Below are 57,671 nucleotides of genomic sequence, written 5' to 3'. Positions count from 1 at the left end.
CTACATCGTGAAAAAACGGGAGAAGGAAAATATATTGATATATCCATGACAGATGCCGTCTTCACAATGAATGCATTATATGGAACAGCCTTTTTAGGAAGCGGTGAGTTGCCAAAGGCTGAAGAAGAAATATTAAACGGTGGAACGTTTTATGATTATTATGAAACAAAGGATGGCCGTTATTTTTCAGTAGGTAGTTTAGAGCCGCACTTCCGCAAGTTGTTGTGTGAAGCATTAGATATTCCTGAATTAATTCAAAGCACGTTTAATGACTCTACTTATACACAAAAGAGATTTAAAGAGGCAGTAAAAGATGCTTTCTTAACGAAAACTTTTGATGAGTGGTTGGAAGTGTTCAATGAAGATTTTCACGGTTGTGTTGAACCAGTTCTAACCTTTGAAGAGGCTTGCAATCACCCGCAAATTCAAGCTCGAAATATGATCGTCGATGTTCCAAAAGATGACGGTACAACACAAAAGCAGATTGGAACTGCAATAAAATTTGACGGTGTCGAACCAACCTATAAATTTGTTGGTGCAAAAATCGGTGAACATACAGTAGAAATTTTAAAATCGCTTGGTTATACGGATGAGGAAATTGAAACATTCCATCAAATGGGCGTGTTGCAGTAAAAATCGTCCCAAAGGTAATGGTTATTACTTTTGGGACATTTATTTTTGTACAAAGTTGGAAACGAAATTTCGCAAATCCTCAAAATCTTCTTGTAGTATTAAGTATTTTATATAGATGTTGATTAATTGTTCAAACAGTTCAAATTGTTCTGTGGCGAAAAGAGCTTTCAATAAATTGCAAACATGTTGGGATGTCATTTTAGCAATAGGGTAGAAAGGACTTTCACGCTCTTTATATTGTTTTAGCCATTTTTCGATGGATTGTAATACGTGCTGAGGCGAATGATCAACGATATAAGCAATATCCCGTTGCACGGTTGCTTCAATTTTAAGCAATAAATCTTTATCGAAGGCTTTTGCATTTAAAAAATCATACATGCTTGTACATGAAGCGATTTCATATTCTTTCATCAATTGCAGCACATCGAAATATTGTTCGTTTTTTACAAGAGCATCAATGACAATAAAAAATACTTGTTCTAGGTAATTTTTATCGTATCGTTTTACTAACGATTGTGGCTCAGGTTTTAAGTTAGGTAATATTTCTCCATATTCTATTAATAATTCGATGGAATGATTAATTAAACGATCATTCATGATTAAATATTTTCCATGAGCAATGGTTTTTTCCGTATCAAAATGCTTTGCTCCATCAATTGCTAAAATATACGATAGTAAAGTTTGTTCTTTCTCGGTCAGTGCCCATTCTCCAGATTTCCACGTTCTAATTACATCCGATATCAATTTATTGATTTTTTTATAGTGCCGTTTTCCTCCCATAAAATGAAGGGAGATATTTAATAAATGAAACTCTTTTAACAAATAGGAACGTGGATTTTTATAATCAATCTTTTGAATGAATTTATTCATTGTTGTGACCACTTGATTTTTCGTTTGAAAAGATTGAATTAATTGCTTAAATTGATTCATTAAATCAAGGGGATTTTGAATCGTATGTAATGGTGTTTGTAAGAAAATTGAATAAATTTTTTTGGCATACAAATAACGCCAAAAGTCAGGTTTCTGATTATATAGTATATGTATGAAATATTTTCTTCCTATTTTATATAAATGAATTTCATTCAATTTAGTAATTGATTTTGAATAATTCGACTTTTTCCCAAAAACTAATTCAATAAAATGTGAAAAGTTAAAAACATTTTTCATGAGTGCATGCTCGAATATTAATTTTTTGCTAGTTGGAGATGAGAAAAATGCATCGAGTTTCTTTTCAACGTTTTGCAAGTCTATATTTGATAACCGAAACATTTCTTGTGTAAATAAATCCATTTTTCCCCAGCTGTTTTTAATGGTGATATATATAATGTTTGCTGCTTCTGTTTTATTGAAAAGAATCTGTTTAAGAGGGATCACGTTGCCAAATATTTTTTCGTCAATTTCATAACTACTAAGCTGTTCAATCGCTTCTTCAAAAGGTATACCTATCTGACCTTTCGTCTTTTGAAAGAGCAGTTCGTCGAATTTGAGCATGCTGCCTCTCCTCCTAAATCACTTAAGATGAATATACCAAAGATTAGAAATAAAAAAAATGCAAAAAAGATTTACCTTTTAGCTAGTTTTGTTTGCTATTCATGTTGAAATAGCCATCATATTGCATGTATCACTGAAAACCAATTGGTGAAGAATCAATCTCTTAGTAAGACTAGCAACTCGAAGAATACGATACATTTAGTATAATGTAATATTGAATGAAGCCACCCATCTAAACTAAGCGAGGTCGCAAAATGTACTACTTATCAATGATTTTTTTCCAAATTGTTGCACCGATTCTTGTATTGCTTGTAGTAGGTGCATTGTTACAGAAGAAATTTCAATTTAACTTAAAAGCATTGTCTCAGCTCGTTACATACTGTTTTATGCCAGCAGCAGTCTTTGTCAATATATATGAAACGACAATTGACATGTTGGTACTTGCACAAGTAGCAATATTTATTGTTTTGTTTATTGGAAGTCAAATGCTGATTAGCCATTACATAGCCAAACTATTAGGTCTTAATCGTTTAGAATCGGCTGTCTTCAAAAATAGTGTTGTGCTCATCAACTCTGGGAACTATGGTATACCGGTTGCACAAATGGTTTTTGCTACTCAACCGATTGGGGTTGCCATTCAAGTAATTCTCGTTATTTTCCAAAATATGACCACGTATACTTACGGCTTGTACAATTTAATTTCTGCGACAAATTCAGGGTTGGAAATTTTAAAGGGCTTTTTGAAAATGCCGATTGTTCATGCATTAATCATTGGGATTATTTTAAATATCGCAGATTTTGAAATTCCCCAAACTTTTCGCATTCCATTGGATCATGTTGCGGAAGGATTTATTGCAGTTGCTTTAATTACGTTAGGGGCTCAATTATCCCAGATTGAAATACGCACAATTATTAACAAAACGATTATTACAAGCTGCTTTACGCGACTAATACTAGGCCCAGCAATTGCACTACTAATCATTTATCTACTTGGAATCGATGGGGTCGTTGCAAAATCTCTATTTATTGCAAGCGCATTTCCTACATCCCGCAACAGCTCAAGTCTAGCTTTAGAATATGATGTGGAATCCAATACTGCCGCACAAACGGTTTTATTCTCTACGATTGTAAGTTGCTTTACGGTAACAATCGTGATATATCTATCCAACATTTTTTTTGGATAAATGAATGTTAAATGAAAGGTCTAAACTACCCCAAAGTGTTAAATCAATTTCAGGATTTCAGGATAGTGATGACAAAAATAAATCCTACCTTGCCGATGATGGTAAGGTAGGATTTTTTATCAATGATTAGTAGATTGATAGATTCATTTGTAAGCGATTTGAAATAGGTTATTTGAACAGTATAATTAATTATTTTTTGACAGAATCTTTATATGGATTTGTTAAATCCATTCCATCTAATGATAAACCAAGTGCTTTTGCAACGCCTTCACCATAAGCAGGGTCTGCTAAGTAGCAGTGTAAAATATGGCGGCGTTTAATATGTTCTTCTACTCCTTCCATAGCGCGAGCCGTATTTTCAAAGAGTCGTTGTTGTTCTTCTGCAGTCATGATGCGGAACAGTTTTCCAGGTTGTTCGAAATAGTTATTGTCATCTTCGCGGAAATCATAAATATCTGCATCTCCCTCAAGAGCTAAAGGTGGCTCTTTCAATTCAGGATGATGTTGCCATTCGCCGTAGCTGTTTGGTTCGTAGCTCAGCGTGCTTCCTAAGTTGCCATCAAAGCGCATTGCACCATCGCGGTGGAATGTGCGGAATGGACATTTTGGAGCGTTAATAGGAAGTAAATAATGGTTTACTCCTAAACGGTAACGTTGTGCATCCGCGTATGCAAAAATACGAGCTTGTAACATGCGGTCTGGTGAATAACCGATACCAGGTACGATGTTTGATGGTGAGAATGCAGCTTGTTCTACATCTGCAAAGTAGTTATCTGGATTTCGATTTAATTCGATTTCACCAACTGGAATGAGAGGGAAATCTTTTTTGTACCATACTTTTGTTAAGTCGAATGGATTGTAAGGCATTTCTTTTGCTTGTTCTTCAGTCATTACTTGGATGTACATTTTCCATTTTGGATAGTCACCATTTTCAATTGCATTGTAAAGGTCGCGTTGATGAGATTCACGGTCTTTACCGATTAATTCAGCTGCTTCTTGATCTGTTAAGTTTTTAATCCCTTGTTGTGTTATGAAATGGAATTTAACCCAAACTCGTTCGTTATCTTCATTAATAAAGCTGTAAGTATGAGAACCGAATCCATGCATGTTGCGGTAGCTTGCAGGGATTCCGCGGTCGGACATTGTAATTGTCACTTGGTGTAATGATTCAGGAAGCAGTGTCCAGAAATCCCAATTGCTATTAGCATTGTGCATATTTGTACGAGGATCGCGTTTTACTACGTGGTTTAAATCGATGAAGTGCAATGGATCGCGGAAGAAGAATACAGGTGTGTTATTACCAACTAAGTCCCAGTTTCCTTCTTCAGTATAGAATTTGATTGCGAAACCGCGGATATCGCGCTCTGCATCAGCTGCACCACGTTCACCAGCAACTGTAGAGAAGCGAATGAATAATGGGGTTTTTTTCCCAACTTGAGAGAACATTTTTGCTTTCGTGTATTTTGTAATGTCATGCGTTACTGTAAATGTACCATGTGCCCCTGAACCTTTTGCGTGCATACGGCGTTCTGGAATTACTTCACGGTTGAAGTTCGCAAGTTTTTCAATTAACCAAACATCTTGTAATAAGACAGGTCCACGTTTGCCTGCTGTCATAGAATCGTGGTTGTTCACAACGGGTGCACCATTTGCTTTTGTAAAGAGTTGGCGTTTATCGTTAATATTAGTCATATCATTGTACCTCCTAAATTGTTCTTCGCTTATGTATTAACTATAACAAATCTAAATAAAAATTTCTACTAAATTAGAATAATTATTTTTAGAAATAATTTATAAAGAGGTAAATATTCTAATCTGAATTGAATTCCTTCAATTACTTGAATGTAACAAAACATAGTAAAAAAGTGAAAGAGAAAAAATGAATCTAAAAATGGTTGTATTGATTCTATACATGACAAAATAATTGATAATGAATAAATCTAAATGAAAAATTATTGTATTCCAGTGAAAAAAGATATTTATTGCAGTACAATGAACTATTGTGTGGTTGATTAAATATAAAAATGTACGGTATGTGATTAAGGAGTATTCTTATGCAATTGATAATTACCTTTACCCTTTTAGTAGTAACAATATTCCTGTTTATATTAAATCGTTTTCGGGGAGATTTAATTGCTATCATGGCGCTACTTGCGTTTGTCACTTTGGGAATCCTTACACCACAAGAGGCGTTGGAAGGGTTTTCTAATTCAGTTGTCATCATGATTGCGGGGTTATTTATAATCGGAACAGGATTAATGCGAACTGGATTAAGTGGTATGGCAGGAAGATTGTTATTGAAGTGGTCTGGAAATAGTGAATTAAAATTGTTTGTATTACTTCTTCTCATTGTTGCGGTTGTCGGTGCTTTTATGAGTAATACAGGTACGGTGGCATTAATGATGCCGATTGTAGTAAGTATTGCATTAAGTATTCAAGTAAGTCCATCTAAGTATTTATTGCCACTATCTTATATGGCCAGCATGTCCGGCCTAATGACGCTCATTGCATCACCTCCAAACTTGATTGTTAGCCAGACTCTTGTGGATTATGGATTTGACAAGTTGGGTTTTTTCGCCATTACACCAATTGGGATGATTGCAGCGGTAGTGGTGATCCTTTATTTAGTATTCGTGCGAAATAAGCTGCTACCAAATAAAAACAAAGGAATTAGTTCAAATAACGCTTATCAGTTGTCTCCGGAGAAGATTGTAGAAGAGTATCATCTAAACGATAAATTATTTAAAGTTTACGTTCCAATGAATTCAAAAATTGTAGGGAAGAGCCTTGCTGAATTGAAATTGCCTTCGACATTCAATGTATATGTGATGAAAATACTGAAACATACAGAAGGACCAAAAGTATTTTCCTATCCTCATCAAATGGTAGCAGGGCCTAGATCTATTATCCATGCTCGAGATGTATTATATGTTCAAGGGGAGCAAGAAGATGTATATCACTTTGTAAAAGATTGTGGTTTGGTAGTTCGTGAATTTGATCGAGAGGAATCGAATGAATTAGTTTCAAAAGATATTGGTGTAGCGGAAGTATTATTAACTCCTCATTCAAGACTGATTGGAAAAAAAGTTGGTGAAATTGGATTTAGGGAAAAATACGATGTAAATATAATTGGAATTAATCGAAAAGGAGAATATTTCACAGAGAACATTGCTTCTCAAAGGCTTCGTTTTGGTGATGCAATTTTAGTTCAAGGAACTTGGGATGCGATTGAATTTTTATCCAAGGAAACGCAAGATGTAGTAGTAGTTGGACAACCAAAAGAAATGGCTGGACACATTGCAGCAACAGGAAAAGCCAAAATAGCAGCTGCCATTTTACTCTTTATGGTTGCATTAATGGTTTTTGAAGTGTTCGATGCGGTAATTTGTGTATTAATTGGAGCAGTGTTAATGATTATTACTGGTTGTTTACGGAATGTAGATGATGCTTATGATCAAATGAATTTTGAGAGTATCGTATTAGTAGCGGCAATGTTACCGATGGCGACAGCGTTAGAAAAAACCGGTGGAATGACGCTGTTAGCAGATGGCATTATACATGTATTAGGTGGTTTTGGCTCTTTTGGTGTATTAGTAGGGGTTTATCTACTGACCATTGTATTCGGACAATTTATTAGTAATACTGCTACTGCTGTTTTGTTTGCTCCAATTGCAATGAATGCCGCTTTGACGATGGATGCAAACCCATATACATTTATGATTGCAGTTGCCGCTGCAAGTGGAATGGCTTTTGCGACACCAATTGCTTCACCAACGAATTCATTAGTGTTAACTGTGGGAGGCTATACATTTACGGATTTTTTAAAAATCGGAATACCGTTACAATTGATTATGCTTATTGTGATGATGTTTGTTATTCCTTTTATATTTCCATTATAAGAAAAGGAGTGCGTCATCAAGAAGATGATGCACTCTCTTTATTTTGAATCTAAAATGATTTCAATCAATTCATCGCGATCGATTAAATATACATCGTTTGATTCTGCTAATTTTTGTGCTTGTTTTGTATAATAACTGTTTGTAATAACCCAAGCTTCTGTTGCATCGTACATTTTTAAAGCACCGATTACTTCTTGGACTGCTTTTACACCTACACTTCCGGCATATCTTTTCGCCTGAACGGCAATCGTATTTTCTCGGTCCTGTAAAATGAGGTCAGCGCCATAATCACCAGAGGTCTTTGTATACGTTACCTTAAAGCCACGTTTTTTAAAAAGCATGCCTAAAAACTCTTCAAATTCTTCGCCTGTCATTTCATCTATTTGCTTAATACCGGCTTTTCGAAGGCGAAAAAAGCCTCTTGTTTTCCACCATAATTTTATAAGGAAAGCAGTGAATAAAAAAATTCCTAATGAAATCAGTGTACCTTTCCAAGTTCTTGTAAAGTACCACCCGATGCAACCTACGAATATAAGCAGAAGCCTAAACAATGCACGAGTAAATCGATTTTTCTTTTTAGTTCTCTTTGCCAACAGTCTTAACCCCTTACTGCAATTCTCAACCTATATAGTATCATAAAAAAGGGTACGTATGTTTGTGTTTGTTAAATATAACGTTTTTTTGAACTGATGAAGGAAAATATAAATAAAATTATAGAAGTTGCAATAAACAGAATATTCGGCACTGTCCAGCTACCTGTTATTTCTTGAATGAATCCGAACAAAACGGGGCCAACTGCAGCAATTAAATAACCAAAAGACTGAGCAAATCCAGAAATTTCAGATGCTTCATAAGCGTTTCTGGTACGCAATGTAAAAAGCATTAAAACAAGCCCAAAGGAAGCACCTGCCGCAAGTCCTAAAAGCATCATCCAGATGAGTATGGCATCTGTCCATTGGAATAATAGACCACTAAAACCGATGAGATAGCATAGAGTAAAGAAATAGACAATTGGCTGCTGAGATGATAATTTTTCAGCTAGTATTGGAACAAAAAATGTCATGGGCATTTGTGAGAGCTGAAAAACAGATGCCATTAAACCAGCTTTATCTAAACTGAAACCTTGTGATACTAAGATTTCTGGTATCCAAGCAGTGGAGCAGTAAAACAATAAAGACTGCATTCCCATCGCAATTGCAATTGCCCATGCGAGAGGGGATTTCCAAATTCTGTTCCCCAATTTGGCCTCTTTTTCTGTTTTGCCTTGTTCAACGTGCTCACTGCGCAGAATGGGAATCCAAGCAATCATTGTAAGCAAACCGAAAATAACAGTACATCCAAGAGCACCTTGCCACCCAGCATGTTCCGCAATAGGTTGGCTAAAAGCGAGAGATGCTGCGGCTGAGATGTTCATCGATACAGTATATATTCCCATTAACAATCCGACATGATATGGATATTTTGCTTTAAAAAAACTCGGGAACAATACATTTGCAAAAGAAATAGCAACACCTATTAATATCGTACCGATAATAAGTAAGGGGATATTTCCGGCTGATCTCAAAATAATTCCGATTGTTAAAAGAATCAATGAGTAGAACAAGGTATATTCCATGCTAAATTTACGTGAAATCTTTGGTGCGAAGGGAGAAACAATAGCAAAAGTAAGAAGCGGAATCGTCGTTAAAAATCCTGCTAAAGTATTGGAAATGCCTAAATCCTCTCGAATATAGGAGATGATAGACCCAACTCCCGTTATCGGAGTTCTTACGGTCGTAGCGAAAAACATGATGGCTATGAAAAAAATAAAGGTTGTAAAAGTAAAATGGAGTTTTTTAACAGAACTTTCTTGTTCTATCTTCATAAAAAAGACCTCCAATAATTCAAAATAACCAAAATAGTGTTATATTAATAAAGTGCCTTCTTGAACAGATACAAGAATAATAATACCTTTCAATTGTAAATTTTGGTAGAAGAATGCTTTTTCAATAATACCTAAAAAAATTTTTTCAATAAGGAAATAATGTAAGAATAGAGTAATTGGAGTTAAAAGGAGATTTACCATGGGAAAAGAGATTGAAAATGATAGACAACTGAGACGAGGATTGAAAAGTAGGCATATTACAATGATTAGTTTAGGAGGAACCATTGGAACAGGGTTGTTTCTAGCCAGTGGAGCATCCGTTGCCCAAGCAGGGCCAGGGGGAGCTTTAGTAGCGTATGCCTTAATCGGGTTCATGGTTTATTTTTTAATGACAAGTTTAGGGGAAATGGCTGCCTACATGCCTTCTTCAGGTTCATTTAGTACATATGCAACAAAATTTGTGGATCCTGCCTTTGGATTTGCAATGGGGTGGAACTACTGGTACAACTGGGCAATTACAATTGCTGCAGAAATTTCAGCTGTAAATTTAATTATGAAATTCTGGTTCCCTAATAGTTCATCAGCTTTGTGGACAATCCTTTTCATTGTAGTCGTATTAACTTTTAACATATTATCAGTCAATATGTATGGCGAAAGTGAATATTGGTTTGCCATGATTAAAGTAGCCACAGTGATCATCTTTATTATTACTTCCTTCTTAATGATTTTTGGCATTATTGGTGGAGAGCCAGTCGGTTTAACAAATTTCTTTATAGATGAGGCTCCGTTTAATGGTGGTTTTCTAGCGATATTCGGAATCTTTTTAGCTGCGGGATTTTCTTTCCAAGGAACAGAATTGTTAGGAATTACAGCTGGAGAGACTGAAGATCCTGGGAAAAATATACCGAAAGCTGTACGTTCGGTATTTTGGCGTATATTACTATTCTATATATTAGCCATTCTTGCAATTGGATTATTAATTCCTTATACAGACCCACGACTATTATCAGAAGATGTAGCGGTATCACCATTTACTTTAGTATTCGATAAATTAGGGATTGCCTTTGCTGCTTCTGTGATGAATGCCATCATTTTAACTGCTATGCTTTCAGCTGGGAATTCAGGTTTATATGCTTCTTCACGTATGTTATGGCAATTGGCTGTAGACGGAAAAGCTCCGAAGATTTTTGCCAAACTAAATCGTCGAGGTGTACCAATTTATGCCTTACTTGCAACTCTTGCAGTAGGTTGTTTAGCCTTTCTATCTTCCTTCTTTGGGGATGGAATAGTTTATATGTGGCTATTAAATGCATCTGGGTTATCAGGTTTTATTGCTTGGGTTGGTATTGCCATTAGCCATTATCGATTCCGAAAAGCATATATTAAACAAGGAAGAGACTTAAATGATTTACCTTACAAATCACCTTTATATCCATTTGGGTCACTGTTTGCATTAACTTTATGTTTAATCGTCATTATTGGGCAAAATTATACGGCTTTTATCGGAACAATCGATTGGTATGGAATTGCGGTTTCGTACATCGGAATTCCTTTGTTTATCATCTTTTGGTTAGGGTATAAGATGAAACACAAAACAAAATTGATTCCGCTTGAGGAATGTAATTTAGATGTAGAGAAAAAGTAAGCCAACAACAAAAGGATATATAAGAGGCTAAATCTGTTGTTATAATGGGAAAAATGGAAAGTTTTAAGGGTTTTTCTGTCTAATCAAGTGAAAAAGATCAAAAGACTGGTAAAGGATGAGTAAAATGACGGTCTCCGTGGGTTTTTTCAGAAAAATATACGAATGGGTTGTGGATGGGCATTCTGACGATATTCAATATCGGCCATTTCAAGTGGATGGGAACCCTTATAAATCGAGAGTATTTTTAGTCGGTTTATATCCGGAATCACTAGCTTATTTTGATTTAAATGATATAAAAATGTATGCTGATTCACTCGTTGATGGAGAATTGTTTGAACAATTAAACGGACTTGAAATCATTGCAGCTTCTCGGGAATATAAAGGTAGCTTGAATTTTGCACAATGGATGAAAAAAGAATTTAATGAAAACGTTGTTTTGACGAATGTAAATTGTCTTCTTGCAAAGGATTATAAACAGTTTAAGCAAATGAAAAAAGAAAATCATTTACTATATCTCTCGGGAAAACAGTTGTTTGAAAAAGTGCTGAATGAATTTTCACCAGAAATTATCATCATTCAAGGTTCTAAAGCGTTTGATGAATTTCGAGAAATTTATCAAGAACGTTTGATTCATAAAGTAGAAACGTTTGAGACAGGTACTGTACAAGAACTTGAAAAATTAGGAGTTATTGCAGAATATCCCCTCGAAAACGGTGAGAATGTCAAAGTTATTGCATGCCGTAATATGTCTTACTTTGGCAAAGAAGGAGCAGCGTTTGGAACTGTAAAAGAAGTAATTGGCCGCCTGTTGAAATAGTTTTTTGTGATAGTTTAGAAAAAACAGAAAATACGAACAATTTATCTGCTTGTTAGTTGAAATTTCACCGATTTCCGAATAATACATGTGTTTATTTTAAGAAATATCTTGCATTCGACATATGACGTGTTTATAATAATAAACATTCAAAAATAAATAAATACCACACTCATATAATCGCGGGAATATGGCTCGCAAGTTTCTACCGACTTACCGTAAATAAGTCGACTATGAGGGGATTGTCTAGATTTGTCGGATGTTAGTACATATGCACAAGTCTATGTGCTTTCGATATACTCGAAAGGCTTATTCCTCATAGGAAAGGTCTTTCGAGTTTTTTTATTAAAGAAATGATGAAAGGGCGAATTTTTAATGGATTTGTTAAAAGAAAAAATAGCTCAAGAAGGGAAAGTGCTTTCGGACACTGTGCTAAAAGTGGATTCTTTTTTAAATCATCAAATTGATCCGCTTTTAATGAGAGAAATTGGCGAAGAATTTGCGAATCGATTTAAGGATGTAGTGATTACAAAAATTTTAACAATTGAATCTTCCGGTATCGCACCTGCGACGATGTTAGGTTTGACTATTGGTGCAGAGGTAGTATTTGCACGCAAGAAAAAATCTTTAACTTTATCTGAAAATTTATATACTTCGCAAGTTTACTCATTTACAAAACAAGAAACAAACGAAATATCCGTTTCAAAAGACTTTTTATCCCCAGACGATAATGTGTTAATCATCGATGATTTTTTAGCAAATGGTGAGGCGGTAAAAGGATTATTGGATATAGCTAAACAAGCAGGGTGTAAAATCGTTGGAGTTGGCATTGTGATTGAAAAAGGATTCCAAAATGGTGGGAAAGCGTTGCGAGAACAAGGTATTCGTGTAGAGTCTTTAGCCATTATCAAATCTTTAAAAAATAACACAATCGAGTTTGCTGAATAATTGATTGTTTAATTATTTCGAGGAGGAACATGATTTCATGACGAATGGAAAAGCAATTACCCTAGGTATACAGCATTTATTAGCGATGTATGCTGGAGCTATTTTAGTACCGTTAATTATTGGGAGTTCATTAGGGTTTGATGAGCAGCAGCTAACGTATTTAGTGGCAATTGATATTATGATGTGTGGCGTCGCTACCTTGTTACAGGTAATGAGGGGGAAAGCTTTCGGAATTGGTTTGCCTGTCGTATTAGGATGTACATTTACTGCGGTATTTCCGATTATTTCAATTGGCCAGAGTAAAGGTATCGGTGCGATTTATGGAGCTATTATTGCTTCTGGATTTCTTATTATTCTCATATCAGGAGTATTCGGAAAGTTAGTAAAATTTTTCCCTCCTGTTGTGACAGGTTCTGTTGTTACAATTATCGCAATTTCATTAGTTCCAGTTGCCATGAATAACATGGGCGGAGGACAGGGAGCACCAGATTTTGCTTCGGCTTCCAACCTTACATTAGCGTTAGTTACTCTCATAATGATCTTATTGATTTATAGATTTACAACAGGCTTTATTCGTTCCATCTCCATATTATTAGGCTTAGTGTTCGGAACAATTATAGGTATTTTTATGGGGAAAGTTGATTTTTCGCCTGTATTAGAAGCAGGATGGTTCCATATGGTACAACCATTTTATTTTGGAACGCCAACCTTCGACTTGGCTTCAATCCTTACAATGACGCTTGTTGCGATGGTTTCGTTAGTAGAATCGAGTGGTGTTTATTTTGCATTAGGCGATATTGAGAAAAAGTCAATTTCAGCAAGTGATTTGGCACGCGGCTATCGATCAGAAGGATTGGCTTCAATCATTGGTGGAATCTTTAATGCATTTCCATATACAACGTTTTCACAAAATGTTGGATTAATTAAAATGACAGGGGTAAAAGATCGAAAAGTCATCATTATTACTGGGGTAATGCTCGTTGCTTTAGGCTTTTTACCAAAAATCGCAGCACTAACAACAATTATTCCAACAGCTGTACTAGGTGGTGCTATGCTTGCAATGTTTGGAATGGTATTGACGCAAGGTATTACAATGCTTGCACCTGAAATTTTGAAATCACCAGAAAACACGATGATTGTCGCAATTTCTGTAGCTTTAGGTGCAGGTGTTGCATTTGTACCAAATATTTTTGAAGTATTGCCAGGTAGTTTATCCATTTTAACGTCTAATGGAATTGTTTGCGGTTCGTTATCAGCGATTGTGTTAAACATCATATTTAATATGATTGGTCCAAAAAAAGTAGATTCCATGTATGCAACAACAGCAGAAGAGTAATATAGAAAAATCGAGTAGGAGGGAGTGATTAGCTCCCGTCCTCTCACACCACCGTACGTACGGTTCCGTATACGGCGGTTCAATTAAGATGATTGACGCAAGTTTTCATAACTTCCGTGAATAGCTGTTCTCTTTATGCCAGTGGTCACTCCACCCTCCAAGAGGACTCCCACGGGATTCACCGCTTCCTTCCTCAAGTGAGGTACTATGTTTTCTGTGTTCATCATGACTCACTGAATGCCAAGGGCTATTCTCTCTTAATTGTTCGGTCCTTCTTAGTAGTTCTAAACCAACTAATACTATGACCTCTGCTGACTTCTGACGGTTCAGCTACTTATCACTAAGTAGGTTATGAAGCGAACTTCACCTATCCGCCAGACCTCCCCGGGTAAGTACATGCACTTTCACACCATCTATCCGCCTCATTTACTCGATATGACCTTCGACAGAAAGAGCTTTGTTTTGTTTCGCAAACTCACTCAATCATACCTAGCCTTATATGAGGTTCGTGTTCCTCGGACCGGTGTTTTGCCTCCAGCTTCCTTCAGATTCCGCGTCACCACGGACACCCTTGCTCTTGGCTAACCTCTACTTCTGTCTTCGGGGTTCGGGACTTACACCCTATAGTTCATGTACATGCCGGGCGCACGAAATAACCGACGAGCCAATTGCTCGTCGGTTATTTCTTTTTAAGGGGTATGTTAAGGGATGAAAACACAAATTTAGAAATTTAAGCATTTGGATAAATCATCTTTTTCGGATTTACATATTCATCGAATTGTTCTTCTGTTAGTAAGCCAAGAGAAAGTGCAGCTTCTTTTAAAGTAGTGCCTTCCGCATGTGCTTTTTTCGCTATTTTTGCTGCATTTTCATAACCGATGTAAGGATTTAATGCAGTAACAAGCATTAAAGAATTTTCTAAGTTGCGCTCAAGTACTTCATGGTTCGGTTCAATGCCTATAGCACATTTGTCGTTGAAGGATTTCATTGCATCAGCTAAAAGTCGGGCTGATTGAAGGAAGTTATAAATAATGACAGGTTTAAATACGTTCAATTCAAAGTTTCCTTGACTAGCAGCAAAAGCAATCGTTGCATCGTTACCGATTACCTGAGTAACAACCATCGTCAAAGCTTCAGATTGAGTAGGATTTACTTTACCAGGCATAATCGAACTTCCTGGCTCATTTGCAGGAATAATAATTTCACCAATACCACTACGAGGGCCGCTAGCAAGCCATCTAACATCGTTCGCAATTTTCATTAAGTCTACAGCTAAGGCTTTTAAAGCACCATGTGCAGCAACAATTTCATCGTGGCTTGTTAATGCATGGAATTTATTTTCAGAGGAAACAAATTGTTTACCTGTTATTTTACTAATTTCGTCTGCCACCATGTCTCCGAATTTTGGATGAGCATTGATACCAGTACCAACTGCAGTACCACCGATGGCTAAGCTCTTTAAATACTCGGTATTATGTTTAATCATTTGTTCTGAGCGTTCTAGCATATAGTACCAGCCGCTAATTTCTTGTCCAAGTGTTAAAGGTGTTGCGTCTTGTAAGTGGGTACGACCAATTTTAATAATATCTTTGAAAGCTTCTGACTTTTCTTTTAATGTATTTTTCAAAAGTTGTAATCGAGGTAACAAATAGTCTTCTACCATTTCAACAGCAGCGATATGTAATGCTGTCGGGAATGTATCGTTCGAACTTTGACTCATGTTGACATCATCATTTGGATGAACTTTCTCCGATGATCCTTGTTCAATTAATAATTGATTTGCACGGTAAGCAATAACTTCATTCACGTTCATGTTAGATTGAGTACCGCTACCTGTTTGCCAAACAACTAGTGGAAATTGGTCATCCCATTTACCTTCTAGAATTTCATCTGCTGCAGAAATTATGGCATCTGCTTTTGCTGGTGGCAATTTATTTAATTTTTTATTGGCGATCGCTGCAGATTTTTTTAGTATTGCAAATGCTCGAATGACTTCTATTGGCATTTTTTCATCGCCAATTTGGAAGTTTTCTTTACTACGTTGTGTTTGAGCGCCCCAAATCTTATTTGCAGGTACACGGACTTCACCTAACGTATCTTTTTCTATACGATATTCCATTTTGTACAACTCCTTTGTATTAGTATATGTATTTCAAATAAAAAAATAGTATTGATTATAGAATTTTGGCTGCAACATAATAGTTGCAGCCTAGAAATGTCTATATATAGGGGGATATAGACATAATTTGGAGAAAATAAAATGGAAAATATTGTTCCCGAGATATATTTTGGGGGGGTTCAGCTCGGAAATTTTCTATTTACGATAATGATAATCATTATCAATTAAATTGTCAACAGGAAATTCAAAAAAATTTGAAAAAATCACCATTCAGCTCTTTCTAATTCTTCTGCAATGATTTGCAAATCGTAAGACGTAATCACAAATAGCTCATATGGATTGCGTTCCATGTATTTCTCAACCAGTCGCTTTAAATATTTTGGAGATCCTTCATGTTCTTCATCATAGACAAGTAATAGGGCATCGGTATTTTGAATAATAAATTTATCTTTTTCAACAAATTGCCAAGGTGCTTCATATGGTTTTTTTGTTATACTTGTCACAAAATCTGCTTGACTAATAATGTAAGCGTATTGTTGTTGTCTTTGTTCATTCCAATTTTTCTCGATATCTAAAAAAGGTGTAATAACGGAATATTTCAATTGAGGAAATTCATTTTTTAGTTCAATGACAACTTCTGCAGTCCATATTTCAATACCGAGTTGTCCACTGACGACGACCCATTCTAATCCATCCTCAATCATACTTCTCAATTCATTCTCAATGGCTTTTTTTATGATTTGAATGCCAGGATGTTTTTCTTTAAATATACATAATTCATGGGGTCTGTATCCTGACACATAAAGCGATTGAATCATTCTAATCCCTCTCTTAATATAAGGAATAGTTTTGCTATATATTAATTGAATCATAATGTAATGAGAATAAAAAAATCAATAAATAAGGCTGTTTAGAAATTTTAACTTTCTAAACAGCCCATAAATGAATTGCATTTAGTGCATATTATATATTCTCTTAATTTGCACTTTCTGCATTCTCAAGAACTTCTTTAATTCGTTCAAGTGCCCAATCAATTTGTTCTTTCGTAATGATTAATGGTGGGGCAAAGCGAATTACATATTCATGAGTTTCTTTACATAATAGACCTTTTTCCTTTAATTGTTCGCAATATTTGCGAGCAGGTTCATAAAGTTCAACCCCTATGAATAAACCTCTTCCTCGCACTTCCTTAATAATAGGTGATGAAATTTTTAAAAGTTCTTCTTTAAAGTATTGTCCTAGCTCAAGTGAACGTTCCACTAATTTTTCTTCTTCGATGACTTCAAGAGAAGCGATTGAAACAGCACAAGCTAGTGGGTTACCACCAAAAGTAGAACCATGAGAACCAGGATTTAATACCCCTAAAATATCATCGTTTGCCACCACAGCAGAAATTGGCATTACGCCCCCGCCGAGTGCTTTTCCAAGAATATAAACATCCGGCTCAATATTCTCCCACTCGCAAGCGAACATTTTTCCTGTACGGCCAAGTCCAGTTTGTATTTCGTCCGCAATAAACAATACATTATGTTCTTTACAAAGTTTTGCTGCTTCTTTTAAGAATCCTTCAGGAGGTACAATGATCCCTGCTTCTCCTTGAATCGGTTCAAAAATAAAAGCTGCCGTGTTTGGAGTGATAGCATTTTTTAGAGCTTCGATATCTCCATATGGAATTAATTTAATTCCTGGAATTAACGGTCCAAAACCGCGTTGATATTCTTTCTCAGATGAAAGAGAGACAGGAATCATAGTGCGGCCATGGAAGTTTCCATTGCAACCGATGATTTCAGCTTTATTTTCTTCAACGCCTTTCACATCATAAGCCCAACGGCGAGCAACTTTAATCGCTGATTCCACAGCTTCTGCACCAGTATTCATTGGTAAAACCATGTTTTTTCCGGTGATATTACATACTTTTTCATACCATGGACCAAGTTGGTCGTTATGGAATGCACGAGAAGTTAAAGTAACTCGATCTGCTTGATCCTTTAATGCTTGAATAATTTTTGGATGACGGTGACCTTGGTTTAGAGCCGAATAAGCAGATAGCATATCCATATATTCTTTACCTTCTGGATCTTTTACCCATACTCCTTCTGCTTCACTAATCACAATTGGTAGTGGGTGGTAGTTATGAGCACCAAGCTTTTCTGTAATTTCTATAATTTCTTTTGTTGTTTTAACCATTGAAAAATCCCCCTTAATGTACTGAAGCATAAAAAAATTGTGTTTTTTAGCAAAATTGCTTATAAATTCATTATATATGATAGATGTGATTTTTTAATCGAAAGAATTTAAATTATCAATACTATTATAATAATTTGCTCTTTTTATTAGGCATTAGCGTTCGATTGAAACTTTTTTCCAAAGACTTATGGAGGGTAAAAATAGAAGGTTATCCAGAAACTGTGTTAAACTGGATAACCATTTTGATTAATGATAAGAATTCAGTTGGTTTTTCCAAAACATTGCAATGATAATACTTAAAATTAATATGATTGTTGCAAAGTAGTATGGATAATTATAATTCATATCAAATAAGATACCACCAATGATAGGGCCAAAGATATTTCCGATGCTTGTAAACATGGAATTCATGCCGCCTACAAAACCTTGTTCATTTCCTGCAATTTTTGAAAGATAGGATGTAATTCCTGGACGAATTAAATCAAAGCCTACAAAGACAATCCAACAAGTTAACATGATTGTCCAGTAAGAATTTACAATTGTCATAACGAACACTAATAGGCCTGACATAATTAAACTAATTCGAACAACGTTAATTTCTCCGAACCGCTTTGTTAATGCATCAAATAATAAAATTTGCACAACTGCTCCAACAATACCACCGCCTGTAACGATTATGGCGATATCTTTTGGTGTAAATCCAAATTTATGATCAATAAATAGGCTAAATAATGACTCGAAGGAAGCTAAACTGAATGTCGATAGGAAAATAATAATAAATGAAATAAGATACATTGGAATAAAAATTCGTTTCCAACCAACTTTTTCATCTTTGAACACTTTCGGATGCTCTCTACGTTCAGGCTCCTTCAAAATAAAAATGGAGGCAATGGCTACTAATGCTCCCAAAACACTGGCAGCAAAGAATGGTACACGAATTCCAAATTCCGCTAAAAATCCGCCTATACCTGGCCCTACAATAAATCCGGTATTAATCGCGGCAGACATAAATCCAAGGGCTTTCGGACGTTCGCTTTCAGATGTGATATCCGCAATATATGCAGTAATCGCAGGCATGATGCATGCGCCACTAATTCCACCTAAAATTCTTGATAGGAAAAGAATCTCAAGGCTCTTAGCAATACCAAATAACAACTCTGAAAAACTAAATAAAAAAAGACCGATGATAATCATTATTTTCCGGCCGTATTGATCCGTCCATTTTCCTGTAATGGGAGAAGCGATTAGTTGAGCTAATGCAAAAGCAGCTACCATGTTTCCTACTACGGTGCCGCTTAAGGATAATTCATTCATTAATGAAGGCAAGACAGGGATAACTAGGCTAATACCAACAAAGGTAATAAAAATATTTCCAAGTAATAGAGCAAAGGCAACTTTTTGAGATTTTGATTGCATAAATATCCCCTTTGAATTTTTTATCTATAAAATTATTTTTAAATAGCAGTAGTGATATTGTAACGGTACATTTACAGAAATTGAAAGTGCAAAAAGGTCTATTCCTATTTAAACCTTTACGAAAGACTGAGTCAAGGAAACACAAATGTTTCAGAATACTTACATAAAATAGTAAAAGGGAAAAAGACATGACAAAAAAAGGATGGCTACTTGCCATCCATGAATGATAATGGGATTTGTGGAAGAAATGTGTGCTCACTCACCACTCGCCGTCGTATAAGGGGTGTACAATGGTTACTGGGAATGCAAATTCGGAGAGACGTTCCCAACTAAATAAATGGAGGTAACAATGATCAAGCTATAAACTCCACCCTCATGCCAACCTAAGAAGTTAGGATACAATATGCGTCCAAACCATTCCTGTTGTGAAGGGATCTATTCACCATCGACTTAACTTTACAGATCCTTTTCAATGAAACAAATTCAGGCTCTTATTTTTACATCGTTATATAGGGAGTTCAAATTGATTTACTGCAGAGGGCTGTATTTGTTCATTTTCACAATACAGGAAATGGGTATCCTTGATTTATCCAATTCAAAGTTTGTTACATCAAATTGAAAAGGATAATTGTTGCCGTACATTTATATTCATAGGGTAATTTACTTCCCATTACAATAATTAAATTTCTCACCTCCTTTTGTTTTCATCATATTCATTTAATAGTTTATATGAAGGGACAATTAGCCAATCTTTTGATAATAATAAACAATTATAGCGAGAAAAATTAGAGATAAAAGTCTATTATTGAACTAAACTTTTTTCTTTACTTCACTCTTAAGAAAAACTACAACTATTTTCGGTTTCTCAAGTAGTAAAGAATTTTTATGGATTTAATAGTCCCTATTTAAATTATTATTCAGAGATAATGTGATGAGAAAATACTTTTTAATGAATTTGTATAAACGAAATACATATGTATTAATAAGGGAGAATTAATGATGAGAATTCATAAAGTCATTGTTCGTTATGTAAAAATGCCAATGAAAAATCCATTTACAACAAGCTTTGGCACGTTACATGATAAATCTTTTTTATTGTTGGAAGTTTACACAGATGAAGGAATTGTTGGATTTGGTGAATGCGTTGCTTTCGAAGCGCCGTGGTATAGTGAAGAAACCGTAAAAACTTGTTGGCATATGCTAGAAGATTTTCTGATTCCAATGATTTTACAAAAGAACATCCATCATCCAAATGATGTAAGTAAAATGTTTGCAGGCATACGGAAAAACAAAATGGCCATTGCATCGATTGAAGGGGCAATTTGGGATATTTACGCACAACAGTCTAATCAATCTTTAGCAAAAATCCTTGGAGGAAATAAAGAAAAAATAGATGTAGGAGTGAGTCTCGGTATTCAATCGACAATCGAAAAGCAAATTGAAGTGGTCGGGAAGTACATTATAGAAGGATATAAAAGAATTAAAGTCAAAATAAAGCCTGGATGGGATGTGGAAGTCATCAAAAAGCTGCGGGAAGCATTCCCAAATGTTCCGATGATGGCAGATGCGAATTCAGCATATACTTTAAGCGATATCGACTTATTAAAACAGTTGGATGAGTATAATTTGATGATGATTGAACAGCCGTTAGCTTATGACGATATTGTGGATCATGCGACACTTCAAAAGCATTTGAAGACACCTATATGTTTAGATGAAAGTATTATATCCCTTGAAGATGCACGAAAGGCAATTGAATTGGGGAGTTGTGGTGTTATAAATATCAAAATTGGACGAGTTGGAGGTTTGTCTGAAGCAATCAAAATTCATGATTATTGCCAATCAAAGGGCATACCGGTTTGGTGTGGTGGAATGCTCGAGGCAGGAATTGGCCGAGCACATAATATCGCTTTAACATCATTATCAAATTTTGTTTTACCTGGAGATACTGCAGGGTCAAGCCATTATTTTGAGGAAGATATCATAAATCCCGAAGTTGTAGTGAAAGATGGAACTATCCAAGTGCCGCAAACTGTTGGAATTGGGTACGAGCCTAATCGAAAGATTATTGATAAATATACAGTTTCCTCGAATGTTTACAATTGAATACGAGCATTCCAAACGATTATTGAGTTAGAGAAATGGGGGAAATGGTGAGAAATAGTTTAAAAATCGGGGGAGCATTTGTCGGTTTAATGATTGGGGGAGGCTTCGCATCTGGACAAGAGATATTCCAATTTTTTATCTCCTACGGTTGGTATGGACTGTTTGGGGTTTTCGTTGCTAGTGTACTATTTTCTTTTTTAGGAATGAATATAGCAACATTAGGATATTCTTTGAAAACAACATCCCATAAAGAAGTCGTGCTTTTTATTGCAGGTTCAACATTCGGCTCGATCATCGATTGTCTCATAACGGTGTTTTCTTTTTGTATTACGGTTGCTATGTTTGCAGGGGCAGCGAGTGCTTTTGAAGTGCTATTTGGAATAAATGGTTTTATTGGTAGTTTCTTTATGATGATATTCACAATTTTCACACTGATGCTCAATGTAGAAAAAATTATAAGTATACTTGCCCTAGCAATCCCCTATTTAATCATCGTGATTTTCATACTAGTGATTGCTTCAATTTTAACGATGGATGGTAGTTTCAATGAACATGTGGAAATGGCAAATCAATTATCAACAGGACATTGGCTATTAGCAGCACTTTTATATGTTTCGTATAATTTAGCGGTAGGGTTGCCAATGCTTGCGGTAATGGGGAGTACTGTGAACAGTAGAAGAGAGGCAGGAATGGGTGGAATTATTGGTGGATTATTAATGGGCATGTTGATTCTATTAGTTTATGTGGCGCTAATGGCAAAAATGGATGTGATTTTTGGGAAGCCGATGCCAACATTAGTGATTGCCTTAAATATACATCCAATTATTGGTGTGCTGATGGCTATTACTTTAATTATAATGATTTATAGTACAGCAGTCGGTGTACTTTATTCTTTTGTCATTCGATTTGTATCACCAAAGTCCAAAACGTATAAATATTTTCTCATTGTTTCCGCCTTCATTGCATTTTTTGCAAGCTTTATCGGGTTTACTACCATTGTGAAAACTGTGTATTCCATTATGGGATATTTTGGGTTTATCGTAATAATCATCACTTGTTGGATGTGGCTAAAAAGAAAAGGGAGCTTAACCTGAGGCAATTCTCAGGTTTTTTTATTTATGAAAGAACCAATCACTCATTATTCACATATATAATGGGGTAACGGTATTTTACTCGTTAGGAGGAACAACATGTATCCATATTGGCAACCACATCAGTTTGACATCTTGCCTAGCTTAATGCCCCCCTTTGACCAATCAAAAGGCCCCTCTGTAGTAGCTTATCAATTGAGTGACGTTACCGGTGATGGAGTGCTTGATGGAATTTTTCTGATAGCCTCAAAACTCGACGATAGTCCTTATTTAAGCAATATGAGTCTAGTTGTTCAAAATGGTTTCACCCATGAAATATCCGTATATCATTTAAAAGATGTAGCAGGATATAATCCAACGATTTGGACGGGAGATTTAACTGGTGATCAGGTAAATGATATTCTGGTAACTGTTCAATCCGGTGGAAGCGGAGCGATAGTCTTTGCTTACGTATTTTCGTTTTTACATGGCAAGTTAGGGAAAATTTTTGATTCTATTAAGTTTAATGAAGAACGGCAGTATGAAGTAAACTATAAAGACAATGCAGAAGTAATGGTAACGAGCAGGAATCCTAACATACGTTATCTATTAAATATTCGTTATAAAGGAAAAGAGTATTTACATGAAATATATGATTCCAATGGAAAGCTAAAGGAACCTATTCAAGGTTGGGTAGATTCTGCTAGTGGGATATATCCAATTGATCTAACGGGGGATGGGAAGTATTCATTATTAACAATGGAAAAAATCGCCGGGAGATATCATGCAGATGGTTTAGGATACGTTGAGAACGTTTTAAATTGGAATGGACGGGAATTTGAAGCGGTGAGTCAACATGTTGCAATTAATGGAGCAAGTTTCTAATATATTTTCTGCAAATAAGTTAAAATGGTTTTGAATATAGTCAACGATTAATAAGTCGCTTCTTCAATGAAGCGACTTAATTTTTGTGCGCCCGGCATGTACATGAACTATAGGGTGTAAGTCCCGAACCCCGAAGACAGAAGTAGAGGTTAGCCAAGAGCAAGGGTGTCCGTGGTGACGCGGAATCTGAAGGAAGCTGGAGGCAAAACACCGGTCCGAGGAACACGAACCTCATATAAGGCTAGGTATGATTGAGTGAGTTTGCGAAACAAAACAAAGCTCTTTCTGTCGAAGGTCATATCGAGTAAATGAGGCGGATAGATGGTGTGAAAGTGCATGTACTTACCCGGGGAGGTCTGGCGGATAGGTGAAGTTCGCTTCATAACCTACTTAGTGATAAGTAGCTGAACCGTCAGAAGTCAGCAGAGGTCATAGTATTAGTTGGTTTAGAACTACTAAGAAGGACCGAACAATTAAGAGAGAATAGCCCTTGGCATTCAGTGAGTCATGATGAACACAGAAAACATAGTACCTCACTTGAGGAAGGAAGCGGTGAATCCCGTGGGAGACCTCTTGGAGGGTGGAGTGACCACTGGCATAAAGAGAACAGCTATTCACGGAAGTTATGAAAACTTGCGTCAATTATCTTAATTGAACCGCCGTATACGGAACCGTACGTACGGTGGTGTGAGAGGACGGGAGCTAATCACTCCCTCCTACTCGATTCGATTTCTCTTAAAAAAATAATAGCCTACTGTTGAAATAAATACTTGTAAAAATTGGCTATTATTAGACTTTAGGGATGCAATGTAATGCTTCCTCTGCGCTTGAGAAAGGTGGCCGGATTAATAGTAAACGTTCAATATAGTTTTTTACTTCTTCAGGTAATTGTAATTCTTCTTGCCAACTTCTCTCTTTACTTTCTGTAGGAGTATAGGATGAGTAAAGTAAAAAGAGTAGAAAATGACCGAGAAAATAAAGATCACTACAATGATTTGCAGCCTTTTTTGGATTTTTAACTTCCTCAATCTTTTGCTTCGGGTTTAAATAAGTAGCTAATCCAAAATCAATAATAGAGAGCTTTCCTTGATGGACTAATACGTTAGGGATTCTTAAGTCGCGGTGCACAATACCTTTATGATGAATTTGGACGACCATTTCTAGAAGTATTTTTAAAATATGAAGGGATTCAGGTAAAGAATAAACATTACCTTCTTCAAAGATTGTTTGCTCAAAAGTGCGGCCTTCCATATAATCCATCACGAAAAAAGGGATATTTTCAACTTCATTTTCAACAATGACGGAAGGGACAAAGGGAAAATTCAATTCTTTAAGAATTTGGATTTCCTTTTGAAATCTTTGACGTAATTTCTTAGAATGTCGATATTTCGTTATTAGACGTTTCAGGACATATTTTTTTCCGGTCCGCTTTTCTATGATTAAATATGCTATACCATAAGTACCAGTACCAAGTACCTCAGAAAAACAATAATTTGTCTTTTCATCTATATACCTTTTAAATATTCGATGGTACTTGTTTTCAAGAAAATATCGAATCATCGTTTAACTGCTGAAGAAACTTCTTGAACTGAAGAAGCTACCGGAACGAAAAATACCACTGCTTTTATGTCCACGTTTGTAATAATGATGTCCGTAAAAGTTATGCCTTTTTGTGAATTTTCTATAGTTGGAAGAAGAATGACGTTTTCCCCCCATGATGGACTTGAAAAATTTATCGATCATGCTAAACTTCCTCCTTTTCAAAAAGCCTTTTTTGAATATGTACGAATTATCAATAAAGAAGTTTCATAAAAAACGATTCGACGACAGGAGTCAACATATTATTTATCACCCATTAGGTAGAATTAAAGAAAAACTTAAAAAATTTTGAAACCATTTTGATAGAATCTTCGTATCTATAAACGGGTCACATAAATTGGTAACAAAGTATAAGGGTTTCCAGTGGAGGGATATGTTACAATTATTGTAAATGTGGCTAACTATTATGTGTCGGAGGAGGAGAAAAATGAAGAAAACAAGATTCTTTTCTATTTTACTAGCAATTGTTTTATTGTTAGCGGTCCCGTTTGGGAGTGCAGGTGCAGCTGGCTTTACAGATGTAAGTGGTAAACATTGGGCTTCATACGAAATCAACCGCTTAGTAAGCAAAGGGGTTATTAAAGGGTATGAAGACAATTCGTTCAAACCAAATCAAACTATAACACGTGCTCAAGCTGCAGTTATATTATCAAGAGTATTAAAACTTGATACAAGCAAAGATCCAAAGATTGTATATAAGGATGTTTCAAAAGATTATTATGCATATGACGCTATTGCTGCTGTAACAAACGCTGATATTATGAAAGGGTCTAATGGTGAATTCAGACCGAATGATGATGTTACTCGTGCACAGATGGCGATTATTTTAACAAATGCCTTCAAATTAAAAGGTAATGGAACAACATCTTTTAAAGATGTAGCGAAAGATTTCTATGCATATGAAGCAATTGATGCGCTGTATGCAAATGAAATTACAACGGGTAATGAACAAAATGCCTTCAATCCAAATCAACCTACGACACGTGCTCACTTTGCAGTATTCTTATCAAGAGTATTGGATAAACAATATGCAAATGATCCAATTGTACAAGAACTAAAAGAAATTTATCAAAAAGAATTTGAATTGAATTCTTATGAATTTGAAGGAACAATGAATTACGGTTTTGAATTCCCTACAATTGAGGGAGCAACTGAAGAAGCAACTGCAATCTTTGATATGTTTAAAGATATTCATGTCGATTTCAAAGGGGTTTATCAAAAAGACCCATTACAACTTGAAATGGATATGACATTTAAACTAAACGGACCGTTCCCAATTGGTGATATTAAACTGCCAGTTGTGATGACTGCTGATAAAATGTGGATTCAAATTCCTGAACTGCCATTTGCCCCAACTCCAGAAGAGTATAAAGGTAAATTTATTGAAATGGATTTTGCTGAGCTTTCAGAAGTAACTGGACAACCTGCTCCTGTAATGGATATAGAATTACAGCAAAAACTTAATGAAGAATTGTTCGATCTCTTCTTTGATCACTTCGGTGGGGAGTATTATGAAGAAGTATCTAAAGATGCAATTCAAGTACCAGAAGGTATTGAAGTAGACAAAGTAATTAAATTTGAAATGACGAATGATGAATTAACGCCTTTCATTCAAAAACTATTTAATAAAATTTTACCTGAATTCGTTGCATTATTGGAAAACCCAGAATACGCCAAAGCACTTGGTGTTACTTCCGAAGATATCGAGATGTTAAAACAATCACTGGAAGCTGCAGAATTAGATATTAAAGATATTGTTGGTGAAATTAATAATTACGTGATATTAAATGAATTGAAAGAATATATTGCTGTACATCCAGAAAAATATATTGGCTATGATGTGTTAAATTTTGATATAGACTTTACAATGGAAGGCGAAACATTCGGATTAAAAATAAACTATAAAATGGGTAAATCGAATGTAAATGAAAAACCAAACTTTGTGATTGGTATACCAGATGCGACAAAGATTATTAAGTTTGAAGATTTAATTAACTTCGAAGGGGTCATTGAAGATTAATTTCTAATAATTTAGTACGAGTCTTTTAGTGTCCATTTTGCCGCACAGTGCATGTTAAGTGTCCTGTGCGGTTTTTATTCAGAATGAGAAGTGATGAAATAGAAACATTTAAGTTAATTCGAAACAGAAAAATAAAATAAATGTGAAAAGTAGCTAAGTAATACTTTAATAAAAATGATTTTTTTGTTATTATACCAATAAAACATATAAAACAACTTGGTATACTTTGGTTGTTAATATTCAACAAAAGGTGTTTTTAGGATACAAACACATCTTTTTCTCCTCTTTCAATGAAGATGAATATATGCCTATGTAGCGTTGAAATAGCTACATACATTGAAATTAGCTTGAAGAAAAGGGGGAAAAAGCGTGTATCCTTTTTTTAACGACAATGATAATAATAATCAATTTGATTTTGATGATGATGTAACGCGTAGAGGGTTTCAAGGCCAGCCATCAAGGTTCCCAGGTATGCCAGGAGGATTCCCTGGTGCACCAGGGGGAGGCCAAGGCGCACCGGGAGGATTCCCAGGTACACCAGGAGGATTCCCAGGTACACCAGGAGGATTCCCAGGTACACCAGGTGGATTCCCAGGCGCACCGGGAGGATTTCCAGGTACACCAGGAGGATTCCCAGGTACACCAGGAGGATTCCCGGGTGCACCAGGGGGATTCCCAGGTACACCAGGAAGACCACCTGGAGGACAAATGACTCCACCTGCAGCTCCGCCTCCAAGTTTCACACCTCAACTTAGCTCATTCCAAGGAACAGCTGAATTTGGTCGTCGCAGTGGAGGACGAGGAATTGGGAGATGTTTGTTCCGCAATACTTTTATTTGGTTAACGAATGGTAATAGCTTCTGGTTCTATCCGATGTTTGCTTTCGGTAACTCAATTATTGGTTTCCGTTGGAGAGGAAATCGAGGTTGGGTTTACGATGTATTAAATCGTCAACGTATTGCATTCTTCCAATGTTATTAATTTAATGATATACAATATTGAATTTCAATGGATATGCCTATGTTTGAAGTGAGCGGTTTTTCGCGTCACTTTAACATAGGCCGTTAACTCTAAAAATAGTTCTACTCCGTTCATTATAAAAAGAATAAGTAGTTCTTTTTTTTATTTTGAAAGAATAATAATTAGAAAGAATGAAGGAGGGTAGCAAGAGTGGAAAAAATACAGAAAACCCGTGAAAAGCTTTTGCAAAGTGTTCGTTCCTTGTCTAATGAACAATTAAATGCAGTACCTGAAGAAGGGAAATGGTCAATAGCTCAAGTGTTAGAGCATTTATATTTAATGGAAATGAATACGGTAGATGGAATATTGGAAACGCTATCAAAAGATGAATACAATCCAACTGAAGAAAAACCCCTTTACCATATATTAGATCGTACGGTGAAACGAGTAGCGCCAGATGATTTAACACCTTCAGAGAAATTTCAAACATTAGAAGAGCTTATACAAAAATTAGAAAAATCTAGAGAAGCATTGTTGCAAAGTATTGAAGGTGTTAGTGAAGAAGATTTAGAGCAAAAATCTTTTATTCATAGAAGGTACGGGCTATTATCAATACGACAGTGGGTATCATTAATTGGCTATCATGAAGAGCGTCATTTGCAACAGATTGAAGAAATAAAAGGGACGTTATTAAAGAAGGTTAATTAATGAAACACCTTCGATTATCGTAGGTATAATCGAAGGTGTTTTTAGATTTTAGGAAGAAGTAATATGCTTGTTGTCGAAACTGAAATGTTAACTTGAAAAAACTGTTTCTCCTCTACTGCTTATGTTTCTTCCACTATTTCTCGTTTTATCCTCGTTTAAATTTGCATGATTACCACAACAATAAACTAGTAACATCTTATTAATGTGATTCTCAATTCTAGAGTAAATATCCCAAACATAGAATAATTTTTTTCTAAATGAATATATATACTATAAAGTTGTGTCCATTTTATTACGAAAAAGGAAATTTTTATAACAACATATAAAAGGGGGGAGGGCTTGAGTTGCCTATGGTGGAAATGGGATTTTCCATACTTATTTTGTTCATCCTTTCACAAGCTTTTATATATATGCAAACAAAACGTAGAGAAAAATCAAGAGAATATAAAGAAATTGCTCAACATTTCGTCCTGCCATATTTAAATGAAGTGTTATTATTTATCGAGTTAAAAACTGATCATCGCAAAGAAACAGGTGTACCGATGATTGAAATTAGTTCAGATGAAGTCGTAGGTAAAATACAGGAAAAGATTAGTTATGGAAATGCGAAGTTAATGAATGCGCTTTATCGTTACTTTAATTCGGCAGCGTATTTTGAAGGTCGAGGAGAGGCAAAAAATCTAGCGACTTATGAGGTGTTCTATCATTATTTAGATCACGCTTATAATTCGATTGAAAAAAGCGAATTCAAAGACGAGCAATTATTAAATAACATATTAAAATGCCAAAAAATTTATGGAATTGCTTTCGTTTTGACTTCCATTTTAGGCAATGATGAATCGTTAAAAATACTTTCGTATAAATGGCTTTGGAGTCATCACTTTTTAAATAAAATTCCACTGCATTTATTAGAAGATTTAATTCATAACTATAATAATTCAAAAACAGAAGAGCATAAGTTGTTAAAGTTTTTAAGCATTATAAAGCAAGATTTCCATGAGTCACCAGAGATCGATCGATTCCATGAATTAAAAAATTATTTGGAAGAAGCTTTCATAATTGTAGAAAAGCGATGGTTAAATTATAGTAGCTAGTATTAGCTACTTTTTTTATTCATATTTTACTTTTAGTTTCATATAAAAAATGATAACTTCTATTTTTGTGAAGTTATTTATATATAATTATAAAGGGTTTAAGCGAGTCATCACTAATTTATTTAGAAAGTAAGGTGAAACAATGAGAGCTTATATTTTAAAATTGACATTCGAAGGAATTAAACCAGAAGTTTGGCGAAAGGTGATTATACCGGTTGGAGCAACCTTTAATCGACTGCACGAAACGATACAGTACGTAACAAATTTTAAAAGCTATATGGAACCCTATCATCATTTTTGCTTCCCTTTGGAAGATGTTATGATCACAAATAATGAAGAATTAATTGAACAGAAAGAATTGAACGGAAAAAAGGTAAAGCAACCTAGCCGCATTAAAATTGATCAATATATCGAGAAGAACGGTAAAATTCTTTATCAATATGATTTCGGGGATAATTGGGAAATCACCATAACGTTAGAAGATACCGTAGATGATTATTATTTTGGCTATCCGACTTTGCTAGACGGCGGAGGTATGGCGCCACCAGAAGATGTTGGGGGACCAGTTGGATATATGAATTTTTTAGAAATTATTCATGACCCAACTCATCCACAATATACTTCAACTCGAGAATGGGCTGAATCGGTCGGATATAAACCATTAAATATAGACCATATTAATTCTCTTTTAAAACATGTGAAATTCAAAAAGACAGAATGGGAACATATTCATCATGAAAATTATTTAATTATATCTGACAAATATAGGGGTTCTGAAGTTATCGATTCAGAAAAAGTAGCGAATAAAGAATTAATTTATGACTATATTGTAAGTTGTACGAACTTATATGGAATTGTTCCAAATTATAAAGTAATACACATTTACAATTTACAAAACAAGCCAAAAATTACGAGTAAAGAACTACAAGCGATTACAACGGATTCAAAATATAAAAAACTACTTGAAGAAGCCAATGTCGTTGTAAAATTAGATCGGTTTATTCATAAAACCCTTGAAGAGAACAATATTACGGAAAAATTGGAACAACTTGTGGTTGGAAAGCCATTTTACATTCCTGAAAAAGAAGAATTACTACGCTATAAAAATGAAATCTATTATGAAGAAACGAAGTATCATCGAGAACTTGCGAAAATACTAGAAAGAGTTGAAGGGCTAGAAAGTAGATTGATTCAAGAGTTAGTGGATGATCTTGCATGGAAAATCAAGGCGATGAATTATAAATTTAATATCATCATGAGGGAATTTTTAAATCAATTTGTGTTTGAAAATGTCAGTCAGGTTAACGAAATAACAAGGGTGATTTTTTCCATTGCAAATACTACAAGACTTTGGGACAATCGTGGGTATACTCCAAAGGAATTAACAGATCTTTCAAAACCAAAACATACGAAAGTAGTAGTTGGTACTAAAATTGGCCGCAACGATCCATGCCATTGCGGAAGCGGGAAAAAATATAAAAAATGTTGTGGTAGGTAATTAAAAAAACCAAGGTGATCAGCCAAGATCTCTTAGAGATTTGTTTCACCTTGGTTTTTATTTTATTTAATTTCAACGCTACCGCTAGATACTTCTAAATCGATATTGTATTGTCCAGTTCCATGAGTGCCTCGTAAACGATTTTTTTCGTGCGCCCGGCATGTACATGAACTATAGGGTGTAAGTCCCGAACCCCGAAGACAGAAGTAGAGGTTAGCCAAGAGCAAGGGTGTCCGTGGTGACGCGGAATCTGAAGGAAGCTGGAGGCAAAACACCGGTCCGAGGAACACGAACCTCATATAAGGCTAGGTATGATTGAGTGAGTTTGCGAAACAAAACAAAGCTCTTTCTGTCGAAGGTCATATCGAGTAAATGAGGCGGATAGATGGTGTGAAAGTGCATGTACTTACCCGGGGAGGTCTGGCGGATAGGTGAAGTTCGCTTCATAACCTACTTAGTGATAAGTAGCTGAACCGTCAGAAGTCAGCAGAGGTCATAGTATTAGTTGGTTTAGAACTACTAAGAAGGACCGAACAATTAAGAGAGAATAGCCCTTGGCATTCAGTGAGTCATGATGAACACAGAAAACATAGTACCTCACTTGAGGAAGGAAGCGGTGAATCCCGTGGGAGTCCTCTTGGAGGGTGGAGTGACCACTGGCATAAAGAGAACAGCTATTCACGGAAGTTATGAAAACTTGCGTCAATTATCTTAATTGAACCGCCGTATACGGAACCGTACGTACGGTGGTGTGAGAGGACGGGAGCTAATCACTCCCTCCTACTCGATTCTCACTTCATTATTTAAAGGAAAACGATTATGAATGTTTCCGCTTGAAATTTCGCCAGATAATGTAAAGTCACTATCATCTGGTAAATCGAGTGCAATATGGCCAGAACTTACTTCTGCATCTATATCACCTATTAAATCATCTACTTGAATGGAAATATTTCCGGATGAAACATCAATCTCCAATTGGCCTGTCACATGTTTTATATTCACATTCCCAGAATTAACATCCAATTCAGCTTTATTTGCTTGTAACGAATCGATGCGAATGTTTCCTGATCTTACATCCATTTTGAATTCATGGAGTTCCATGTCTTTTGATAATTCAAAGTTAATGTTTCCAGAACGAACATCAAATTCTAAATCACGATTATAGCTTTCAGGGATTGTAATAATAAGCTCTGTTCGACCCCCGAAATTGAAAAATTCATACCACCTGCGATCATATTCTATTTCAATCGTATCGTCTTTTTTAGAAAGGGATATTTTGCCTTTACCTTTTAATTTCGCTTCAACATAATCTTGATTTTTAGTAAGTATTGTTGCATTTGCTCCTGCAAGATCTAACTCGATTGTATCAATTTCATTTGTAACTTCCGCTCTATAATCTTTTGAAAAGTAAGAAAAGTGACCAATACTAATTAAACTAATAAGCAATAACATAACGACGATGGCTAAAAGTATTTTCTTCACAGAAAACCTCCTAAATATTTTTGTTTATATCGACATATTAGATAAAAAGGGGATGGCCAACAACAAACCGGGGGTTTATTTCTTTATAGGTCTCGAGGTGTAGAAGAAATAGAAGCATTGAGTAAGTATGAAAGGGGAAAAATGTAAAAAGTCGAAAGGATAAAAAATGGATATATACATAATGCAAAAAAAACGCCTGTTAAAAGGCGGGATAATAGTGAAATTTATTGAACTATTTCATGTGATAGGAAATTGGCGATATTTGTAAAATTATTATCTTTAATCATGTTGTACGACAGGATGGGCGTCATCAATGACTCTGATAGGGCGCATCATATCGTGATCTTCATGTTCGAGCAAGTGACAATGCCAAATATAGTTTCCCGTATGTTCTTTCCAATGCATGATGACTCTTGTGACCATTCCGCTAGGAGCGCTCACCGTATCTTTCCATCCTCTTTCGTAGTCGAGAGGCGGTTCTGGATCACCTATAAACTCAAGAATTTCCCCGTTGGAATTTTGGTATAATTCAAGATCAAACGGTCTTCGATCAAGAATTTTGAATTGTACTAAATGAATATGCATAGGATGGGCAATTGGTGTGGCATTGATAAATTCCCAAATTTCAACACTATCTAAAGAAGGTTTTTCTGAGCATGGATCGTGATACATTTTATTATCTAGCATCATCATAATTCTACCGTATTGATCTTCTCCGACAGATAAAGGTAGCTTACGAATGACATGAGCGTGGTGTTCATGTAAATCCATTGATTCAGCAAGTTTAGTTGGAATCTCACTTGTATCTTTTCCTTTTAACGGGCGAGTTACACGAAACTCCATAATGTCCCTTTTGGGCTCATCTTCATCAAATAACGTATTAATTAATTTGATTTTTTGCCCTTTGAACGAGGAGAAGTCGACGATTACATCTACTCGTTCCGCTGGCATAAGCTGTATAGAAGTAACTTTAACAGGTGCAGTTAAAAAACCGCCATCCGTACCAATGAGATAAAATGGTTCCCCATTTTCAAGTTGGATATTGTAAGTAGAGCTGTTCGCACCATTTAAAATGCGGAATCGATATTTTCTTGGTTCTACCTCTAAATACGGCCAAGCTTTTCCGTTAACAACCATCACATCTCCGTTGAAAAATGGAACAATGGTAGGAATAAATGGTGCTGGAATTGGGAATGGTGCATCTTCCGGTGGACGATCTGGATAAAATAATGATCCATCTTCGTTAAATGACTTATCTTGGAGGAGAAGAGGATATTCATAATCTCCTTTTGGCAAATTTAATCGATCTTCTAATGCATCTCGGATGATATAAAAACCTGCCAGACCTGCATAAACATTTAATCTTGTCATCGCCATTGTGTGATCATGATACCAAAGGGTCGCTGCTGGCTGATGATTTGTGTATTCATGAACCTTTCGTTTAAATTTTGGTCCCGTATATTCATAGTTTTGTGTATACCAAGCTTCTGGATGACCATCGCTTTCCCAAAATACATTAGCACCGTGTACATGAACAACTGAACGAACTTCTGGTGAGTCACCTACACCGTGCAATGTGCGATCAATAGGTAAGAAATGCTTTTTTGGAAGTTTGTTTAAATATTTCACATAAATTTTTTTGTCTTTTCTTGCCTCAATTGTTGGCCCCGGATAAATTCCATCATATCCCCACACTTTTGTTAATGGAAAGTCTCGGTGAAATCGATGAAACGCTTCTTTCATCGTAATTTCAAAATATGAATTGGTTGGATAGTTAGGGTTGGGTTTCGGTTTCACTACAGGGGGTTTTTGTAAAGGCGTTACAAACTTTGGTATTGAAGCAGGATCTTTCGGGTTTACTTTCGTTTTAGGCAATTTTTCACTTCCTTTGTCATACTTTCATATCTATCCTATTCATCAGCATCATCTTATGTTTCTAATAGTGGGACAGATAGAACGTATGAGATGACAGACCATTAAAGTCAAATTTGAAGTTGATTGATGGTAATGATGTCTAACTATGCTGTAAAAACACATGGCGAAATGTAAATTAGTGGGTTTGCCTAATTGGAAGATTGTTGGTGGAAAAATTTATGAGAGTTTTGCATATTCGTTAGTGAATATTAGGCTATTGGAGTCGCATCTGATTCTTTCGGTACCTTATTCGCAACAGTAATTAACTCGAATAGAAGCATATGTTTAATTTATTCCTTAGTTCACAAGTTGGAAAATAGAATAAAAGACCCCTATCTAATGCGGGGTCCTTTATGTTAAAAAAGTTTTTATATTACCTTAAAGGGCACAATGAGAAGATTATCCAAGCTATTTAATATTATGTTAAATGTTTAAGCTATCAATAAAGTTTTCAATTTCTTCTTGTGTTTTGCGGTCGCGGCTAACGAAACGTCCAATCTCTTTTCCATTGTTGTAAGCGATAAAACTTGGAATTCCAAAAACATCAAGTTCGCCGCACAAATCTAGAAAGTCGTCACGATCTACTAATACAAACGTATATTGAGCATATTTTTCTTCGATTGCCGGAAGGAATGGTTTAATGAATATGCAGTCTTTGCACCAATCTGCTGAAAACACAAAGATTACACGTTCGTCGTTTTTTAGTTCATGAAACTGTTCAATGGATTGTAGTGATTGCATTGTTTCTCCTCCAAGTGAATGTATTGTAAGTTAAAAGGTATCATACCATATTATTTAAACCAAAACAAACTAAACCACTATGTTTTATTTAATACATCTTCTATCATCAGAGCGATGCTTAAATTGGTTTTTGTAAAATTATCGTTTAAATCAACATCTAACAAAGATTCGAGTTTTCGAATTTTATAATTGACAGTATTTCGATGAAGGAAAAGTTTTTTGCTAATCCGATTTACACTTCCGTTTTCTTCTAAAAAAATTTTCAAAAATTGCACATAGTCCGATCCATTCATTTGGTCGTATACATATAGGGGGCCTAGCATTTCTTGATGAAAGGATTTGATGACAGGATCGTCGTATAATGCCAAAAGAATACGATATGCACCGATATCTTTATATTTAAAAAAAGAAGATTTTTGTTGCAATTGGGTTAAATGGATCACAGTGAGCGATTCGTTATAACTTTTTTTCACTTGTTGGATTGAGTGATATTTATTTCCCATACCAATGGTTAATTGTCTTGTCCCCAGTTCTTCGTATTCCTTTTTATAAATGTTTTGAAAGATGGATTCTATTGGAATTTTCTTAGCGTGTTCATCATAGGAAAAGATGACATATATCAATTGATTATTATGTTCCAAACAAAAGAAGTGTTTGAAATATTGTTGAAACTCATAATCAATCAATTTTCTGTATTGAAAATATTTATTATTTGGTTGATCCAATAAACAAGTAATCACGCAAAAAGATTCTTCTTTTGAAATACCACGTTGCTTCAATAATTCTTTTAATTCTTCGAGAGGGGAATCGATATCAAACAGTAATTGCTGCAAAATTCTTTTTTCATTGTTTTGTTGATAGTGCATATTTTGTTTTTTCGAAATAAACTCAAAAGTCATTTTTAATAAATCCGCTATTCGATATTTCCATTCAAATTGGAAAAGAGGTAATTGCTTTTCATTCGCAAATTGAATGATTGCATTGGGGACACGAGGAATGTAGGGTCCGATATTGATAATAAAACCTGCTATTTTTTTAGCATGTGAGGACTTAATTAATCTTTCCAGTTGCCTTTCATCATTATTCATTTGAATACCAGTCGTTACAATTAATTCATTTGGTCGACAAAATGGAACTAAGTCAGCCGATTCGATTACATTAATTCCAGAAAAACTTTTATGGATTCCAGCCTGTCCACCAATTAACTGCAGATGTTGGAAATTTGGATCAGATAATAGCTCCGAAATTTTTACCATAGAATCCCCCCAAAATAAATTGATACGCGTAAATCCCCTATTGGCTTATATGAAAAAAAATTATCAAATAGAACTGTGCAACTGCACAATAATTTTCGTCAGAATGACCATTAATTGAGGATTAAGTTTCTAATAAAATTATCGTAATAAGTCACAGTTTAGTTGGTATAAAGGGGGGGAGTTAATGTATAAGTGCAATGAGGCGAGGCTGAAAGAATCCATCATTCAGTTTAGTCAATTCGGTGCTACAAGTAACGGCGGTGTTACAAGGCTCGCCTTATCAAAAGAAGATCTTCAAGCAAGGGACTATTTCGTTCAATGTTGTGAACAACTAGGGATGGAAATAAAAACAGATGATATGGCCAATATTTATGCGACTTTGCCGGGAAAAAGGAATTTACCACCAATCGTGATGGGGTCGCATCTTGATTCCGTCGTGCGAGGCGGTCGGTTTGATGGAGTGCTTGGCGTATTAACTGCGCTAGAGGCGGTAAGAACAATCAAAGAAAATGGACTAGAATTAGAGATTCCGTTAACGATTGTGAATTTTACCAATGAAGAAGGTGCTCGTTTTGAACCGTCAATGATGAGTTCCGGGGTACTTTCTGGAAAATTCGATAAAGAACGAGTGTTAAAATCAACAGACGTAAGTGGCATCACGTTTGAACAAGCATTGAAAGAAAGCAATTATCAAGGAAGCGAAGAAAATCGGCTAAAAGAAGCCAGTGCTTTTATTGAATTGCACATTGAACAAGGTCCTGTACTAGAAGCGGAAAATGTTGAAATAGGTATTGTTGAAGGTGTAGTGGGAATGGTTTGCTATGAAATTCGCATTACAGGTGAATCAAACCATGCCGGCACAACACCGATGAAAATGCGTAAAGATCCTTTATTTTTAGCTAACAAATATATATCACTCCTCATAGAAAAACTAGGTCAAATCGATGAAGAATTAGTTTATACAATCGGTCGAATGAATGTCTCTCCAAATATTCACACAGTCATTCCTAACAAAGTTGTCTTCACGTTAGAGTCACGTCATAAAGATCCAGCAAAAATTAAACAAGTAGAAGAAGTAATCCATTCCTTACCAGAAGAAGAAGCAGGATGCAAAGTGGAAATTGAAAGGCTTTGGAATCGTGATACAGTCGTTTTTGACGAAACAATTTGCAATCAAATCGAAGAGGCTTGTAAAAGCTTTGGTTATTCATCAAAAAGGCTATATAGCGGTGCAGGCCACGATGCACAATTTATTGCAAGCTACATTCCGACAGCGATGATATTTGTGCCAAGCATCAATGGAAAAAGTCATTGCGAAGAAGAAGAAACCCCTTACGAAGATTGTGCAAAAGGTGCAGATGTATTGCTGGAAACAGTGCTGAATCTTCAAACAAAATTTTCACTAAAAGTGCAAGAAAAGCAAACTAATTAAAGGAGGAAAGGTGCTTATATGTCAAAAAAAATCATTAAAGGCGGCTGGATTGCAACTGCCTCAGATTTTTTCCAAGGTGACATTTTAATTGAAGGAGAGAAAATTGTTCAAATCGGTGGAAACATTGTTGATCCGGATGCTGAAATCATCGACGCAAGTGGAAAGTACGTGTTTCCAGGGGGAATCGATCCGCATACGCATCTAGATATGCCTTTCAATAATACGGTGACTGATGATGATTGGGAAACAGGGACAATTGCTGCAGCCTTTGGTGGAACAACAACAATAATCGACTTTGCATTAACTGCGGGGGAATCGAAGCTAGCAAATGCTGTGGAGAAATGGCACAAAAAGGCGGAAGGAAAAGCAGTTGTTGATTATGGGTTCCACTTAATGATTCATGACTTAAATGATGAAACGGAAAAAGAATTGCCTATTTTATTAGAAAAAGAAGGAATTTCATCCATTAAGGTATTTATGGCTTATGCGAAGGAATTCCAAGCATCTGATCGAACATTGTTTAAAGCTTTCAAGATAGGAAAAGAAACTGGTGCCGTTGTGATGGTTCATTGTGAAAACGGTTCCGTAATCGATGAACTGGTGGAAGAAGCACGAAGAAAAGGCCATACAGCACCAATTTATCACGCTTTGACGAGACCGCCAGAAGTGGAAGGAGAAGCGACGAAGCGAGCAATTGAACTCGCTCATATTGCGGGAGCAAAGCTTTATGTTGTTCACGTGACATGTAAAGAAGCAGTTGAAGAAATTATTAGAGCCCGAGAAAAAGGATACGAAGTTTACGGAGAGACTTGTCCACCCTATTTGGTGCTAGACCAAACAGCCCTAGAGAAACCAGGATTCGAAGGAGCAAAATATGTCTGGTCGCCTCCTTTAAGACCGAAATCTCATCAAGAGCCATTGTGGAACGCATTAAAGGCAAAACAATTACAAACGATTGGTTCGGACATGTGCTCATTTAACTACAACGGTAAGAAGCGTTTAGGGTTAAATGATTTCTCTAAAATTCCAAATGGCGGACCATTTATTGAAGACCGCTTCAGTGTATTATTCTCAGAAGGTGTTGCAAAAGGGCGCATTTCCATTACAGACTTTGTTGACATGATTGCAACGAGCGCGGCAAAAATCTTTAATTTATATCCGCAAAAAGGAACAATTGCGGTTGGCAGTGATGCAGATATTGTCATCTTTGACCCGACTGTAAAACGGACTATTTCCGCTGAAACACATCACATGAATGTCGATTATAATCCGTTCGAAGGAATGGAAGTGACAGGTGAACCGGTAAGTGTGTTGTTGCGCGGAGAGTTCATTATTAAAGACAAAGAATTCGTAGGTAAAATCGGAGGCGGTAAATATATTCATCGCAGCTTAGCTAAGGAACCAAAAAAAGAAACTCAAATCATCAATTGATAGTTTAGGAGGGGGATGTATGACAAGCCTTTTGGGGGGGCGCATTTCATCTAATTTGACTGAAAATTTTGAAGAAATTTATAAAGGAATGACACCAAGCGAAGCTATCGAAGAAGCGAATCGTTGTTTGTATTGTTATGATGCACCTTGTATTAAAGCTTGTCCAACGGCGATTCCAATTCCTAATTTTATTAAGAAAATTGCATCCGGTAATTTAAAAGGGTCAGCAAAATTGATACTTGAGGCAAATCCTATTGGAGCCAGCTGTGCAAGAGTTTGTCCAACTGAGGAGTTATGTGAAGGCGCTTGTGTTTTAGGTTCTGTTTCAAAACCGATACAAATAGGCAACTTGCAACGATATGCAACAGATTGGGCAAGAGAACAAGAAAAACCTTTATTTGAAGCAAAACCATCTAACGGCAAAACGGTAGCCATTATCGGAAGCGGTCCGGCAGGATTATCTGCAGCAAGAGATTTAGCTCGTTTAGGTTACGAAGTAACGATTTTCGAAGCGGAAAAGGAAGCAGGGGGGTTAAATTATTTCGGAATTGTTCCTTTCCGCTTACCGAAAGATGTTGTGGAATGGGAAGTACAACAAGTTGAGCAATTAGGTGTTGAAATAAAAACGAATACTCGTGTTGGTGTAGATGTTTCCGTTGATGAAATAAAAAACAATTATGATCGAGTTGTGTTGGCAATCGGAATGGGTGATGTTCCGAATTTAGGAATTGAAGGGGAAGAATTAGAAGGCGTTTATGATGCAATTCAATTTGTAAAAAATACAAAATTAGGATCTATTACAGAATCTTTCAGAGGGAAAAAAGTTGTTGTCATTGGGGCAGGAAATACAGCGATTGATGCTGCAACATGCGCAATTCGTTTAGGTGCAGAAAACGTTCAAATTTTATATAGAAGAACTAAAAATGAAATGACAGCTTATGAGTTTGAATATGATTTTGCAAAAATGGACGGCGTTGAATTTAGATGGTTAACAACGCCTGTGAAGATTATTGGAAAAGACAATAAAGTCGTAGGCATTGAGTGCATCAAAATGGAACTTGGCGAACCGGGTGAAGACGGTAGACAAAAGCCGGTACCAGTAGAAGGTTCTAATTTTGTATTAAATGTAGATGCAGTAATTAAAGCCATTGGGCAAACGCGTCACATAGATTTATTAGAAGCCTTTGGTGTGAAACATTCAGGCGGAGTTGTTCAAGTCAATGAGTGTTTAGAAACGTCTGTGAAGAATGTCTATGCATGTGGAGATGTTATCTTTGGGAAAGGTCAAGGAGAGGCAATGGTTGTAACGGCTGCACAACAAGGGAAAGAAGTAGCAAAAGCTATACACGAATCGTTTGAATTACAAAAGGAAAAAGCCTAGGGGGGATTGAAACATGGCGGATTTAAGCATAAATTTAGCGGGAATTAAATCACCCAATCCATTTTGGCTTGCTTCAGCACCACCGACAAACTCTGGCTATCAAGTTCAAAGAGCTTTTGAAGCAGGTTGGGGTGGAGCGGTATGGAAAACCCTTGGTGAGCCTATTTTAAATGTCTCTTCACGATTCTCTGCATTATCATATAACGGTCAAAGAGTGGCAGGATTTAATAATATTGAGCTCATTACAGATCGGCCTATCGAAGTGAATTTGAAAGAAATCTATGAAACGAAAAAGAAGTTTCCTAATCATGCTGTTATTGCATCCTTAATGATGGAACCAAAACGAGAGAAATGGCATGAGATTGTGAAACGTGTTGAAGATGTGGGCGTAGACGGGCTAGAGTTGAATTTCGGATGTCCACACGGTATGGTAGAGCGAGGAATGGGAAGCGCCTCTGGTCAAGTTCCAGAGCTTGTTGAAAAACAAACTTATTGGGTTAAAGAAGTTGCAAAAACACCTGTTATTGTAAAGCTGACGCCAAACATTACAGATATTACAGCAACAGCAGAAGCTGCGACTAGAGGCGGTGCAGATGCAATTAGTATGATCAACACAATTAATAGTTTAATGGGTGTTGATTTAGATACATGGAACACGATACCTCATGTTGCAGGAAAAGGAACGCATGGAGGATATTGTGGTCCAGCTGTCAAACCAATAGCGCTCAATATGGTGGCAGAATGTGCAAGAAGCCCTTATATCAATGTTCCGATTTCTGGTATTGGAGGCATTTCCAATTGGCGTGATGCAGTGGAGTTTATGCTGATGGGGGCTACAGGTGTTCAAGTATGTACAGCGGCGATGCATCATGGATTTAGTATCGTAGAAGATATGATTGATGGTCTTAATAACTATCTCGATGAAAAAGGAATTTCTTCTGTGATGGATATTGTCGGAAAAGCAGTTCCGAAATATTCCAATTGGGGAGATTTGGATCTTAACTATAAAGTAGTTGCAAAAATTAACAACGATGTGTGCATTAACTGTAACAAGTGTTACATCGCTTGTGAAGACACTTCTCATCAATGTATTGAAAGATTGAATGATGAGAATGGTAATCCGATTTTAAAAGTACGAGAAGAAGATTGTGTAGGATGTAATTTATGTTCGATTGTTTGTCCGGTGGATGGCGCAATTGAAATGGTTGAAGTGAAAGACCGATTACCGAAGATGACTTGGAACGAGCGTCAAGCGGCAATTGCAAAATACTCTATGGCCAATGTATCTAGTGAATAATTCATTCTGAAAACAGGGAGAGGAAATTTTGCATAAAAAGAGTAATTACTTAAAGTCTCCTGATTTGCTTCCGATAACGCATGCAAAGAGGAACATTAGTCCGTTCGGATTCGCTGTTATTTGGGTAGGTATGGCCATTGTACTTGCGGCATTTGCCATTGGAGCGGCAGGGATTGTTAATTTGCCGCTTCCAATGGTCATTCTCGCAACGATTATTGGTTCTGTTGCGATCGGAATTTTAATGACGATTATTGGGGATATTGGCGTTGAACATGGGCTTTCTTTCCCCGTTTATATGCGGGCTCCTTTTGGAACAATTGGTACTCATATCCCTTCAGCAGTTCGTGGGATTACCGCTTCATGTTGGTTTGGAATTAACACATACTTTGGTGCTTCGGCAATAAACGGGATTTTAAACATATTATTTGGATTTGATCAATGGTTTATTTGCTTTATCCTATTTGCAACATTCCAATTAATCAATGTGTCGTTAGGAATTAAATCCATTGAACGCTTTGCGGATTTTGCAGCACCAATCATCATACTCATTTCCATTTGGATGTATATTTCCTTAGCCGATAAAGCAAGCGTGCAAGGAAAAGATATTTGGACGTGGGTTGAATCACCTGCAACAGGTGTTGCTGCTTTTACTGCCTTCATGGTTATTGTAATGGCCAATATGGGATTCTGGGCAACGCTCGCAGCAGATATGCCCTCATTATCCAGATTCTTTAAAGCGCCAAAAAATGAGCGAAATTGGTTTAAGCGTAATAAAACGCAATTAGTAGGTTCAATCATTGTGATGCCGATTTTTAATACGTTGATGATTATGATTGGTGCAGTTTGTTATGCATCGGTTGGAACGGGCGATCCAATTGTGGCGTTACAAGAAGCAGCAAGTGGATTCATCTTAGTCATCTTGCTACTAATGATTATTCTCGCCCAATGGTCAACGAATACGTCAGCAAATGTTATTCCAGCAGCAACGATATTTTCAAATATTGGTGGACCAAAAGTGCCTTTCTGGGTTGGGGTAATTATTGCCGGCATCATCGGTATATTAGCTCAACCATGGAATCTGTTTGATATTCTTACTCAGGCATTACTCATCATTGGTGGTATTTTAACATCGATTGTCGGTGTGTTGTTTGCAGATTACTATATCCTTCGTAAAAGAAGAGTGAATGTTAAGGATTTATATGAAGTAGATGGTCAATATCGTTATGCTAACGGAATTAACTGGGCAGGAATGCTTGCATGGATTATTGGGGGAATTATTGCCAATTTATTACCGACCTATTCTTCAATTGTAGGATTGGTAGCAGGTGCGGTTATTTATTATATTCTTGCAAAATATTGGTGGTTTAAAAAATATCCTCAAGCTGAAATAGTAGATCCAGATGATTCCAAATATTTAGGAATTACAGCTGGTAGGGACTGGATGATTGATGGTACAGAGACGGATGTAGAAGTGATCTTTGGAGAGCTAGAGGTGGAGGCAACCGAGCAAGTCATCCCATCGAAAAACATAGAATGAGGTGATTTGATGTCTGAAGAATATAAGGAGTTTCTTAAAGAAAAAGAAATTATTGAAAAGTATTTAGAAAAGGGATTAAAAATAGAAAAAATTTACGAAAACTTAGATGGTACAGTTGTAAAATTTTCAAATAGTGATGAAGAAATAATACTTACAACTCCAAATGCTAGAAAATTAATAGTTACAAAGTTGATACATGCTTGATTCTTTCGTGCTTAACATGTGTTGTTAAGCACTTTTTTATTTGCATAAAACTCTCCTACATAAAGGAAATTGGTATGTAAAATAATGGACTTTATTGTCATAGGAAAATCACTCATGGTTTAAAAAATTCGGGATATTCTAATGAAGAAAGGAGGATTCGTTTTGGTTCGAAAAATATTTCTCCCCTTATGTTTGGCGATTGTATGCTTTTATATATTTCCGACTTACGTAAATGCAAAAGAAACGAAGGAAAATGTTTATCAGGAAAGAATGAATTTGTACAAAAGCTACGAAACGCCATTTGTCCCATGGTATCGTTTGGCGGCGGTCGATCAATATGAAAGAAATATCCAAGAAGTACGGAAGGATATTCCGAAGCGTGAGAGTATCATCGCGATTCAGTTTTCTCCTGAATTTTGGGTTGGAGAATTGAATCCAAATGAGGAAGATACTTCACCTTTTTCAATTGGATATTTTGGGGGGAAAGGTCTTGATGGAAACGGAGATGGCAAGGCAGATCGAAATCATGACCAAGATATTCTTTATACAATGGCAACGTATTTAAGCGAATTTGGCCCGTCAGAAGAGGATTTTAAAACTGCCTTATGGGAGTATTACAAAGATGAAAAAATTATCAATCAAATTATAACCATTCAAATACTTTATAAACATTTCAATTCTATTGAGTTAGACAAGCATATTTTTCCCCTCCCAGTTCGAGGCTATAATTACAGCTATAAAGGAACTTGGGGTGCTAGCAGGGGATGGGGCGGAAGACGTATACATGAAGGAACGGATATTTTTGCAGGCTATGGAACGCCTGTTCTGTCAACTTCTTATGGTGTTGTAGAAGTGATGGGCTGGAATCAATTTGGCGGTTGGCGAGTTGGCATTCGGGATAATCAAAATACGTATCATTATTACGCACATTTAGCATATTTCAATAAAGATTTGAAAGTTGGAGATATTGTAGAACCGGGAACAATTCTTGGCGCCGTAGGAAGTTCTGGATATGGTAAAGAAGGAACGAGTGGAAAATTCCCTCCACATTTACATTACGGAATGTATAAATTTAATGGCCGTACAGAATGGGCATTTGACCCATATCCACATCTTTTGCAATGGGAAAAACAAACAAAGAAGGGACAAAAATAACAAGAGTTGCTTTAGCGAAAAATCGCTAGAGCAACTTTATTTTATGGTAGAAGCCGCAAACATTTTTAGCTAAAAGTATTTGAAGAATATCCAGTCTGCTAAAAAAGATTATGCTTTTCAATGAGACACTGGGAAGTAGAAAGTTATATATAGTTGGAATAAAATAACAAAATTTATATTCATTTTAACTTATTGAAAATTTTATGAGTTCATGTAACAATGATTGTAATTTAATAAAGCATTATAAATCACTAGGGGTGCTAATTCATTTTAGCTGAGAGAGGCATTGCCTCAACCCTTTGAACCTGCACTAGGTAATGCTAGCGAAGGGAAGTGGTTGTTGGGACTCGTATTGTCTATTATTATATCTTTTTGCATTTCGGGTTTTAAGCCACTTCATTTTTGAAGTGGCTTTTTTTAATGGTGAATTGAATGGGAGGGAGAAATGATGAAATTTACTGACCGACTTTTAGAAAAGTATTGGTCGACTTGGAGGAAAAACCATGAACATCCGTTTGTAAAAGAGTTGGGTGAAGGCACATTGGACCCTGACAAATTCCGTTTTTATATGATTCAAGACTATTTATACTTAATCGATTATTCCAAATTGTTTGCTTTAGGTGCGGTGAAAGCGCCAAATCTTGAAGTGATGACGGTGTTTGCCAACCTGCTTTATTACACAATGAATGGAGAAATGGCGTTGCACAGAAAATATGCGAGTCGTTTTGGCATAACGGAAAAAGAGCTGGAAGAGGCAAAACCGTCTCCGGTAACGCTTGCATATACGCACTATATGTTAGCTGTTGCACAAAATGGTTCTATCGCTGAACTTGCAGCTGCTCATTTAGCTTGTGCATGGAGCTACTGGGAAATTGGATGTGAACTTGCTGAAATCGAGGGTGCTAAAGAACACGGATTATATGGAGACTGGGTAAAAATGTACAGTTCCGAAGAGTTTGGCCAATCAGCGCAATGGAATCTCGATTTGCTTAATCAATTGGCAGAAGGAAAACCGGAATCTGAACTTTTACGACTAGAAGAAATCTTCTTAAATACAACACGATTTGAATACATGTTTTGGGACATGGCATACAACAGGCAAATGTGGCCGACTGATGAAAAAGTCAATGCATGAAAGGAAGTCAATGTATTGGAACTGCATGCCATAACTGATGGAAAAAAATCAATTAAAGAGCTGAAAGAGATTATTACATCCATTGCCGATGTTGTTGATTACATTCATATACGCGAGAAAAGTAAAGTGCCCGCAGAAATCGTTGCGCTAGTAGAAGAACTTATTTATGCAGGGGTGGAGAAAGAAAGGCTTGTTATTAACGACAGGCTTGATATAGCCCTACTTACGGGTATACGGAACGTACATCTTCCAGCAAACAGTCTTCCGGCAGCAAAAGTAAAAACGGCGTACCCATATATGAGAGTTGGGGTTAGCGTGCATTCCGTTGAGGAAGCAAAAACTGCTGAAGAAGCGAGGGCAGATTATTGTCTTTTCGGTCATGTATTTGAAACGGACAGCAAAAAAGGATTGGCAGGTAGAGGAACGAATGCCCTAGGTAAAATCGTTGAACAATTGCAGATTCCCGTGATAGCGATTGGTGGAATTACGCCAGACAACGTTGAACAAGTGCTGGAGAAAAAAGTGCATGGCATTGCGGTGATGTCTACCATTTTCTCATCGAGTCAACCAAAGGAAGCCGCAATCCATTTAAAAAATATTGTTCAAAAAGGGGGATGAAGTTGCATCTTTACATTAATGGCCGAAAAACAGAAGTGCAAAGTAGTATTCAAAGTGTTGAAGATTTGTTGAAGTTTTATAAATTACAAGATCGCATAGTCGTGGTTGAACAGAATGGCGAAATTGTATTGAAAGAACAGTACAGCAAGCAGCTAGTGAATGATGGCGACAAAATTGAAATTGTCCATTTTGTTGGAGGGGGATAAACATGTTAAAAATTGCAGATAAAGTTTTACAATCAAGATTGTTGTTAGGTACAGGGAAATTTCCGAATTTTGAGATTCAAAAGGAAGCGGTAGAAGCATCTGGAGCAGAGATTTTAACTTTTGCGGTCAGAAGAATGAATATTTATGCACCATCCCAACCGAACTTTTTAGAAATGTTGGATCTTTCCAAATACACGCTTTTACCGAATACGGCAGGAGCCAAAACAGCGGAAGAAGCAGTGAGAATTGCGAAACTCGCAAAAGCTTCAGGGTTATGTGACATGGTGAAAGTCGAAGTCATTGGGGATGATAAAACTCTTCTCCCTGATCCTATTGAAACATTAAGAGCATCAGAAATGTTATTAGAAGAAGGATTTATTGTCCTTCCTTACACTTCTGATGATGTAGTGTTAGCGAAGAAGCTGGAGGAATTGGGAGTTCATGCTATCATGCCAGGAGCTTCTCCTATTGGTTCTGGACAGGGTATTATCAATCCATTAAATCTTTCATTAATCATTGAACAGGCAAATATTCCTGTCATTGTCGATGCAGGAATTGGTTCCCCAGCAGATTGTGCGATTGCAATGGAGTTAGGTGCAGATGGCATTTTATTAAATTCAGCGGTGTCAGGTGCAAAAGATCCAGTTAAAATGGCAAAAGCAATGAAACTCGCTATTGAAGCTGGAAGACTTGGATATGAAGCAGGAAGAATTCCGAAAAAGCGCTATGCTGTTGCCTCCAGTCCAACAGAAGGGATTCTTTCATAATGGAGCGATATTCGCGACAAATTTTGTTTTCTCCGATTGGTGAGGAGGGACAGAAAAAATTACTGAAAGGCCATGTACTCATTGTTGGTGCAGGGGCACTAGGTTGCGCGAATGCTGAGATGTTAGCTCGAGCTGGCATCGGTAAAATCACTATCATTGACCGGGATTACGTCGACTTGACGAATCTCGGTCGTCAACAACTTTATACGGAAGAAGATGCAAAAAATAAAATTCCGAAAGCTGTTGCTGCACAAAAACATCTACAAACAATCAATTCAACCATTCAAATTGAAGGGATTGTTGGGGATTTTTCAATTGAATTAGAAGAGATGGTAAAAGATGTGGACCTCATCATTGATGGAACAGATAATTTTGAAACGAGATTTTTCATCAATGATGTTGCCATGAAACACGGCATACCATGGATTCACGGTGCGGTTGTAAGAAGTTATGGTATGAGTGTTTCGATCGTGCCAAAACAAACACCGTGTTATAATTGTTTGCTTCAAGTGATTCCATCCGATGGTATGACTTGTGATACCGTTGGAGTCATTAGTCCAGCGGTGCAAATCGTTGCATCTTATCAAACAGCGGAAAGCCTGAAATACTTAGTGAGTGGAAAGGTGTCTAAACAACTAGTTTCCTTTGATGTTTGGAAAAGGGAGCATTCAATTATTGACGTTTCTTCTTTAAAAAGAGAGGATTGTCCTTCATGTGGGAATAATCCCACACATCCTTACTTAACATTAGAAACAGGTTTGAAAACAGCAGTGTTGTGTGGCAGAAATACGGTGCAAATCAGACCGCACCAAAAACAACAAATTTCATTGGATCATATCTCAAAAAGACTCCAACCGCTTGTTCAAAACTTAAAAGCGAATCCTTACTTAATTTCGTTCCAAGCAGAAGATGTTCAAATCGTTCTCTTTCAAGATGGCCGGGCATTAATTCATGGAACGAAAGAAGAAGAAAAGGCTAAAAGAATTTATCATCGCTATGTGGGAGCATAAAAGTGCTGAAAGTTGCTTGCCATTGGGAAAAACACGGACACCTGTTAACTATGAGCGAAGTAGAAGTAGAAGTGGTATCAAAATATATTATTATAGAGGAAAGCGGGGAAGGTTCTCCGCTTATTTTTTTCAATAAATTAAAAAGCCCTCCTAATCGGAGAGCTCTTTTACAAACATTGTTAAGGTAATGTTTGTAGTGCAAGCCGCCTTGCCGTAATATTATAGAAAGTTTTAAAACCACGACTCCACCAAGTGGGTGTTCGCAGAAGATTTCCTGTATATCGTCATTCACCGTAGTGTGACGCTCGCCATTCCACCTTCGATCTAAAACTCCCTTTTTCAGTTCAAAGGTTAAAACTTAATATTCAACGTACAACGCAGCTTTAATGTAATAGTAATTGAATATGTAGCCTCGTGCAAGTAAGTATCTTTTAATAAAAAAGTCAAATATTTAATATAAAAAAGTAACGGATATTAGAGATAGAATTGGATACAAAATAAAAGCCTCACTATAGCAGAATCCTTACTCTTGAGGCTTTATTTTGTTCAATATTTCATTTGTTAAATCGGCGATATTAATTTGCGTATCTTCTTTCATGACATCCTTTAAAATTTCATTTCGGAAATAATTGACACTTACTTTTAAAGGCATTTGAAGAAGATTTGTTAATGCTTGTTGATACATAATAATAAATTCTTTATCCGTATTACCTCGCTTCAGTTCAGCGAATGATTCATAAAATTGATCAAGCTTATCCGCAAATTCAAGAAGGCGGCCTTCTAACGTACCATCTTTTCCCTCTTTCATTCGCTCGAAGAAAACTTCTTGGAATTCAGATGGAATCTCTTCTTTAATGAATTTTTCCATCATTTTTTCTTCCACGTGAGCAAGCATTTGTTTTAACTCTTCGCTTGCATGTTTTACCGGTGTTTTAATGTCACCAATAAACACTTCTGCAAAGTCATGATTGATTGTTTTTTCGTAAAGGGATTTCCAATTGACTTTTGCCCCGTTCATTTCTTCAAGCGTTCCGAAAAACAATGCGTATTGAGCTACTTTCCAAGAATGGGCAGCAACATTATGTTCTTCAAATTTAAAGCGCCCTGGAGCTCGAAAAATACGTTCTAGATCATTTAAACTAGTAAAAAATTTATGGATACCGATTGTAAACACTCCTAACAACCATGATTATGAAAATCCTGTGTGTTAATCATACATCAAAGTTTATCCAATGAGAGGCGATTATTAAACATTTAACATAAAAGTAAAATAGTTTAATAAAATGATTTGTCATTGAATTTATAAATTAAGTATTTGAAATACATGTTATAGTAGAAGTAGGTATTATAGATTGGATGTGAAAGAGATGATGTATACTATTTTTTTATTCATTCATATTTTAAGTGCAGTCGTTTCAATAGGTCCGTTAGTTACATTGATTCCTTTAACAAAGAAAATGGAAGCTGCGGATGAGATAGAAATGATAGGATTTGTACAGTCTTTTCGACTAGCTATTACCGTTGTCAAGCATGCCGGTCATGTTCTTGTACTTTCTGGTGCGATCCTTATTATTGTTAGCGGATGGAAATGGACTGATTCGTGGATTGTTTTAACGGTTGCCATTATGTTAATATCCATTGTTTTCCTAGCAAGTGCTTTCAAGCCCACATTAAAAACCTTTGGGACGAGTCATTATAAGAAAGAAGAATTTATCAAGAAATTACGAAAAGCAACATGGAAATATATCATATTATTGCTGATTATGTTGTGGTTGATGGTTGATAAACCAATGCTATGGTGAATCTTATGTTGTTAGAAAGGTTGTAATATTATTCATATGATAAATGGTTCGAAATGCTACTTTTGTTTTTTTTAAAGATACTAAGGTGTTTGTAAGTAAAATACGAAGGGCCTGACCAAAGTGCAAACTTTTGGTTAGGCACAAATTCTTATGATAAATAATTTTATTTGCTCCTAAAGTGGTCACATCAAACACGCCTCTTCGCCGCAATTTATTTGAGATGAAAGGGTCATCGTTAATAGAAAATTGGCGCCTTAAATGACTTATCAGGCGCCAACTTTTCCATTATATTGACACGTCAATAACATTTCCTTTATACGGATGGTTTATTTGATGCTGTGCTTGATTTGATTTTTCCAACATCTCAATGACACCGGATGACCCTAAATTTAAGGATTTGTCTAAAATGCTTAATTGTAGAGTATGTTGGAGTGAGGCTAGCTGACTAGACATAATTGAATTGATATCCACGGAAATCCCTCCTTTCCATTAATATCGGAAAGTTTTTCGCCATTCCCATCTTTTTTGAATATTTATCCACTCCTTTGTCGAAACTTTTTTCGAGGGAGGGATGAGCATGAAAAACATCTTATTAAACAGTTTACCACTTAGCATACTACTTTTAGGCGGTTGCAGTTTTTTTGGAGCTGCGAATGAAGAGAATAACGAAATAATTCCCACGAATACAAGAGAAGCTTTGACTGCAACAGCAACCATGATTGATACAGAGGGTAATGAAATGGGGATAGTTGAATTGACCGAGTCATCAGAAGGTGTGAGAATCCATGTAAAATTGGAAAATGTACCGGAAGGAGAGCATGGTTTCCACATTCATGAAGTAGGAAAGTGTGAAAAACCGACTTTTGAATCTGCAGGAGCGCATTTCAATCCTAAAGGAAAAGAACATGGTTTTGACAATCCGAAGGGCTTCCATGCAGGAGACTTACCGAACATATCACCAGATGAAAATGGCTCTGTCGATATAGAGTTTGTTGCAAAAAATATTACCCTAGAAAAAGGAAAGGAAAATTCCTTATTTGATGAAAACGGAAGCTCTGTTATTTTACATGAAGCTCCTGACGATTATAAAACGGATCCATCCGGAAATTCTGGTTCGCGAATTGCTTGTGGTGTAGTAGAGTCAAATTAACCAAAAAAATCAGGATGTTTGCTCATATTGAAGCGACATCCTGAATTTTTTTATTATTATATTTATTTTGTTAAATATAATAAATCAGATATTAGAAAATTTAAAAAAATGGTTGTATTATAACACTTTTGCAATACTGTACCCAATTTTTTCATATAAAAATTTCTATTATAGTAAAATGATTATCTGCTTAATACGCTATTATTCTATAAAAATATTTGACATAAGTAATTTACAATAGTTACAATTGTACTGTGTTAAAACACCTATTACGCAATACAAAGAGGAGGGAATTGATTTGAAAAACAAAAAGTTTCTATTTCTAACAGTAATTAGCATCATGTTACTCATGTTGCTGGCTGCGTGTGGTGGTAAAGAAGACACTTCAAACACAAATGAAGGTTCAACAGAAGGGGATAACAAAGAAACAACATCTGATATTAAATTCTTAAGCATGGTAACGGGTGGTACACAAGGTACTTACTATGCTTTAGGTGGTACATTTGCTGAATTAATTACAAATGAAACAGGTATTAAAACGACTGCTGAAGTTTCACAAGCATCTGCTGCGAACGTAAGTGCTTTAAAAGCAGGCGATGCTGAAATCGCTTTCGTACAAACAGATATTGCATATTATGCTAAAAACGGCCTATTAATGTTTGAAGGCGAGCCAATGGAAGATTTAGTGGCAATCGGTGCTCTATATCCAGAAACAGTTCACCTAGTAACAACTGCTAAATCAGGTATTAAATCTTTTGAAGATTTAAAAGGTAAAAAAGTTTCTGTCGGTGCTCCAGGTTCTGGTACTTACGCAAATGCTGAACAATTATTAGAAGTTCATGGTTTAACAATGAAAGACATCCAAGCACAAAACTTAGACTTCGGTGAATCAACTGATGGATTATCAACAGGACAAATTGATGCAGCCTTCATTACTGCTGGATATCCAACAGCTGCTGTAGAAGCTTTAGGTGCACAAGAGGAAATTGTGGTTGTTCCAGTAGATCCTGAAAAAGCAAAAGCATTGATTGAAAAATATCCATATTACAAAGAAGATGTAATCCCAGCAGGAACTTATGGTTTAGCTGAAGACGTTCCTACTGTATCTGTACTTGCAATGCTTGCTGTGAAGAAAGATTTACCAGAAGATGTAGCGTACGGCATTGCAAAAGCAATCTATGGCAATACTGATAAAATTGGTCACGCTAAAGGGGCATTCATTAAGAAAGAAACTGCTTTAGATGGTATTGGAATTGAAGTGCACCCTGGTGCTCAAAAATTCTTTGACGAATAATTATTGATCATTGTAAAGTGAAGGGCTTGAAGGCTAATGCTTCTTCAGGCCCTTTGTATATGGAGCGGTAACATGAAAAAAGTAACCGGTATTTTTATTGTCATGCTCACATTGTTTGGCTCTTTTCTATTCATCCCCCTCTATTCAGTAATTTCTTTTACAGAGACAAAAACAACGAACAATCCACAAATGTATTACATAGTTGTTGATCAAGATGAAATATTTCAGATTCGCTTCACTCATTCCATTCATTTAACGGATGTGCTTGAGACCTATAAAGTAGTGGACAACGATAAATTTCAATTGATCTCGATGGAGTATGAAGATGTGGCAGTGGGGATGCCAGCTTATGCAGAGGAAGGGCAGAGTTTAATTTATGAGGATGGGAAATATACATTATCCTATTCAGAAGCTTTTTTAGATAACTTTGTCCTCTATGTTGGAGATATCAACACCGATTTATTTTTTTACTATAAGGGAAAAGCAATCGATTTAAAAAAACATCTTCAACGGGGAAATTCTTACCTCCTAGAGATAAAAAAGTTTTCTTTGTATGACAGGATGAAGGGAGTGCAAATGTAATATGAAAACCGACGCTAAGCAACTAGAAGGTCTAACAGAAGAACAGTTAGCGCAAGAGTTGTTGGAAAAGTATGATGCTGAATCGAATTTGAGACGTTTAGGTGGAGTAATGAAATGGGTTGTTTTTGGTTTGCTTCTTGCCTTTTCATTATTCCAAGTATACACAGCTATTTTTGGTCAATTAACTGCATATTTACAACGAAGCATACACTTGGGATTTGCATTAACAATTATTTTCCTTTTATTCCCTCCGAGAAAAAGAAAAGGATCAAAAACGAAAATTGCGTTTTATGATTATATTTTAGCAATTATTGCAGCAATTTGTGGTATATATTGGACTCTAAATTATGAAAGGCTTGTAACAAGTTTAGGAACGATTACCCAATTAGATTTTATCGTAGGTGGAATAGTTATCCTATTGGTATTAGAAGCAGCAAGAAGAACTGTAGGATTGCCGATTGTAATAATCGCGATACTATTTTTGTTGTACGCTATTTTTGGTCCTTATATGCCAAACTTTCTAGCTCATCGTGGTCAATCGTTAGAACAGCTTGTAAATTTAATGTATTTTTCTACAGATGGTATTCTAGGTACTCCTATTAGCGTGTCAGCAACCTATATTTTTGCGTTCTTATTATTTGGTGCCTTTTTGGTAAAAACAGGTGTAGGAGAATATTTTAATGATTTAGCGATTTCTGTTGCAGGTAAGCTTGTGGGTGGACCTGCAAAAGTAGCAGTATTCTCTTCTGCCCTACAAGGTACGATTTCTGGTAGTTCTGTAGCGAACGTTGTAACTTCAGGTGTTTACACGATTCCAATGATGAAAAGACTTGGATATAAAAGAGAGTTTGCCGGTGCAGTTGAAGCGGCATCTTCTACTGGTGGTCAAATCATGCCGCCTATCATGGGAGCAGCAGCTTTCTTAATGGTTGAATTTATCGGACGTGGTGTAACGTATTGGGATATTGCGAAATCTGCAGCTATTCCTGCAATTTTGTATTTTACAGGTATTTGGATTATGACTCACTTTGAAGCGAAAAAATTAGGGCTACGAGGTTTAACGGACGAAGAATTACCAGATCGCAAGGAAGTATTTAAGAAATTGTATTTGTTGACACCACTTGTTTTAATCATCATTATCATGATGATGGGTGTTCCAGTGATTCACTCTGCGTTATACGGAATTCTCGCATGTATTGTAGTTGGATTTTTAAATAAAGAGGTAAAGTTTGGTATAAAAGAGATAATTGATGCTTTGGCTGATGGAGCAAGAACAGCCCTTGCTGTAGCATCGGCAACAGCATGTGCCGGTATAATTGTAGGGGTTGTTGTAAAAACAGGACTTGGTTTAAGTTTAGCAAGCGGTTTAGTGGAACTTGCAGGAGGAAATATATTATTTACACTATTCTTAGTAATGATTGCTTCCTTAATTTTAGGAATGGGTGCACCAACAACTGCAAACTATATTATTACTTCTACAATTGCAGCACCGGCTATCGTTACATTATTAGCACCAGATGTTCCTCTTTCTGCTGTGCCTGTTGTAACTCTATTATCTGCACATTTCTTTGTATTCTATTTTGGAATAATAGCAGACATTACACCGCCAGTAGCATTGGCTGCTTTTTCAGCAACTGCAATTTCCGGTGGAGATCCAATTAAGACGGGGATTCATTCTGCAAAATTGGCTATTGCAGCGTTTATTATCCCATATATGATTATCTTTTCACCACAACTACTTATGATTGATGTTACTTTCTTAGAAGTGATTTGGGTTCTAATAACAGCAGTTTTAGGTATGATTGCCATTGGTGCAGGAGTTATTGGGTTCTGGTATAGACGCATTATTTGGATTGAAAGAATTATATTAGTTGTTGCAGGTTTACTCATGGTTTATCCAGAATCCCTTTCAGACATTATCGGTTTAATCATCTTTGGTATTCTGTTTGTCATTCAATACTCCACAAAAAATAAAGGAAATAACACTAAATTAGATGCATCTATCAACTAAGGATTTTAATCCGTCTCGATTAGAGGCGGATATTTTTTTGCAAAAATGTATTACTAGCTACTCTATTAATAGATAAAGATAGATTGAACCGAATTTATGGAGTACATGGAATAATTTTCGCACGAAAAACTCTAATGATTATTTTATGATGGAAGTAATTGTTTTTGTGTAGGCAAAAGCAATTAATAAATATTACTACATTATGTATAATAGAGTAAGCAATAAAATCGAGGTGCGAAAATATGGGTCAAGTGAAAACATATGAAGAAGTCGTCTTTAGTTGGTTTGAGCTTTTTCATAATTGTCCAGAAGTCAGTTGGAAAGAGTATCAAACTACTAATAAAATCGCATCAATTTTGGATGAATTAAAGGTACCATATAAACGGTTTAACGATATGACTGGACTTGTTGCTGAAATTGGTCAAGGGGATGAAGTAATCGCAGTGAGAGCTGATATCGACGCCCTTTGGCAAGAAGTAGATGGCGTCATGAAAGCCAATCATTCTTGTGGACATGACGCGAATATATCAATGGTATTAGGTGCATTGCTAAGAATTAAAGACCTTCCTTTAAAGAAGCGAGTGCGGTTTATTTTCCAACCAGCTGAAGAAGTAGGCGGTGGAGCGATTGAAATGGTGAAGCGGGGAATAATCGATGATGTATCCTATCTCTTTGGGATTCATTTAAGACCAATCGATGAGCTGCCTTTTGGTAAAGTATCTCCTGCGATTCACCATGGTGCCGCACTATTTTTACAAGGTGAGATTAGAGGTGTGGATGCACACGGAGCAAGGCCATATCAAGGGAAAAATGCTATCGATATCATTGTAGCGATTCAACAAATGTTGAAAAATATTTATTTAAACCCTTTTGAAGTGCATAGTGTGAAGTTAACGAAAGTGGTGGCTGATGGTGGAAGCGTTAATGTCATTCCAGGGAACGCTACCTTCTCTATCGATATTCGAGCTCAAAAAAATAGAGTGTTAGATGCATTGCAATTACATGTAGAAAATGGACTTCGAAATATAAGTAAAATGTTTGAAACAGAAATTGTTTGGGATTGGTATGATAAAACGCCTGGAGCTGAAGTATCTGAAGAAGCGAAGAAAATTGCAGAAAAAGCGATTCTGGATACTGTAGGAGAGGGCTTTTTAGCAGAGCCGGTGCACACGCCAGGTAGTGATGATTTTCATTTTTACACCGTGTCGAAACCGGAGTTGAAAGCGACAATGATTGGTATCGGTGCAGATTTACAGCCAGGCCTTCATCATCCGCACATGACTTTCAATAAAGATGCGTTAATTATCGGAGCAAAAGTGTTGGCTAAAACTTTGTTTAATGCAACACAATATAAATAAATGTTGTTAGAAGGAAGTTGATTTTGATGAATATTAAGAGCATAGAAATTTTTGCAGTGGAATTCCCACTGATAAAACCCTTTATTGTTAGTTACGGTACGTATCCAACGATGCCGTCGATTATCGTAAAACTTACAACTGATGAGGGATTCGTTGGATGGGGAGAAAGTGTACCGGATGAACACGTAACAGGTGAGACGTTTGAATCCACTTTTCATGTATTAAAACATTCGTTAGCACCTGCGATGATTAATGAAACGCCTTTTCATTTTGAAAAAATTCACGACAAAATGAATCGCATATTAAAAGGCGCACCGAGTGCAAAGGCGGCGATCGATATCGCATGTTTTGACGTTGTGGGAAGAAAACTTGGAGTACCTATCTATCAGCTCATTGGAGGAAGATTTCATAAAAAATTTCCAATTACTCACG

The 57,671-nt window shown here is 36.2% G+C and carries 53 protein-coding genes, 1 other RNA gene and 2 riboswitches (2 of these 56 running past the window's edge); of the genes, 37 read left to right on the top strand and 17 right to left on the bottom strand.

Translation table 11 applies throughout. From position 1 onward, the window contains the following. A protein-coding gene (locus NST98_RS11995; RefSeq protein WP_340715213.1) for a CaiB/BaiF CoA transferase family protein crosses the window boundary here: on the top strand, positions 1 to 633 show its 3' portion. Its footprint begins 552 nt before the window's first position; 633 of the gene's 1,185 nt are visible here — the last part of the coding sequence; the start codon falls outside the window, past its left edge; its stop codon occupies positions 631 to 633. A gap of 39 nt (positions 634 to 672) precedes the next feature. Here the strand turns inward: NST98_RS11995 and NST98_RS11990 are convergent, their stop codons facing one another. Beyond that, positions 673 to 2,124: a hypothetical protein gene (locus tag NST98_RS11990; RefSeq protein WP_340715212.1), complete on the bottom strand. Its 1,452-nt coding sequence runs from the start codon at positions 2,122 to 2,124 to the stop codon at positions 673 to 675. Positions 2,125 to 2,378: 254 nt separating this feature from the next. On the opposite strand from NST98_RS11990, the gene NST98_RS11985 reads away from it, so the two are divergent. After that, the gene (locus NST98_RS11985; protein ID WP_340715211.1) at positions 2,379 to 3,308 is read left to right on the top strand and encodes an AEC family transporter; all 930 of its coding nucleotides are present in this window, start codon (positions 2,379 to 2,381) and stop codon (positions 3,306 to 3,308) included. Between the two features lie 189 nt (positions 3,309 to 3,497). Here the strand turns inward: NST98_RS11985 and NST98_RS11980 are convergent, their stop codons facing one another. Continuing rightward, positions 3,498 to 5,000, bottom strand: a complete 1,503-nt coding sequence (locus tag NST98_RS11980) for a catalase (RefSeq protein WP_016837596.1) — start codon at positions 4,998 to 5,000, stop codon at positions 3,498 to 3,500. A 362-nt stretch (positions 5,001 to 5,362) separates the two neighbouring features. Here NST98_RS11980 and NST98_RS11975 point away from each other — a divergent pair, with 362 nt between their 5' ends. Then, the gene (locus NST98_RS11975) at positions 5,363 to 7,207 is read left to right on the top strand and encodes an SLC13 family permease (RefSeq protein WP_168412479.1); all 1,845 of its coding nucleotides are present in this window, start codon (positions 5,363 to 5,365) and stop codon (positions 7,205 to 7,207) included. 38 nt (positions 7,208 to 7,245) lie between these two features. On the opposite strand, the gene NST98_RS11970 is transcribed toward NST98_RS11975, so the two are convergent. Further along, on the bottom strand, positions 7,246 to 7,800 hold the full coding sequence (locus NST98_RS11970; RefSeq protein WP_340715210.1) for a restriction endonuclease: 555 nt from the start codon (positions 7,798 to 7,800) through the stop codon (positions 7,246 to 7,248). Between the two features lie 71 nt (positions 7,801 to 7,871). Next, complete coding sequence (locus NST98_RS11965; RefSeq protein WP_340715209.1) at positions 7,872 to 9,071, bottom strand: CynX/NimT family MFS transporter; 1,200 nt, start codon at positions 9,069 to 9,071, stop codon at positions 7,872 to 7,874. A 199-nt stretch (positions 9,072 to 9,270) separates the two neighbouring features. Between NST98_RS11965 and NST98_RS11960 the strand changes: the two genes are divergently transcribed. The 4 genes from NST98_RS11960 (at position 9,271) to NST98_RS11945 (ending at position 13,814) form a co-directional block, all read left to right on the top strand. Next, positions 9,271 to 10,716 (top strand): amino acid permease, encoded by a 1,446-nt coding sequence (locus NST98_RS11960; RefSeq protein WP_340715208.1) that lies wholly within the window; start codon positions 9,271 to 9,273, stop codon positions 10,714 to 10,716. A gap of 115 nt (positions 10,717 to 10,831) precedes the next feature. Further along, on the top strand, positions 10,832 to 11,533 hold the full coding sequence (locus tag NST98_RS11955) for a hypothetical protein (protein WP_340715207.1): 702 nt from the start codon (positions 10,832 to 10,834) through the stop codon (positions 11,531 to 11,533). 149 nt (positions 11,534 to 11,682) lie between these two features. Continuing rightward, positions 11,683 to 11,784, top strand: a riboswitch (purine riboswitch). Positions 11,785 to 11,905: 121 nt separating this feature from the next. Continuing rightward, on the top strand, positions 11,906 to 12,478 hold the full coding sequence (locus tag NST98_RS11950; RefSeq protein ID WP_096549892.1) for a xanthine phosphoribosyltransferase: 573 nt from the start codon (positions 11,906 to 11,908) through the stop codon (positions 12,476 to 12,478). A 37-nt stretch (positions 12,479 to 12,515) separates the two neighbouring features. Continuing rightward, positions 12,516 to 13,814, top strand: coding sequence for a nucleobase:cation symporter-2 family protein (locus tag NST98_RS11945; protein ID WP_096549891.1), 1,299 nt, complete (start codon positions 12,516 to 12,518; stop codon positions 13,812 to 13,814). Positions 13,815 to 13,897: 83 nt separating this feature from the next. Here NST98_RS11945 and NST98_RS11940 read toward each other — a convergent pair whose 3' ends face one another. From NST98_RS11940 to NST98_RS11920, 5 genes are all read right to left on the bottom strand, one after another. Further along, complete coding sequence (locus NST98_RS11940) at positions 13,898 to 14,041, bottom strand: hypothetical protein (RefSeq protein ID WP_340714449.1); 144 nt, start codon at positions 14,039 to 14,041, stop codon at positions 13,898 to 13,900. Between the two features lie 503 nt (positions 14,042 to 14,544). Continuing rightward, a complete protein-coding gene (gene fumC, locus NST98_RS11935) occupies positions 14,545 to 15,933 on the bottom strand; it encodes a class II fumarate hydratase (protein WP_340715206.1) in 1,389 nt (462 codons plus the stop codon). A 263-nt stretch (positions 15,934 to 16,196) separates the two neighbouring features. Beyond that, positions 16,197 to 16,751 carry a DUF1273 domain-containing protein gene (locus NST98_RS11930; protein WP_340436310.1) on the bottom strand — a complete coding sequence of 185 codons (555 nt, stop codon included), beginning with the start codon at positions 16,749 to 16,751 and terminating at the stop codon, positions 16,197 to 16,199. Between the two features lie 157 nt (positions 16,752 to 16,908). After that, positions 16,909 to 18,120 carry an ornithine--oxo-acid transaminase gene (locus NST98_RS11925; RefSeq protein WP_340704785.1) on the bottom strand — a complete coding sequence of 404 codons (1,212 nt, stop codon included), beginning with the start codon at positions 18,118 to 18,120 and terminating at the stop codon, positions 16,909 to 16,911. A gap of 246 nt (positions 18,121 to 18,366) precedes the next feature. Further along, positions 18,367 to 19,536 carry an MFS transporter gene (locus NST98_RS11920; protein ID WP_096549886.1) on the bottom strand — a complete coding sequence of 390 codons (1,170 nt, stop codon included), beginning with the start codon at positions 19,534 to 19,536 and terminating at the stop codon, positions 18,367 to 18,369. A gap of 999 nt (positions 19,537 to 20,535) precedes the next feature. Here NST98_RS11920 and menC point away from each other — a divergent pair. From menC to NST98_RS11900, 4 genes are all read left to right on the top strand, one after another. After that, a complete protein-coding gene (gene menC, locus NST98_RS11915) occupies positions 20,536 to 21,642 on the top strand; it encodes an o-succinylbenzoate synthase (protein ID WP_340715738.1) in 1,107 nt (368 codons plus the stop codon). Positions 21,643 to 21,686: 44 nt separating this feature from the next. After that, positions 21,687 to 22,736 (top strand): YkvI family membrane protein, encoded by a 1,050-nt coding sequence (locus NST98_RS11910; protein ID WP_232019886.1) that lies wholly within the window; start codon positions 21,687 to 21,689, stop codon positions 22,734 to 22,736. A gap of 96 nt (positions 22,737 to 22,832) precedes the next feature. Then, on the top strand, positions 22,833 to 23,597 hold the full coding sequence (locus NST98_RS11905; protein ID WP_340715205.1) for a VCBS repeat-containing protein: 765 nt from the start codon (positions 22,833 to 22,835) through the stop codon (positions 23,595 to 23,597). A 507-nt stretch (positions 23,598 to 24,104) separates the two neighbouring features. Further along, entirely contained in the window at positions 24,105 to 24,248 is a 144-nt protein-coding gene (locus NST98_RS11900; RefSeq protein ID WP_340715204.1) for a hypothetical protein, read from the top strand. Positions 24,249 to 24,386: 138 nt separating this feature from the next. Here NST98_RS11900 and NST98_RS11895 read toward each other — a convergent pair whose 3' ends face one another. Next, complete coding sequence (locus NST98_RS11895; RefSeq protein WP_096549882.1) at positions 24,387 to 25,157, bottom strand: serine/threonine protein kinase; 771 nt, start codon at positions 25,155 to 25,157, stop codon at positions 24,387 to 24,389. 66 nt (positions 25,158 to 25,223) lie between these two features. Between NST98_RS11895 and NST98_RS11890 the strand changes: the two genes are divergently transcribed. The 7 genes from NST98_RS11890 to NST98_RS11860 all read left to right on the top strand — a co-directional run bounded on the left by NST98_RS11890 (position 25,224) and on the right by NST98_RS11860 (position 32,191). Continuing rightward, the gene (locus tag NST98_RS11890; protein ID WP_340715203.1) at positions 25,224 to 25,409 is read left to right on the top strand and encodes a hypothetical protein; all 186 of its coding nucleotides are present in this window, start codon (positions 25,224 to 25,226) and stop codon (positions 25,407 to 25,409) included. Between the two features lie 214 nt (positions 25,410 to 25,623). Further along, a complete protein-coding gene (locus NST98_RS11885; RefSeq protein WP_340715202.1) occupies positions 25,624 to 27,216 on the top strand; it encodes an S-layer homology domain-containing protein in 1,593 nt (530 codons plus the stop codon). 369 nt (positions 27,217 to 27,585) lie between these two features. Then, positions 27,586 to 28,197 (top strand): hypothetical protein, encoded by a 612-nt coding sequence (locus NST98_RS11880; RefSeq protein WP_340715201.1) that lies wholly within the window; start codon positions 27,586 to 27,588, stop codon positions 28,195 to 28,197. Positions 28,198 to 28,386: 189 nt separating this feature from the next. Continuing rightward, on the top strand, positions 28,387 to 28,884 hold the full coding sequence (locus tag NST98_RS11875; protein ID WP_016837614.1) for a DinB family protein: 498 nt from the start codon (positions 28,387 to 28,389) through the stop codon (positions 28,882 to 28,884). A gap of 344 nt (positions 28,885 to 29,228) precedes the next feature. Continuing rightward, positions 29,229 to 29,978 (top strand): hypothetical protein, encoded by a 750-nt coding sequence (locus NST98_RS11870; protein WP_096549880.1) that lies wholly within the window; start codon positions 29,229 to 29,231, stop codon positions 29,976 to 29,978. Positions 29,979 to 30,120: 142 nt separating this feature from the next. Next, on the top strand, positions 30,121 to 31,476 hold the full coding sequence (locus NST98_RS11865) for an IS1096 element passenger TnpR family protein (protein WP_340715200.1): 1,356 nt from the start codon (positions 30,121 to 30,123) through the stop codon (positions 31,474 to 31,476). Between the two features lie 571 nt (positions 31,477 to 32,047). Further along, positions 32,048 to 32,191, top strand: coding sequence for a hypothetical protein (locus NST98_RS11860; RefSeq protein WP_340714232.1), 144 nt, complete (start codon positions 32,048 to 32,050; stop codon positions 32,189 to 32,191). Positions 32,192 to 32,256: 65 nt separating this feature from the next. On the opposite strand, the gene NST98_RS11855 is transcribed toward NST98_RS11860, so the two are convergent. The 4 genes from NST98_RS11855 to NST98_RS11840 form a co-directional block, all read right to left on the bottom strand. Then, the gene (locus NST98_RS11855) at positions 32,257 to 32,958 is read right to left on the bottom strand and encodes a DUF4097 family beta strand repeat-containing protein (protein ID WP_340715199.1); all 702 of its coding nucleotides are present in this window, start codon (positions 32,956 to 32,958) and stop codon (positions 32,257 to 32,259) included. A 279-nt stretch (positions 32,959 to 33,237) separates the two neighbouring features. Beyond that, positions 33,238 to 34,833: a multicopper oxidase family protein gene (locus tag NST98_RS11850; protein ID WP_340715198.1), complete on the bottom strand. Its 1,596-nt coding sequence runs from the start codon at positions 34,831 to 34,833 to the stop codon at positions 33,238 to 33,240. Between the two features lie 462 nt (positions 34,834 to 35,295). Next, positions 35,296 to 35,613 (bottom strand): thioredoxin family protein, encoded by a 318-nt coding sequence (locus NST98_RS11845; RefSeq protein WP_016837619.1) that lies wholly within the window; start codon positions 35,611 to 35,613, stop codon positions 35,296 to 35,298. 77 nt (positions 35,614 to 35,690) lie between these two features. After that, positions 35,691 to 36,869: a PucR family transcriptional regulator gene (locus NST98_RS11840; RefSeq protein WP_016837620.1), complete on the bottom strand. Its 1,179-nt coding sequence runs from the start codon at positions 36,867 to 36,869 to the stop codon at positions 35,691 to 35,693. 184 nt (positions 36,870 to 37,053) lie between these two features. Between NST98_RS11840 and NST98_RS11835 the strand changes: the two genes are divergently transcribed. The 12 genes from NST98_RS11835 to NST98_RS11780 all read left to right on the top strand — a co-directional run bounded on the left by NST98_RS11835 (position 37,054) and on the right by NST98_RS11780 (position 49,042). Further along, the gene (locus tag NST98_RS11835; protein ID WP_016837621.1) at positions 37,054 to 38,301 is read left to right on the top strand and encodes a Zn-dependent hydrolase; all 1,248 of its coding nucleotides are present in this window, start codon (positions 37,054 to 37,056) and stop codon (positions 38,299 to 38,301) included. 18 nt (positions 38,302 to 38,319) lie between these two features. Further along, positions 38,320 to 39,732: a dihydropyrimidinase gene (gene hydA / locus NST98_RS11830; RefSeq protein WP_016837622.1), complete on the top strand. Its 1,413-nt coding sequence runs from the start codon at positions 38,320 to 38,322 to the stop codon at positions 39,730 to 39,732. Between the two features lie 19 nt (positions 39,733 to 39,751). After that, a complete protein-coding gene (locus NST98_RS11825) occupies positions 39,752 to 41,113 on the top strand; it encodes an NAD(P)-dependent oxidoreductase (protein ID WP_340715197.1) in 1,362 nt (453 codons plus the stop codon). Positions 41,114 to 41,126: 13 nt separating this feature from the next. Further along, a complete protein-coding gene (preA, locus tag NST98_RS11820; RefSeq protein ID WP_340715196.1) occupies positions 41,127 to 42,410 on the top strand; it encodes an NAD-dependent dihydropyrimidine dehydrogenase subunit PreA in 1,284 nt (427 codons plus the stop codon). Between the two features lie 28 nt (positions 42,411 to 42,438). Next, entirely contained in the window at positions 42,439 to 43,947 is a 1,509-nt protein-coding gene (locus NST98_RS11815; RefSeq protein WP_016837625.1) for an NCS1 family transporter, read from the top strand. 9 nt (positions 43,948 to 43,956) lie between these two features. Further along, on the top strand, positions 43,957 to 44,151 hold the full coding sequence (locus tag NST98_RS11810; protein WP_016837626.1) for a hypothetical protein: 195 nt from the start codon (positions 43,957 to 43,959) through the stop codon (positions 44,149 to 44,151). Positions 44,152 to 44,313: 162 nt separating this feature from the next. Beyond that, positions 44,314 to 45,306, top strand: coding sequence for a M23 family metallopeptidase (locus NST98_RS11805; protein ID WP_340715195.1), 993 nt, complete (start codon positions 44,314 to 44,316; stop codon positions 45,304 to 45,306). A gap of 243 nt (positions 45,307 to 45,549) precedes the next feature. Beyond that, positions 45,550 to 45,655, top strand: a riboswitch (TPP riboswitch). Between the two features lie 99 nt (positions 45,656 to 45,754). After that, positions 45,755 to 46,441: a thiaminase II gene (tenA, locus tag NST98_RS11800; RefSeq protein WP_340436845.1), complete on the top strand. Its 687-nt coding sequence runs from the start codon at positions 45,755 to 45,757 to the stop codon at positions 46,439 to 46,441. 15 nt (positions 46,442 to 46,456) lie between these two features. Beyond that, positions 46,457 to 47,059: a thiazole tautomerase TenI gene (gene tenI, locus NST98_RS11795; RefSeq protein ID WP_096549871.1), complete on the top strand. Its 603-nt coding sequence runs from the start codon at positions 46,457 to 46,459 to the stop codon at positions 47,057 to 47,059. Then, positions 47,056 to 47,265: a sulfur carrier protein ThiS gene (gene thiS / locus NST98_RS11790; RefSeq protein ID WP_238536181.1), complete on the top strand. Its 210-nt coding sequence runs from the start codon at positions 47,056 to 47,058 to the stop codon at positions 47,263 to 47,265. The genes tenI and thiS overlap by 4 nt, the downstream gene beginning before the upstream one ends. A 2-nt stretch (positions 47,266 to 47,267) precedes the next feature. Next, positions 47,268 to 48,032: a thiazole synthase gene (locus tag NST98_RS11785; RefSeq protein WP_340715194.1), complete on the top strand. Its 765-nt coding sequence runs from the start codon at positions 47,268 to 47,270 to the stop codon at positions 48,030 to 48,032. Next, complete coding sequence (locus NST98_RS11780) at positions 48,029 to 49,042, top strand: ThiF family adenylyltransferase (RefSeq protein ID WP_340715737.1); 1,014 nt, start codon at positions 48,029 to 48,031, stop codon at positions 49,040 to 49,042. The genes NST98_RS11785 and NST98_RS11780 overlap by 4 nt, the downstream gene beginning before the upstream one ends. 196 nt (positions 49,043 to 49,238) lie before the next feature. Here the strand turns inward: NST98_RS11780 and ssrS are convergent. Together ssrS and NST98_RS11770 are read right to left on the bottom strand one after the other, a co-directional pair. Next, positions 49,239 to 49,429, bottom strand: a non-coding RNA gene (gene ssrS / locus NST98_RS11775) — 6S RNA. Positions 49,430 to 49,565: 136 nt separating this feature from the next. Then, entirely contained in the window at positions 49,566 to 50,207 is a 642-nt protein-coding gene (locus NST98_RS11770; RefSeq protein ID WP_026019017.1) for a YfbR-like 5'-deoxynucleotidase, read from the bottom strand. Between the two features lie 202 nt (positions 50,208 to 50,409). Between NST98_RS11770 and NST98_RS11765 the strand changes: the two genes are divergently transcribed. Beyond that, positions 50,410 to 50,844 carry a hypothetical protein gene (locus NST98_RS11765; RefSeq protein ID WP_340715193.1) on the top strand — a complete coding sequence of 145 codons (435 nt, stop codon included), beginning with the start codon at positions 50,410 to 50,412 and terminating at the stop codon, positions 50,842 to 50,844. A gap of 285 nt (positions 50,845 to 51,129) precedes the next feature. Here the strand turns inward: NST98_RS11765 and NST98_RS11760 are convergent, their stop codons facing one another. After that, positions 51,130 to 51,315 carry a hypothetical protein gene (locus NST98_RS11760; protein ID WP_016837641.1) on the bottom strand — a complete coding sequence of 62 codons (186 nt, stop codon included), beginning with the start codon at positions 51,313 to 51,315 and terminating at the stop codon, positions 51,130 to 51,132. 106 nt (positions 51,316 to 51,421) lie between these two features. On the opposite strand from NST98_RS11760, the gene NST98_RS11755 reads away from it, so the two are divergent. The 6 genes from NST98_RS11755 to NST98_RS11730 all read left to right on the top strand — a co-directional run. Next, positions 51,422 to 51,994, top strand: coding sequence for a superoxide dismutase family protein (locus NST98_RS11755; RefSeq protein WP_340715192.1), 573 nt, complete (start codon positions 51,422 to 51,424; stop codon positions 51,992 to 51,994). A 298-nt stretch (positions 51,995 to 52,292) separates the two neighbouring features. Further along, on the top strand, positions 52,293 to 53,288 hold the full coding sequence (locus tag NST98_RS11750) for a TAXI family TRAP transporter solute-binding subunit (RefSeq protein WP_340715191.1): 996 nt from the start codon (positions 52,293 to 52,295) through the stop codon (positions 53,286 to 53,288). A gap of 72 nt (positions 53,289 to 53,360) precedes the next feature. After that, positions 53,361 to 53,870, top strand: a complete 510-nt coding sequence (locus NST98_RS11745; RefSeq protein WP_340715190.1) for a DUF1850 domain-containing protein — start codon at positions 53,361 to 53,363, stop codon at positions 53,868 to 53,870. A 1-nt stretch (position 53,871) separates the two neighbouring features. Continuing rightward, positions 53,872 to 55,881: a TRAP transporter permease gene (locus NST98_RS11740; protein ID WP_340715189.1), complete on the top strand. Its 2,010-nt coding sequence runs from the start codon at positions 53,872 to 53,874 to the stop codon at positions 55,879 to 55,881. Between the two features lie 242 nt (positions 55,882 to 56,123). After that, positions 56,124 to 57,239: an amidohydrolase gene (locus NST98_RS11735; RefSeq protein ID WP_340715188.1), complete on the top strand. Its 1,116-nt coding sequence runs from the start codon at positions 56,124 to 56,126 to the stop codon at positions 57,237 to 57,239. Positions 57,240 to 57,265: 26 nt separating this feature from the next. Then, positions 57,266 to 57,671 carry the 5' end (the start) of a mandelate racemase/muconate lactonizing enzyme family protein gene (locus NST98_RS11730; RefSeq protein WP_340715736.1) on the top strand. The gene runs 710 nt beyond the window's last position, so the window shows 406 of its 1,116 coding nt (coding positions 1-406); its start codon is at positions 57,266 to 57,268; the stop codon falls past the right edge of the window.

It is taken from the genome of Ureibacillus sp. FSL W8-0352, from assembly GCF_038004345.1.
Lineage (GTDB): Bacteria > Bacillota > Bacilli > Bacillales_A > Planococcaceae > Ureibacillus > Ureibacillus thermosphaericus.
Note: the sequence above shows the minus strand (reverse complement) of the source record. Positions and strands in the feature narration are given on the sequence as shown.

Bases quoted from the DNA above. Each gene is read 5' to 3' on its own strand.
- NST98_RS11990 (WP_340715212.1), bottom strand. From the start codon at position 2,124: ATGCTCAAATTCGACGAACTGCTCTTTCAAAAGACGAAAGGTCAGATA.
- NST98_RS11985 (WP_340715211.1), top strand. From the start codon at position 2,379: ATGTACTACTTATCAATGATTTTTTTCCAAATTGTTGCACCGATTCTT.
- NST98_RS11980 (WP_016837596.1), bottom strand. From the start codon at position 5,000: ATGACTAATATTAACGATAAACGCCAACTCTTTACAAAAGCAAATGGT.
- NST98_RS11975 (WP_168412479.1), top strand. From the start codon at position 5,363: ATGCAATTGATAATTACCTTTACCCTTTTAGTAGTAACAATATTCCTG.
- NST98_RS11965 (WP_340715209.1), bottom strand. From the start codon at position 9,071: ATGAAGATAGAACAAGAAAGTTCTGTTAAAAAACTCCATTTTACTTTT.
- NST98_RS11960 (WP_340715208.1), top strand. From the start codon at position 9,271: ATGGGAAAAGAGATTGAAAATGATAGACAACTGAGACGAGGATTGAAA.
- NST98_RS11955 (WP_340715207.1), top strand. From the start codon at position 10,832: ATGAGTAAAATGACGGTCTCCGTGGGTTTTTTCAGAAAAATATACGAA.
- NST98_RS11950 (WP_096549892.1), top strand. From the start codon at position 11,906: ATGGATTTGTTAAAAGAAAAAATAGCTCAAGAAGGGAAAGTGCTTTCG.
- NST98_RS11945 (WP_096549891.1), top strand. From the start codon at position 12,516: ATGACGAATGGAAAAGCAATTACCCTAGGTATACAGCATTTATTAGCG.
- NST98_RS11940 (WP_340714449.1), bottom strand. From the start codon at position 14,041: ATGATGAACACAGAAAACATAGTACCTCACTTGAGGAAGGAAGCGGTG.
- fumC (WP_340715206.1), bottom strand. From the start codon at position 15,933: ATGGAATATCGTATAGAAAAAGATACGTTAGGTGAAGTCCGTGTACCT.
- NST98_RS11930 (WP_340436310.1), bottom strand. From the start codon at position 16,751: ATGATTCAATCGCTTTATGTGTCAGGATACAGACCCCATGAATTATGT.
- NST98_RS11925 (WP_340704785.1), bottom strand. From the start codon at position 18,120: ATGGTTAAAACAACAAAAGAAATTATAGAAATTACAGAAAAGCTTGGT.
- NST98_RS11920 (WP_096549886.1), bottom strand. From the start codon at position 19,536: ATGCAATCAAAATCTCAAAAAGTTGCCTTTGCTCTATTACTTGGAAAT.
- menC (WP_340715738.1), top strand. From the start codon at position 20,536: ATGAGAATTCATAAAGTCATTGTTCGTTATGTAAAAATGCCAATGAAA.
- NST98_RS11910 (WP_232019886.1), top strand. From the start codon at position 21,687: ATGGTGAGAAATAGTTTAAAAATCGGGGGAGCATTTGTCGGTTTAATG.
- NST98_RS11905 (WP_340715205.1), top strand. From the start codon at position 22,833: ATGTATCCATATTGGCAACCACATCAGTTTGACATCTTGCCTAGCTTA.
- NST98_RS11900 (WP_340715204.1), top strand. From the start codon at position 24,105: ATGATGAACACAGAAAACATAGTACCTCACTTGAGGAAGGAAGCGGTG.
- NST98_RS11895 (WP_096549882.1), bottom strand. From the start codon at position 25,157: ATGATTCGATATTTTCTTGAAAACAAGTACCATCGAATATTTAAAAGG.
- NST98_RS11890 (WP_340715203.1), top strand. From the start codon at position 25,224: ATGTCCACGTTTGTAATAATGATGTCCGTAAAAGTTATGCCTTTTTGT.
- NST98_RS11885 (WP_340715202.1), top strand. From the start codon at position 25,624: ATGAAGAAAACAAGATTCTTTTCTATTTTACTAGCAATTGTTTTATTG.
- NST98_RS11865 (WP_340715200.1), top strand. From the start codon at position 30,121: ATGAGAGCTTATATTTTAAAATTGACATTCGAAGGAATTAAACCAGAA.
- NST98_RS11860 (WP_340714232.1), top strand. From the start codon at position 32,048: ATGATGAACACAGAAAACATAGTACCTCACTTGAGGAAGGAAGCGGTG.
- NST98_RS11845 (WP_016837619.1), bottom strand. From the start codon at position 35,613: ATGCAATCACTACAATCCATTGAACAGTTTCATGAACTAAAAAACGAC.
- NST98_RS11840 (WP_016837620.1), bottom strand. From the start codon at position 36,869: ATGGTAAAAATTTCGGAGCTATTATCTGATCCAAATTTCCAACATCTG.
- NST98_RS11835 (WP_016837621.1), top strand. From the start codon at position 37,054: ATGTATAAGTGCAATGAGGCGAGGCTGAAAGAATCCATCATTCAGTTT.
- hydA (WP_016837622.1), top strand. From the start codon at position 38,320: ATGTCAAAAAAAATCATTAAAGGCGGCTGGATTGCAACTGCCTCAGAT.
- NST98_RS11825 (WP_340715197.1), top strand. From the start codon at position 39,752: ATGACAAGCCTTTTGGGGGGGCGCATTTCATCTAATTTGACTGAAAAT.
- preA (WP_340715196.1), top strand. From the start codon at position 41,127: ATGGCGGATTTAAGCATAAATTTAGCGGGAATTAAATCACCCAATCCA.
- NST98_RS11810 (WP_016837626.1), top strand. From the start codon at position 43,957: ATGTCTGAAGAATATAAGGAGTTTCTTAAAGAAAAAGAAATTATTGAA.
- tenA (WP_340436845.1), top strand. From the start codon at position 45,755: ATGAAATTTACTGACCGACTTTTAGAAAAGTATTGGTCGACTTGGAGG.
- thiS (WP_238536181.1), top strand. From the start codon at position 47,056: ATGAAGTTGCATCTTTACATTAATGGCCGAAAAACAGAAGTGCAAAGT.
- NST98_RS11785 (WP_340715194.1), top strand. From the start codon at position 47,268: ATGTTAAAAATTGCAGATAAAGTTTTACAATCAAGATTGTTGTTAGGT.
- NST98_RS11765 (WP_340715193.1), top strand. From the start codon at position 50,410: ATGATGTATACTATTTTTTTATTCATTCATATTTTAAGTGCAGTCGTT.
- NST98_RS11755 (WP_340715192.1), top strand. From the start codon at position 51,422: ATGAAAAACATCTTATTAAACAGTTTACCACTTAGCATACTACTTTTA.
- NST98_RS11745 (WP_340715190.1), top strand. From the start codon at position 53,361: ATGAAAAAAGTAACCGGTATTTTTATTGTCATGCTCACATTGTTTGGC.
- NST98_RS11740 (WP_340715189.1), top strand. From the start codon at position 53,872: ATGAAAACCGACGCTAAGCAACTAGAAGGTCTAACAGAAGAACAGTTA.
- NST98_RS11735 (WP_340715188.1), top strand. From the start codon at position 56,124: ATGGGTCAAGTGAAAACATATGAAGAAGTCGTCTTTAGTTGGTTTGAG.